This is a genomic window from Telluria sp. BA11 (assembly GCF_056680305.1).
Window position 1 is genome coordinate 2,528,383 of sequence record NZ_CM155275.1, and the last position, 55,862, is coordinate 2,584,244.

A 55,862-nucleotide genomic window follows, 5' to 3' on the forward strand; every position below is an offset into this window, starting at 1 on the left:
GGTCAAGGCCGAGATCAAGATGCGCGAAGTCACGAATGGCGACGGCAACATCAACGTCACGAGCTTCAACCGCAAGGTGCTGCTCACCGGCGAAGTGCGCGACGAAGCCATGAAAGCCGCGGCCGAGCGCGAAGTGCGCAAGATCGAAAACGTCGTGTCGGTCATCAACGAACTGAAGATTTCAGGTTCGTCGAGCTACACGTCGCGCTCGAACGATGCGCTCATCACCACCAAGGTCAAGGCCAGCCTGGTCGACATGAAAACCGTGTCGGCGATCTCGTTCAAGGTCACGACCGAACGTGGCGTGGTCTACCTGATGGGTCTTGTCACCCCGCGTGAAGGCAATATCGCTGCCGACGTCGCCAAGGGCGTCTCGGGTGTGACGCGCGTGGTAAAGATTTTCGAATACATCAGCGAAGAAGACGCACGCGCCAAGCAGACCAACGCGCAGAACGCACCGCAGGGTTCCTGAACCCCGGGTGCATCCGCACCATGCAAAAAAAGCGGCAGGGCTATAATGGCCCTGCCGCTTTTTTTATTCGATCGCCGACCATGACCGCATCCCCCGCGTCCAACCATTCCCGCTCCTGGATCAAGCCTGCCGCCATCGGCGCCGTCGTGCTGGCGCTGGCCGGTATCGGCTACGCGTCGCTGGCCAGCAGCACGCCGGCCCCGGACGTCACGTTCATCAGCATCGCCGGCGACAAGGTGTCGACCCAGTCGCTGCGCGGCAAAGTCGTGATGGTCAACTTCTGGGCCACGTCGTGCGTCACCTGCGTCAAGGAGATGCCTGACATGGTCGCGACCTACAACAAGTACAAGGCCCAAGGCCTCGAATTCGTCGCCGTTGCGATGCAGTACGACCGGCCCGACTACGTGCTCAATTTTGCCGAGCAGCGCAAGCTGCCATTTACCGTGGCGCTTGATTCGGCGGGCGATATCGCGCGCCAGTTCGGCGACGTCACGCTCACGCCCACCACCTTCCTGATCGACAAGCAGGGCCGCATCATCAAGACCTATGTCGGCGCGCCGGACTTCGGCGCGGTGCACAAGCTGATCGAGAAAGAGCTGGCCGGCTGATTCTGGTTACGCTTTTGGATACAGGATCATCTGCGTGCAACGGAACAGCGCGATGGTTTTGCCGCTGGCCTTGTCCGTGACAATGGCGTCCCAGATCTGCGTCGTGCGGCCCAGGTGCACGGCGGTGGCGACGCAGGCGATGGTGCCTTCGCGCGCGGTGCCCAGGTGGTTCGATTTCAATTCGATCGTCGTGAAGTTCTGCGCGCCTTCCGGCAGATTGCTGATGCAACCATAGCCGGCGCAGGTATCAGCCAGAGTGACCACGCTACCGGCGTGCAGGTAGCCGTTCGGCGCCAGCAGGTGCGGCGCGACCGGCATTTCGGCGGCCAGCTTGCCGGGGCTGACCTCCGTAATCTGGATGCCCAGGTGGCCAGGCAGGTAGGTAGCGCCGAAGGTGTTGAAGGCGTCAGGGGTGTGCGGGATGCTCATGGGGTTGTCTCGGTGTTTTTATGAAAGCGGCATCGTACACCGAGACCACCGCCGATGTCAGCGGCGCCGCCCCTCATGGTGCTTGCCACCCTTGCCGCTACTCTTCCCGCCATGCCGCTGCCGGGCCGCCGCGTTCTGCTGCTGCAGCAGCGCGTCGACCCGCTCGGACGCTTCGCGCGCCAGCTCCTGCGCCAGCGCGATGCTCGGGAAGTACTCCGGCGCCCGGTACCCCAGCCACGCATAGGCCGAATACACGCGGCACTGGTCCTCGACCTCTTGCAGGTTCATGTAGAACAGCTGCTGCGGATTGCTGTGACCATGCAGCTTGACGACGATCTTCTTGGCCAGCGACAGGCACCAGTGTTCCCACGCCTTCTGCAGCGCCGGCACGCGGCTCGAGATCGGCACCAGCGACAGCATGAACTTGTCGGCCACCGAGAGCGGCAGCGTGTCGAGCCACTCGGCGCGCTCGTTCTGGTCTTCGGTGATGCGCGGGTAGAAGAAGCCGTCCGGCACGTCGATATTGTGGACAAACCGCTTGAGCAGCTTGACCAGCGACGTCTCGCCCGTCACCGACGAAATGCGGTGCAGCTGCTCGAGCGACGGCGCCACGGCAAAGCCGCTGGTTGCCACCGCCGGGATTTTTTCCTTCATCAATGAGCGCATGACCTGGTGCGTCTCGTCGTCGTAACCGACAACGAAGCCTTCATCGTGCACGCCGTAGCGCCCTGCCCGGCCCGCGATCTGCTTGGCCAGCGCAGCGGAGATTTCTTCTTCCTCGACGCCGTTGTACTTGACCGTGGTCGTCATCACGATGCGCGCGATCGGCATGTTCAGCCCCATCGCCAGCGCATCGGTGCCCACCACGATGTCGGCCTGGCCGTCGCGGAAGCGCTCGGCCTGCGCGCGGCGCACCTCGGGCGACAGGTTGCCGTAGACGGTGGCGACCGACAGCCCCTTGTCGGTGATCATGTCGCGCCACTTGAGCACCTCGCGGCGCGAGAACGCGATCACGGCGTCGCCGCGGCGCAGGTTCGACAGCTTGCGCACGGCCATCGGCTCCATCTCCAGAGGGCCCATCCGCTTGAGCACATGCACCTCGAGCGGCACATCGAGCCGCTCGGCCAGCGCCTCGATCGCGCGCCGCGCTTCCGGTGCGCCAACCAGGTACACGACCGCTGCCGGCGCGCCGCACACGGCGGCAGTCCAGGCGGCGCCGCGGTCGCGGTCGGCCAGCATCTGGATCTCGTCGATCACGGCCACGTCGATCGGCGTTTTGGAGTCGAGCATTTCGACGGTGCTGGCGACGTGCGTCGCGCCCTCCACCAGGCGCCGTTCCTCGCCCGTGATCAGACTGACCTTGATCGCCTCGCCGTGGGGCCGCGCAGCCTGCAGGCGCTCGTAGTTTTCCAGCGCCAAGAGGCGCAGCGGCGCCAGATACACGCCGCTCGGCGCCTTGGCCAGCGCTTCCATCGCGCGGTGCGTCTTGCCCGAGTTGGTGGGCCCCAGCAGCGCGATGAACTTGCGGCCCATGCGGCTGGCGACGTCGAACGAGCGCGGGTACTCGGCCAGGTTGATGCTTTCCTTGGTGCGCGCCGCGTGGCGCTCTTCGGCGTCGCGCTCGATCGCGTGCGTCAGGCGCTGCGAAATCCGCTGGAACACGTACTCGGCCGGCTCGGACGTCTGCAGTTCGTCCAGCACATCGAGAAACAGCATCGGGTCGTAGCCGGCATCGTCAGCATCGCCCGCCAGGTCGCGCACGAATTCCTCGGCGTCCTGGTGCAGGCGCGCGAGATCGGCGTCACCGGTGCGCTCTTCGATCAGCGCGCGCCGCCCGGCCAGATCCAGCTTGCGCCACTTGCTCGGCTTGGCCAGCACGCCGCGCGACGGCACCAGGCGATATGGCACGTGCAAGCCTTCGTAGCGCACCGCGCCCGAGAAGCGCAGGAACACGCGGCCTTCCATCTTGACCAGTTCGATGCCGCGCGCGGCCAGGTCAAGTGCGCGCTCGAGCGCGGCGTCGTCTTCGGGAATATCGGCGGGGGTGTCGTTCGGGAGAATGCTCATGGCTGGCTGCGCAAAAATCGGTTGCCGCTACTATATCGCGGATGCGAATTGCGCACGAATTGCGCACGGCCACTGGCCAATTTCCTGTCGCGCTACCAGCCTCCTTCGCGTTACAGCACCGCCGTGTAGATGGTTTTGCCCGCCAGGCCCATCATGAACAACCCAAATCCCCGGCGCAGCACCAATGTCGGCAGTGCCGCCGCCGCCCACACGCCGAACCTGGACGCCACCACCGCACACACGCTCATCACCAGCAGCGCATGCAGGTCGATATAGCCCCAGCGCCAGTCGTGCGGTGCGCCGGCAGTCACGCCGAAGCCGATCATCGCGCCCAGCGAGATGGGCAGGATGACGCCGGTGGCGGTGCCGATCGCACGGCGAATCGGTAATCCGACGTGGGTCAGGAAGAACGTGATGACTGAAGCGCCCCCCATGCCCGCCAACGAATACGCCACGCCTGACAATACGCCAGCGGCCACCCGGAAGCGCACGAAGGCCACCGACACTGTCCCGTCATGCTCGCGCTGGATCAGCAGCTTGAACCCGAAATAGGCCAGCATCAGCGCCAGGCCAAGCGCAAGCCAGATGCCCGGTATGCGCGTTGCCACCAGGGCGCCTGCCGTCGCCCCCAGGCCTGCCGGAATGAACAGTTTTTTCAGCCAGACGAAATCGACATTGCCACGTTCGCAGTGACTCAGAAATGACGCCATGCCGGTGAATGCCATGGTGGCGAGCGAGGTACCGAATGCGAGGCGAATTGCCTCGTTATTGTCCATGCCGCCACTTTGATACAGATACATCAGCATTGGAATGACAATCGCGCCACCGCCAATGCCGAATATCCCTGCCATAAAACCTGCGGCAACGCCCGCTGCGATCAGATTGAATAACATGGGCACTTTTCATTTGAACGTACGGGAATGCGTCTGCGTGAGCGCACGCATCAAAGCGTGCCGCCAATTTGAATCTTATCGAATGCCAATCACGCTTTTGAAACCAAACTATGTTAGCAGCGCGACGAACGTTATTCCATTTCCTCCGCATATCAGCCAAATATATAAAATTAAATGCTTCGAGCATTATTTAATATTACGAGAGATTATATTCAGCAAGAATCAAGCGTCCGGAATCGAATGCCGCGCCCATGCTGCAACGGCAATCTTTAACAACGAGAGCGAAGGAAGGAAGGAACGTGAACATACGACCCGGCACAGGGCGGGTAGTCGCGCAGGGAGCGCTGCGGCAGCGGGGTCAAGGGAGGGGTTCCGCCGACATTGCTGCGGCGGTGTATGAGACGGTGCGACCTGCCTTCGCCGGCACGTGATGGCCGGCCGAAGGCAGTTTGGGGCAGCTTATGCGGCCACGCCTGCGTTGTGTGCCTGCTGGTCGGCGTGATACGACGAACGCACCATCGCACCGACAGCCGCGTGCACGAAGCCCATTTCGTAGGCTTTTTGCTCGAACATCTTGAAGACGTCCGGGTGCACGTAGCGGCGCACCGGCAGGTGCGAATTGGTCGGCGCCAGGTACTGGCCGATGGTGAGCATGTCGATGTCGTGATCGCGCATGTCCTGCATCACCTGCAGGATTTCTTCATCGGTCTCGCCCAGGCCGACCATGATGCCCGACTTGGTGACCGCGCTCGGGTACATCTTCTTGAAGTCGCGCAGCAGCACCAGCGAGTGCGTGTAGTCGGCGCCCGGACGGGCTTCCTTGTACAGGCGCGGCACGGTTTCCAGGTTGTGGTTCATGACGTCCGGCAGGCCGTCGGCGAAGATGTTCAATGCTTTTTCGAGGCGGCCGCGGAAGTCGGGCACCAGCACTTCGATCTTGGTGCCCGGGCTCGAGGCGCGCGTTTTCTGGATGCACTCGACAAAGTGGCCGGCGCCGCCGTCACGCAGGTCGTCGCGGTCGACCGACGTGATCACGACGTACGACAGGCGCAGCGCAGCGATGGTCTTGGCCAGGTTGGCCGGCTCGTTGATGTCGAGCGGGTCAGGGCGACCGTGGCCGACGTCGCAGAACGGGCAGCGGCGGGTGCACTTGTCGCCCATGATCATGAACGTTGCGGTGCCCTTGCCGAAGCATTCGCCGATGTTCGGGCAGCTCGCTTCTTCGCACACGGTCACCAGGTTGTTGGCGCGCAGGATGTCCTTGATTTCGTAGAAGCGCGACGAGGCGGTGGCCGCCTTGACGCGGATCCAGTCGGGCTTTTTCAGGCGCTCCATCTCGGCGATCGGCACGATCTTGATCGGGATGCGCGAGGTCTTGCTGGCGCCTTTTTGCTTTTCGCTGGCGTTGTAGGCGGCTGCGGCGGCGACGCCGGTATCGATTTCGGAAGTCATAGGCTCGTTGCCCTCGCGGGGCTGTCAGTTGGTTTGTTCGGGTCTGGCTGGACGCCCTCGGGTGCCAGCTGATCGACCAGGGCCTGGGCCAGCGCCCGCTGTACATCGTGCAGCGGCGCCTCGACGCCCATCGTGCGCATATCGACTGTGACCAGTCCGGAGTAACCGCACGGATTGATCCAGGTGAACGGGGCCAGGTCCATCGCCACGTTCAGCGATACGCCATGGTAGGTGCAACCATTGCCGCGTACTTTCAGGCCCAGCGCAGCGATCTTGGCGCCTTTGCGCGGACCGTCTGCGATATAGATGCCGGGTGCACCGGCAACGCGCTCACCGCCAAGATTATACGCCCCTAACACATCGATCACCGCCTGTTCGATTTTTTCCACAAACTGGCGCGCGTACAGCTTGCCGCCCGGCTTGTTGCGGCGCAGGTCCATTAACAGATAGATCACGACCTGACCGGGGCCATGGAAGGTCACTTCGCCGCCACGGTCGGTCTGGATGACCGGAATGTCGTGCGGGGCCAGCACGTGTTCGCGGTCGGCGCCCAGGCCCAGCGTGAACACGGGCGGATGCTCGACGATCCACAGCTCGTCGCGCGATTCGGGCGTGCGCGCATCGGTGAAGGCGCGCATCGCGGCGAAGGTGGGCTCGTAGTCGGCCTGGCCGAGGTCACGAATCAGGGGGGAGGTCGCTGACATCTGGGGCGAACGCCGTTACAGGACCATCTTGACCATCGGATGCGTCGACAGCGTGCGGTACACCTCGTCGAGCATTTCGCGGCTGGTGGCGCGGATGGTCACGGTCAGGCCCGTGTAGTTGCCCTTGGCCGATGGCCGGGTTTCCAGCTTGCTCTCGTCGAAGGTGGGATCGAGCTGGGTCACCAGCGCCACGATGGTCGGGGCGAAGTCGATGTGGCTCGCGCCCATCACCTTGATCGGGAAGTCGCTCGGGTATTCGATAAGGGAATCTTTGGGGTCCATGGCTGTAATCCTGTGCAAAAGCGCATTGTAGCCAATACCGGCGGTTTCGCCCTGAGGGTGGGCTGAAAACCGCCGGTTTTGGTCAGCGCTCCACTCGCGACACGCCGCGCGCATCGGTGTTGGCGCGCTGGTCGTTATTGCGCTGCGCCGGGGTGAAGGCGGGCGCCGACGGCTGCGGACGCGGCGCCGGCGGGGCCACCATCTGCGGCGGCGCGGCAGGCCGCGGCGGCGCGTTCAGCATCGCAGCAGGCTCGGGACGCGGCTGTGGGCGAGGTTCGGGACGCGGTTCAGGACGTGATTCCGGCCGCGGGTCTGGCCGTGGCTCCGGCCGCGCAAACGCCGGCGCGCTGGTCGACATGACCGGCTGCCGCTGATTGCGTTCGGCCTGCTCGCGCATGCGCTCGCGCCCTAATCGCTCACGGTCGTTGCGCTCGACCTGGAACCGCATCCGGTCCATCTGGTTGCGGTTCTCGAATTCACGGCCCATGCGTTCGCGCTCACCCTGCTCGCGCAGCGCCCGCTCCTGGCCCTCCATGCGCTCGCGCGCCAGCCGCTCGCCGTTATTGCGTTCGCGCGTGAGCCGCTCCTGCTCGCCGCGTTCGCGCGCCTGCTGCTCGAACTGCATGCGCTCAAGGGCTGGACGCTCGAGGCCGGGGCGTTCGACGCCAGTACGCCCGAGGCCGGTCTGCCCGACATTCGCGCGCTCGAGCAGGTCGCGCCGATCGCGGTTCCAGCCGGCGCGCGCCACCAGTGGTGGCGGCGGCGCGCTGCCCGGCGTGCCCGGCGCCAGCTGCTCCGGACGGTTCGGGCGCGGCGCGCGCGGGACGATCACCGGACCGCGCCCGCCGAACTGCTCGCGCGGCACGACGGTCAGGCCATTGTAGCGACCTGGCTGCTGTTGCTCGCGGCGGGTGGCGTGGCGCCAGTCGTTCAGGCGGCGCAGGCGCTCGCTCGACAGGCGATAGCCCGGCACATAGCGGTCATACGGGCTGAGTGGATACCAGCCATGCGCCGCCAGGTTGTGCGACTGGAAGCCCACATTCCAGTTGCTGCCGCCGACCCAGCCGACCAGCGCCGGCGACCACACGGGCCGCCGCTCAAGACGGCCCGGCGCCCAGGCCCAGCGATTGCGCACCTGCACCCAGCGCCCGTAGTGGAAGGGCGCGTAACCCCACGGCGCATTGTCGACCCAGGTCCAGCCCCATGGGGCGATGAAGGTCCAGCTGCCGTCGCGGTAGGGTGTCCAGTCGGCGGCCACCTGCGGGGTCCACAGGCTGCCGTAGTCCGAACTCGTGCTCCAGCTGCCGTAGCGGTCGAGTTCTTCGTAGCCGGTCATCTCGGTGCCAATATGGCGCGAGGATTGCGCTGCCACGAGGGCCTGGTCGCGCGTGAGCGACCAGTCGTCGAAGTTGTCGCGCTGCGCCTGCAGCGTGCGCACGTCTTCATCGCGCACCTGGGCCGCGCGCCCGCCACGCACGGTCAGGCTGGCGCCGGCGCCGTCGACCTGCGCTTCGCCATCGAGCACGCTCACGAGGCTCGTATCGCGTTCACGCTCGGCGTCCACGCGCAGGCGTCCCGGCTGCGTCAGGCGCACGGTGGCTTGCGCCGTGCGCAGTTCGAATTCGGGCACGACGTCGACGTTCAGCACGCGCACGCTGACGCTGCCGTAATGCAGGCGCAGGCGCAGGCTGTCGTCGTCCAGTTCCGTGACCTCGAGCGAGCTGTCGCCATCGAGCCGGATGGCGGTGGAGCCGATCCGCAGCTCGATACGCGCGCCGGGCGCGGTAGAGATCAGGTTGCGCGACGTGATCGGCCAGTTCAGTTGCGCCGGGGACGATTCGGCGCCGATGTCGCCACCGATGTCGACCTTGCCCTGGACCAGCGAGATGCGCCCGGCCCGCCCCGGGGCCTCGGCCAGTTGTGTGTCGTCCAGCACCTGGCCCTGTTCGAGCGCGTCGGTCTGCAGCACCGTTTGCGCGGGCACGGACGTGGAAAACGCCGCCAGTACGAGCAATGCGGCGGTCGGGGCGAAACGATGGGTCATGGTGGTGCTCCGGAGGGGGAACGCAGACGGAAGGGTACAAACGCATTACAACGCGCGCCCGCTGACGGGGCAACGCGGCTTACAAACAGTTGCATCTGCCGACAGACGAAGAAACAAGCCGGCAGAAAAGCGCGTCAGCCCGGCTGGCGCTTGACGAAAAACAGCATCGAGCCGATCACCACCAGCACCGCACCGAATACGCGGTTCTGCAATTTCATGTGGCGCGGATCGCGCATGTAGCGCTGCATCGAGGCGGCCAGCGCCGCGTAGCAATGCATGACGACCGAATCGATGACGACCATCGTCACACCCAGAATCGCCAGTTGCGTGAGCAGCGGAGCGTCTTTCGAAATGAACTGCGGCAGCACGGCAACCATGAAGATGATGCCCTTCGGGTTGGTGGTGTTGGTCAGGAAGCCCGTCAGCACGCGACGGCCGAACGGCGGGTGCGCTTCGAGGCCGACAGTCGATGCGGCGGGGCCGGGTGCAGGCGCGGCGCGCCACTGGCTCACGCCCAGGTAGATCAGGTACAGCGCGCCGACCACCTTGACGATCGTGAAGGCGACCGAGGACGCCAGCAGCAGCGAGCCGACACCGGCGCCGGCGATGATCAACACCAGCACCAGGCCCAGTTGCAGGCCCAGCACCGTGGCACTGGCTTTCTTGAGGCCATAGGCCAGGCCGTGCGACATCGACAGCACCGCGCCGGAACCGGGCGAAATGGCGATCAGGGAACCGGCGATGACGAAGGCGATCCAGGTGGCGAAGCTCATGGTGGCAGGTAATGAATGGGGAACTGCGGGGAGGGTGGACGACGGGGCGTCACTGCATCAACCTCGCGCGCGCGACCCGCACAGGGGCCGCGGCACAAGGCCGTGGGATGCTGCTTACTTCTTTTTGGTCGGGTTGACCGATGCCTTCAGGGTCGCGCCAGCCGAGAAACGCGGGCTCTTCGACGCCGCGATCTTGATCACTTCGCCGGTGGCAGGATTGCGGCCCTTGCGTGCAGCGCGCTTCGTCACCGAGAAGGTGCCAAAGCCGGTGATGCCGACCGTGTCGCCTTTTTTGAGGCGCTCGGTGATGATCTCGATGATCGTGTTCACGGCCACGCCAGCGGCAGCACCGGACATCTCGGTACGCTTCGCGAATTCTGCGATCAGTTCGCCTTTTTTCATAAATCCCTCCGGGGTTAAAAGAGCGGGAAGATTAGCATAAATATTGCCAAGTGCAATGCCGCGCCAGGAGGGAAATCTGAAAGGAAGCCTTATGCGACGCCGGTTTCGCCGATCGGGCCGTTCAAACGGTTGCGCAGCGCGGCGTTGATCAGGGTCTGGTATCCGGTGCCGCAACGCTCGGACAGGGTGCGAAATTCGTTGAGGACTTCGTCGTCGAGATAGATGGTGATGCGGGTCTTGCGCTTGGGAGGACGGACACGGCGAACGGGAGCGGCGGCCTGGATCGAATCGGTGTTCATGGGATCTCCTTGATGGGGGGCGAGGCTGCAGCACCGCAACCTTCAGCATGGACGATACGTACAACGCATCCGCTCCGCGCGGCAAAAGCGACGAGATGCAGATTGGCGGGGTTGAAACGCAAAAACTGGCGCTGAACCGTGTAGGTACTTTACGGCGCCTCGGTTACTATCATTGCAACTTAATTTTGAAGGAGCACGACCCATGGCTGGAGCAAGTTTACTGACCTTACTGGACGATATCGCGACCGTCCTCGACGACGTTGCCGTGATGAGCAAGGTCGCCGCCAAGAAAACCGCCGGCGTCCTGGGCGACGACCTGGCGCTCAATGCGCAGCAGGTCACAGGCGTGCGCGCCGATCGCGAACTGCCCGTGGTCTGGGCGGTGGCCAAAGGCTCGTTCGTCAACAAGGCGATCCTGGTGCCGGCGGCGCTGGCCATCTCGGTGTTCCTGCCGTGGCTCATCACGCCGCTCCTGATGATCGGCGGTGCGTTCCTGTGCTTCGAGGGCGCCGAAAAGCTCGCGCACAAATTCCTGCACAGCCCTGAGGAAGATGCACAGCACAAGGCCGCGCACGTGGCGGCGGTGGCCAATCCCGAGGTCGACCTGGTCGCGCTGGAAAAGGAAAAGATCAAGGGCGCCGTGCGCACCGACTTCATCCTGTCGGCCGAGATCATCGTGATCTCGCTGGGCACCCTGGTGGGCGTCGCCTTCGGCCAGCAGGTCGCTGTGCTGGTGGCGATCGCCATCGTGATGACGATCGGCGTGTACGGCCTGGTGGGCGCCATCGTCAAGATGGACGATGCGGGCCTCTACCTGAGCAAAAGCCAGAATGGCGCCGCGCGCGGTCTGGGCAAGGGCTTGCTGGCGTTTGCGCCGCGCCTGATGAAGGTGCTGTCGGTGGTCGGTACCGCCGCGATGTTCATGGTCGGCGGCGGCATCATCGCCCACGCCATCCCCGCCGTGCACCACTTCGCGCAAAGCATGGCTGCCGGCGTGGCTGACGTGCCAGCGATCGGCGGCGTGCTGGCGTTCCTGGTCCCGACCCTGGTCGACGCGCTCGTCGGCGTGCTCGTGGGCGCGATCATCGTCGCTGTCGTGACGTTGGTCCAGCGCATGCGGGGCAAGAAAGGCTGACGTGCTGGCGCAGCTGCGCGCGTTGATGCAACCGCCGGCCGGCATGGCGTTCGACTTCAGCCAGCCGGCCGGCGAACCGGCGCTGGCGCCAGCCGGCGGCATCACCTGGCAGGTGTTCGCCAACCCGGTCGCGCTGTTTGTCGGCGGCGTGGCGGCAGTGCTGCTCGAACTGGCCGAACCCTCGGTGCGCACCGGCGTCTGGGACCACAGCAGCTTCCGGCGCGACCCGGGCCTGCGTCTGCGCCGCACCGGTTTTGCCGCGATGATGACGGTGTACGGCCCCCGCTCGGCGGCCGAACAACTGATTGCAAACGTGGTGCGCATTCACCGCCACGTGCAGGGCACCACGCCGGCCGGCGTGCCGTACCACGCGAACGATCCGCGCCTGCTCGACTGGGTCCAGGCCACGGCCACCTTCGGCTTTACCGAGGCGTATCACCGCTACGCGCGCCGTTTGTCAGCACTTGAGAAGGATGCGGCGTTCGCCGAAGCGCAGGATGCGGCGCGCTTGTATGGCGCGACGGGTGCGCCGCGCTCGTGGAGCGAGTGGGAAGGTACGCTGGCCAGCACTGCGCCTGGCCTGGAGGGGTCGGCCATCCTGGCCGATTTCATTCGGATCATGGGCGAGGCGCCGATCCTGCCGGCGCCCCTGCGGCCGCTCCAGCGTTTGCTGGTACGCGCCGCCATCGAGATCGCACCGGAGCCGGTGCGCTCATTGCCGCAACTTCGCGGCCACGGCCTGCGCTTGGGCGAGGCCACGCTGGTGCGGGCACTGGCGCGCGGCGCCGGCTTGCTGCCACTGGGCGACACGCCACCGGCGCAGGCGACCCGGCGGCTGGCGACAGCCAGGCAGCACCACTAACACACCATCACTTCGGCGGCTGATTACGCCGCAAGAACATCGAGCCCAGGGCCATGCCGACGGCAATCGACGTGTAGACCACACCCAGCGACTTGTTCGACAGGCGTTTCTGGTACCCCGGCTGCAATGGCCGTGGCGTGAGCTTGTGATCGGTGAAGGCGGCGAAGGCCGACGTTGCCGCTGCCGAGGCAAGGATGGCCGACGGGTTCTTCTGATCGAGCACGCCGCCCATCACACGCTCGAACACCAGGGCCCAGACCGTGGCGCTGGCATGGTGAATCAACAGACCAGGCACCGTGTAGCGCAGCGAGAAGCGGTCACGGAAGCTGGCCTTGCGACCGTGCACATAGTGACTGACAGCATTGGTTGCGGCATAGGGGCTGCCGGTTTCTTTCTTTGCGACCAGCGCCATGGCGACCGTCGAGACAATACTCGAGGCCGCACCGGAGACGAGTGCGCGCTGTATTACCGTATATTTCATACAATCCTCTTTTCGATCGCGTAAAGGGAACATCGGATGCGGATTTTGCTGACGGGTGCAAGCGGGTTTGTTGGGCAACACTTGTTGCAAGCGTTGCTGACCGAAGGCCACCACGTCGTCTGCGCGGTGCGTCATCCCGAAACGAGCGACGACCCGCGCCTCAGCTATATCCATGCTGATTTCACCAACGATAACAATAAATCAACCTGGCTGTCGCGCCTCTCGGGAATCGACGCCGTGATCAACACGGTCGGCATTTTTCGCGAGAGCGGGCGCCAGACGTTTGTCCGCCTGCACAAGGAAACGCCGCGCGCCCTGTTTGCCGCCTGCGCTGAATCGCACGATGTGCAGATGGTGGTCCAGCTGTCCGCGCTGGGCGCCGATGGCGAAGGCACCACGCCGTATCACGTGTCCAAGCGCGAGGCCGACGACTACCTCGCGTCACTGCCGCTGCGTTCCTACATCGTCCAGCCGTCGCTCGTGTATGGCCGCGACGGCGGCAGCGCGCGCGCCATGCGCACGCTGGCCAGCATGCCATTCACACTGCGCTTCGGCAGCAAGCCGCAGCTGGTGCAGCCGATCCACATCGACGATCTGGTAGCGGCCATCATCGGCCTGTTCAAGCACCGGCTGCCGATGGCACCGGACGGCGGCGCGACGATGCGCGTGCCGCTGGTGGGGCCGCAGGCGATGCCCTTCACCGAATACCTGGCCACCCTGCGCCGCGCGATGGCGATGGGCCGCCAGCCGGTACTGCACTTGCCCGGGCCGGTGGCCCGCTTCGCGGCCGGCTTCGCGGGCCTGCTGCCAGGTTCGCTGCTGGATCGCGACGCGCTGAAAATGCTCGATCACGACAACAGCGCCGACGCGACACTCACGGCCAACCTGATCGGCCATCCGCCACGGCCCGTCAGTGCCTTCATCCAGGACGCCGAGTGCGAGCGCGCGCGCGCCAAGCTTGGCTGGCTGCTGCCGGTCCTGCGCTATGCCATTGCTGCGGTCTGGATTATCACGGCGATCGTCTCGCTCGGCCTGTTCCCGATCGAGAACAGCCTCGCGCTGCTGGCGCAGGCGGGCGTGCCGCCAGAGCTGCAGCTGCCAGCGCTGTACGGCGCGGGGGGCCTGGATCTGCTGCTGGGACTGGGCACGCTGTTCCTGCCGCGACGACGCTGGTTGTGGGTAACGCAGCTGGGCGTGGTGGCACTGTGCAGCGCCGTGATCGCCTTCACGCTGCCCCAGCTTCTGGTGCAGCCGTTCGGCCCCCTGGTCAAGAACCTGCCGCTGCTGGCGGCGCTCTGGCTGCTGTACCACCTCGACGAAAAATAACGATTTCAACTGACACAGGAGCACCCATGCAGGCTTACCAAATTCTTCACGGCGCCACCATCGACGGCTTGCAAGCCATCGAGTATCCGGTGCGCGACCTTGGCCTGGGCGAAGTGCGCATTCGCGTGCACGCCGTTGCGCTCAACTATCGCGACCTGATGGTCGCGGCCGGGAACTACCTGGTCTCGGTCGACGATCCGATCATCCCGTGCTCGGACGGCGCCGGCGAAGTGCTGGCCGTCGGCCCGGGCGTCACGCGCGTGCAGGTGGGCGACCGCGTGGCTGGTTCGTTCTTTCCGTTCTGGCACGAGGGCGGCCCCACGCCCGCCAAGATCCGCAATGGTCTGGGCGGCGACATCGACGGCATGCTGGCCGAAGAAGTCGTGCTGCACGAGGATGCGCTGGCGGTTGTCCCGGCGAGCCTGAGCTTCATCGAGGCGGCCACGATGCCCTGCGCAGCGGTCACCGCGTGGAATGCCATCTTCGTCTCGAGCAATCACGTCAAACCCGGCGACACCGTGCTGCTGCTGGGGACGGGCGGCGTGTCGATCCTGGGCCTGCAACTGGCGCGCGCGGCCGGCCTGCGCACGATCGTGACGTCGTCGAGCGACGAAAAACTGGCGCGCGCACGCGAACTGGGCGCGCATCACACGATCAACTACACCACGATCCCCGAATGGCAGGACGAAGTGCTGCACCTGACCCATGGCGTGGGCGCGCAGGTGGTGCTGGAAGTGGGCGGCCAGGGCACGGTGAACCGGTCAGTGGCGGCGGTGGCAATGGGCGGCACGGTGGCCATCATTGGCGGCGTGAGCGGCTTTGGCGGCGAAGTCAATCCGGCGACGCTGCTGGCCAGCGCCAAGCGCCTGGTGGGCGTGCACGTGGGCAGCCGCGCGATGCTGGAAGACGTGATGCGCTTCGTCGACGCCAGCGGCGTCAAGCCGGTGATCGACCGCGTGTTCCCGTTCGGCCAGGCGCAGGACGCGTACCGCTATCTGGAATCCGGTGCGCACTTCGGCAAGGTCGTGATTGACGTGACCAAAGCCGCGTGATCAGCGGCGCAGGCGTGGCACCAGCTCGATTTCAAACAGCTTGGGCCACAGCTTGCCGGTGACGAACAGGCGCTTGCCTTTTTCGTCCCAGGCGATGCCGTTCAGGACGGCGTCGACGGATGTCGTGCCGCGCGCTTCCGGCGGCAACAGGCCGGTCAGGTCGATCAGGCCGAGAACCTTGCCGCTGTCGGGATCGATGCGCAGGATGAGGTCCGTGCCCCAGACATTTGAATACAGCTCGCCGTTGACGAATTCGAGCTCGTTCAGGCGCGGCACCGGCTGGCCCTCGGCCGTGACCTGGATGCGGCGCAGCTCTTTCATCGTCTTCGGATCGAGGATGCGGATAGCGGCGCTGCCATCGCTCATGTACAGCTGCTTCGCATCGCCCGCCAGGCCCCAGCCTTCGCCCTCGTACTTGAATTGCTGTTTGAGCTTGAAGGTCTTGAGGTCGAACACGTAGCCGACCTGCGACTGCCAGGTCAGACCGACCAGGGTATTGCCGACTGCGGTGGAGCCTTCGCCAAACACGTTGGCCGGCAGATCGGCCTTCTGCACCACCTTGCCCGTCTTGAGGTCGACCTTGCGGATCGTCGAGTGGCCGATCTGGCCCGTGCTTTCGTACAGGTAGCCGTCGCGGTAGGACAGACCCTGCGTGAACGCTTGCGGATCGTGGGGGTAGGTGTTCTTGACAACGAAGCCATAGACCGGCGGCGCAGCCTGGGCGCTGCTGGCGACGACGAGGGCGGCGATGGCAAAGGTGGTGAGCTGTTTCAGCATGGCGGGTCGGGAAGAAAGCGGCAGGAGACTGTAGCACGAAGGCCGGGCGGCTGTTCGAGAGGCTTGCTACACATACGCCAGCAGCCGTCCGCAGGCGATGACGGCGACCCAGAGCAGCAGCGACAGCACCGCATGCAATCGGGCGCGCAGCGGCGCTTTGGCGGGCCAGCATGCGGCCGCGCGCCAGGGCCCGACGTGGAACGCCAGCGCATTCCCACCGGCCGCACCGATCAGCGCCAGCTTGAGCAGAAAGGCCCGGTTATCCAGCAGCTCGGGCTGGGTCGCGAACAGCAGCACGCCACTGGGCACGATCAGCAACAGCGCGGCCCACGTCCAGGGCAGCAGGTGGCGCGCCAGCGCCTGTACGGGCAGCGCCTCAGCCGGCCGCGTACGCCCAACGCCGAGCAGGCGCAGGTCGAACATGGCCACCGCGCCGACCAGCACCGTGAAGCCCACGATGTGGACGATCTCGACGAGCGGGTACAACCACGCGCCGTCGCGCAGGGCTTGCGCCGGTGGGGTCGATGCGAGCCACGCCGCCGCCGCGTGCGCGGCGCTCAGCGCAGCTCCGTGACCTTGTCGCCCACCGTGATGCGTTCGGCGCGCAGTTCGGCGGGCTTGGTGCGGTTGGGATAACCGACGACGGTGACGGTGCCGCCGACGGCCAGCATGTCCCTGGCCAGGCCGCGGTTTTCCATCCGGCTGGGTGGCGCCAGCACGACGAGCCAGGTTTTGTCCGGCGTCTTGAGGCGGACGTAGCCGTGAGGCTGGCGGTAACCCGATTCTTCGATGGTTCCGGTCAGCTGCTGCGGGCGGGTGGCGTCATACTCGCTCCAGCCATGGTGGGCGGCGGCGCTGGCGGACATGGCGAGCAGCAGGGCGGCCAAAGCAGGTGTGCGTTTCATGGGCGACTCCGGTGAAGGTGACTCGACGAATGCAGCGCCAGCATATGCCTGTGACGGGGATTCGGGCGCACGGTTTCTACACACGTTTTCTGCGCCCGTATCCTGGATACGGGCGCGTGTACGATGTGCTGTCACCAACACATCAGGAGTGGGTCATGCTGATATGCCGCGCGGCCACCGCAGCCGATCTTGCGGCCTTGTGGCCGCTGCGCACACGGGCCGTGCGGGCCAGTCGCGCGGCGCACTATCCAGCGGCCGTGATCGAGACCTGGTCCGCCAGCACCCCGCCGGCATCGTTGGCGGAGCTGGTGAATCTGGGGAGCGCCGTGGTGGCGGAAGAAGACGGCGCGCTGGCAGGCTTCGCGGTGCTCGACCTGGCCAGCGGCGAAGTCGATGCTGTGTTTGTCGAACCAGCGTATCAAGGGCGCGGGATCGCGCTGGACTTGCTGCGCTGGCTCGAGGAACTGGCGCAGGGGCGCGGCGTGCAACGCCTGTTTCTGTCCGCGTCGCTCAATGCGGTGGCGTTCTATGAGCGCGCCGGATTCATGCGGGTGCGCGACGAGGTGTACGCGCATCGCAGCGGGATCGGCATCGCGTCCATGTTCATGGAAAAGATGCTGTCACCCGCTTGCGATGGCGCAGCACCGCTCAAGTGAACGTGAACGTCGCCTCTAGAGCTATTTCAGCATGACTGGTCGGGAAGGAGGCACCATCAGATCATGCAGGATGCGTGGACCTCGCCAGGTAAGGGTCTTACACTGGCCTGGTGATTACTGCCATCAAGGATATGGATGCAGAATTTTTTGAAGGCTCTGGGCATCGCCGTTGCTGCGACTTTGCCGTGCGTCGCGGCGCAGGCGGCCTGCGAGGACTACACAAAAGAACTGCGCACGATGGTCAGCGCCGACCAGGCCCTGCGCTCCCGGCTCGACTTCAGCAAGATCAATACCCCGGCCCAACAGAAAATCGGAGCGCACATGGCCGTGATCGACCGTGCCAACACGGCGCGTCTGAAGGTCCTGTTTGCACAGTGCGGTTTTCCTGACACCGAAAGACACGGCGAGCGCGCCGAGCGCGATGCCTGGCTGCTGGTGCAGCACGCCGACCACGACAGGGCATTCCAGAAGCAGACGTTGGCCTTGCTCGAGAAGATCGCTGCAGAGCGTGGCGAACCGGTAGGGCGCAACTTTGCCTATCTGTCCGACCGTGTCGCGGTGGCCGAGCGCAGGCCGCAGCTGTATGGCACCCAGCTGATGTCGCTGCCGGAGAAACCGTGCGATTTTGACTTTGATCCGCTGGACGATCGCCAGAAAGTCGAAGCGCGCCGCGCCGCCCTGAATATGCCCCCACTCGATATCTACAAAGAGATGGTCATCAAAAACGCAAACTGCCAGGGGGATGTGCCGGAGACCAGGCCCGCGTCGCCATCACCACTGTGATTGGTGCACAGGCCGCAGCGCACGCAGGGGCGACGCAAGACAAAAAAAAGCCCACCGAAGTGGGCCAGTCTTACGCTAGCATCAATCGATGAAGGTGAACGTCGCTTCCTGCGTCAGGCGCGACTTCGGCAAGCCCGCATTGAAGTCGGCTGGCGAGGAGTAACCGAAGCTCACCAGCACCAGACTGGTCAAGCCCTTCTCGTTCAGGCCGAATTCGGCGTCGAGGATCTTCTGGTCGAAGCCTTCCATCGGCGTCGCATCGATCTCCAGCGTGGCTGCGCCGACCAGCGCGGTGCCCAGCGCCAGGTAGACCTGCTTTTCGAGCCACTGGGCCACGTCCTTGGTGCCGTAGCGGTGCTGGTTGACATAGCCGCGGCGGGTGGCGTCCTGGCCGGCGCGCGCCTGCGCGTCGCGGAAGCGCCCGTCGCGCTCTTCCTGCTCCAGCAGCGCGTCCAGGTGCGCTTCGTCCATGTCGACGCGGGCGCACAGCACGATCACGTGCGACGCATCGTTGACCTTGGCGGCGTTGTAGACGTAGCCGCCCTGGGTCGCCTTGGCGATCCGTGCACGGCCTTCGGGCGTGTTGGCGACGATGAAGTGCCATGGCTGCGAATTGACCGACGACGCGCTGTTACGCAGCAGGTCATACACTTGCTGCATCACTTCTTCGGGGATGCGACGCTCGCTATCGTAGGCTTTGGCGGTATGGCGCTTCTTGGCGGCCGACAGAATGTCCATGGTGTTCCTTTCGCTTTCGCTGGGTGATCGTGGGATTTTTCAATCCCACGATGGTAAGCGATTCCGGCGTCAGAAGTTTTCGAGGACGATTTTTCCGATAGCCTTGCCGCTTTCAATCAGCGCATGCGCACGGCGCAGGTTGTCGGCCGTGATCGGGCCGAAGTGCTCGCCCAGAGTCGTCGTCAGGCGGCCATCATCGACCATGTCGGCCACGCGGTTCAGCAGCTCGTGCTGGCGCACCATGTCGGGTGTGCCGAACAGCGAGCGCGTGAACATCAGCTCCCAGTGCAGCGAGATCGACTTGCGCTTGAGCGGCACCGCGTCGAGCGTGGCGGGATCGTCGATCAGCGCCAGCTGGCCCTGCGGCGCGAGGGCCTCGATGATGTCGGCGTAGTGATGATCGGTGTGCGTCAGGCTGATGACGATGTCGACCTGATCGAAGCCCAGTTCGGCCAGCTGCGGCTGCATCGGGCGCGTATGGTCCACGGTATGGTGCGCCCCCAGTTTGGTGACCCACTCGCGCGTGGCATCACGCGAGGCGCTGCCGATGACGGTGAGGCCCGTGAGCTGGCGCGCAAGCTGAATCAGGATCGAGCCAACACCGCCGGCCGCGCCGATGACCAGCAGCGACTTGCCAGCGCCGCCGCCTTCGGGCACGCGCAGGCGGTCGAACAGCAGCTCCCAGGCCGTGATCGATGTCAGGGGCAGGGCAGCCGCTTCGGCAAAGCCGAGCGTACGGGGCTTCTTGCCGACAATGCGCTCATCGACCGCCTGGAACTGGCTGTTGGAGCCCGGGCGAATAAGCGATCCGGCATAAAACACCTCATCGCCCGGCGCGAACAGCGTGACGCCTTCACCAACCGACTGCACGACACCACTGGCATCCCACCCAAGCACACGCGGCTCAGTCACCGCCACGCCAAGGCGGATCTTCGTATCGACCGGATTGACCGACACCGCGCGCACCTCGACCACCACATCATGCGGTCCCGGCTCCGGCATCGCCAATTCCATCTCGACAAGCGCCTTCGGATCACCGATCGGCAACCCATTCTGCGTATAAACAATTGCTTTCATTTCTTCTCCTAAAAACAAACAATGAGGGTCAGAGTCGAATTGTTTGACAACTTCATTTAATCAATTTCTTATTAATTCAACTCTGACCCTAATTGATTTGCAAGACATGCAGCCGAGCTCAACGTTGAAGCCAGATAGAACGGAAATTGGATCAATTGCTCATTAATTCTACTCTGACCCTAATTGTTTAATGGGGTGATGCGGCATAAAAGTATGCCCGTAAGATACTAATTTAAATCAGGAAATTAAATCATCCCTCAACGCATAAAATTCAAAGAAAACAATTAGGGTCAGAGTCGAATTGTTTGTCAATTTTTGAAAATAAATTGAAAATTAATTCGACTCTGACCCTAATTAAAGCTGGCACACATTCAAGTGATTCAATACTGTTGACGCTGCGACATTTACTGGCTTGATATTGGGCTATTGCTCGTTAATTCTACACTGACCCTCATTTTTATGGCGTGAGGCGTTTGACGATGGTGCCGTTTTGGATGACGACGGTGGGGGTTTCCAGCAGGCGGACGTTGACGGTTGGGTCGCCTTCGACGGCGACGAGGTCGGCGTAGCGGCCGGGTTCGATGATGCCGACGTCTTTGCGTGCCAGTGCTTCGGCGGCATTGATGGTGGCGCTCTGGATTGCTTGCAGTGGCGTCATGCCGTACTGGACCATGACGGCGAACTGCTTGCCGTTGCCGCCGTGCGGGTGGACGCCGGCGTCGGTGCCGAACACCATTTTCACGCCGGCTGCGTGCGCGCGCTTGAAGTTCTGGCGCTGCAGTTCCGTTACTTCGCGGTCCTTGCGCAGATTGTCTTCCAGCACGCCGTTCTTCTTGCCCTCAAGCGCCGTGTAGCTGCCGTTGTAGATGTCCATCGACAGCCATGCGCCGTGCTTCTTGGCCAGGGCGATGCCTTCGTCGTCGATCAGGCTGGCGTGCTCGATCGTGTTCACGCCGGCGCGGATGGCGTCCTTGATGCCGGCGGCGCCGTGCGCGTGCGCGGCGACCTGCAGGCCCCACTGGTGCGCTTCTTCGACGGCCGCGCGCAGTTCGGCGAGGTTCATTTGCTGCTGGCCCGGCTCGGTGTTGCGCGAGAAGACGCCGCCCGTGGCGCACACCTTGATGACCTGGGCGCCGTACTTGCGCAGCGAGCGTACCGACTTGCGCACTTCGTCCGGACCGTCGGCGTTATATGGGCCTTTCTGGTCCATCGATGGCGGGAAGTAGGTGCTGTCGCAGTGGCTGCCGGTCGGGCCGAACGACCAGGCGGCGGGGATGATGCGCGGGCCGCGCACCTTGCCGGCGGCGATCGCCTGGCCCAGGCCGACGTCGTTCCAGTCCGCCGCGCCCAGATTGCGCACCGTGGTAAAGCCCGCGTCGAGCGTCTTGCCCGCATGCGCCACGGCCAGCGCCGACCAGAAGCGGTCGTTGTATTCGAGGTTGCTGTAGCCGCCGTAGGTAGGGTCGGAATCGAGGTGGACGTGCATGTCGATCAGGCCGGGCAGCAGGGTCATGCCGGGCAGGTCGATGCGCGTGGGGGCTTCGCCAGCGGCTGCCGCGCCGCCAGCAGCCGCAGCGCCACCCGCACGCCCGATACTGACGACTTTGCCGTCACGCACCAGGATCTCGGGCTTGTCGATCATGCGCCCGGTTTTCACGTCCAGCAGCCGCTCGGCGCTGATGATGACATCGGCGGCGTGTACGCCGGACCAGCCCAGGGTGGCCATGCACAGGGCCATCAGTTTCAGTGCCAAACGGTTCTTGCGGTTCAAGCCAGCTCCTCGAAAGTTGAATAGACAAAATGCAACTTTACACCGCCATGCACCCTGTCCATCCACTTTTTTTGCAGCCTCACGCGTCAACCACGAGCAGCACCGCCAGCACCAGCATCACGGCCCCAGTGAGCGCCTCGATCACGCGCCACACGCCAGGGCGCGCCAGCGTCGACGCGAAGCGCCGCGCCCCCAGCCCAATCGCCGAGAACCACAACGCGGACGCCGTGATCGCCCCCAGCGCAAACGAACTACGCTCGCTTGCCGCCAGGCTGCTGCCGACCGCCCCCAGCAGCACCACAGTGTCCAGATACACATGCGGATTGAGCAGCGACAACGCCAGCACGGTCACCAGCGCCGCGCCCAGCGTCTGCGCCTGCGCAGCTGCGTCGCCGGACAGGGTCGCGCCGCCACGCCAGCTGCTCGACCAGCAGCGCAGCCCGTACCAGACCAGGAATGCCGCGCCGCCGTAGCGCGCCAGCGGCATCAGAACTGGAGACGCTTCGATCAGCGCGCCCAGGCCACTGGTGCCGGCCGCGATCAGGATCGCATCGACGATGATGCAAGTGGCGACCGTCGGCAGTACGTGCCGGCCCCGCACTGCAGTGCGCAGCACGTGCGCGTTCTGGGCGCCGATGCCCACGATGAGACCTGCGCCCAGTCCCAGCCCCTGAAGATAAATCTGTTGCGAGAACATGGCAGCCTTTCGTGCGAAAGCCGCCACTATTCCAGCCCATGAACTCGACTTCAATTATATTCATGATTATTCAGGCTACGTAAGAAGCGCTAATCATGAAGCTCGACCCTCGCCGCAGCGCCGCCTTCCTCGCCGCCATCGACGCCGGCAGCCTGGAAGCCGCCGCCGCCCAGCTCAGAATCACACCGTCGGCCGTCTCGCAGCGCATCTCGGCGCTGGAGCAGGACATGGGCACGCCGCTGCTGGTGCGCAGCCGGCCCTGCCGCCCGACCGCGCCCGGTGCGCGGCTGCTGCAATACCTGCGCCGCTCCACGCTGCTCGAATCGGAGTTCCTGGCCGAGATGACGGGCGACCCGGGCCCGGCGCGCGTGACGCTGGCCGTCAACAACGACACGCTGGCGACCTGGCTGCTGCCAGTGCTGGCGCCCATCCTGATCGACGAGCAGCTGCTCGTCGAATTCATCCTCGACAACCAGGGCCACACGTTCTCGCTGCTCGAAGGCGGCCACGCGGTGGCCTGCATCTCGGGCGAGCCGGAACCGATGCGCGGCTGCAGCGCGAGCCTGCTTGGCGTGATGCGCTACCGGCTGGTGGCCTCGCCCGCATTCGCGCAGCGCTGGTTCCCCAATGGGATCACGCGCGCGACCGCGCAGGTCGCGCCGCTGATGGTCTTCGATCGCAAGGATGCGATGCAGTCGTCGTTTTTGCTCACGCAATTCGGGCTGCCGGACGGCGCGTATCCGTTTCACTACGTGCCATCCAGCGATGCGTTCGCGGAAGCGGTGCGCCTGGGTCTGGGCTACGGCATGCTGCCACACGAGCAGTGCGCGGCGCTGTTGCAGAGCGGCGCACTGGTCGACCTGTCGCCGGCCATCGCGCACGACGTGCCGCTGTACTGGCACGCGTGGCGCATCCAGCCCCCGCGCCTCGAACGCATGGGCGCGGCGCTGCTCAAGGCCGCGCGCGCTGCGCTGCTGCCGCTCGATCAGCCTTGAACCATGCGGGCAGGCGCCACAACGAAAAAAGGCCGGCTGCACAAGCAGCCGGCCCCTCAGGTCAGTCAACGATCAGATCAAGCGATCACGAACCGATGCGGCCACCGTCGTTCTTGGTGATGACCAGCGTCGCCGAACGCGGACGCTTGCCGCCGCCGTAGCCGGCGTTGGCTGGCCACTGGCTCGTGTACTTGGTGACGTCGCCGATGTTGGCGGCAGCCGTGTTTTCACCCGGGTGCTGGATGTTGACGAACAGCGCCTTGCCGTCCGGCGTTTCAGCGATGCCGGTCAGCTCGCAGCCTTTCGGGCCCACCAGGAAGCGCTTGAGCGTGTCCGGCGTGGCGGCCTTGCCAACGTAGGTGTCGACGTTCAGGACCGAACCGTCGGCCTTCGCATTCGGCACGGTGACCTTCTTGCCGTCGCCGACCGAGCCTGGCAAGCCGGCGAGCATCATGCAGTTGGTGACGTCGGTGTAGGCGCCATCGTCGGTCTGGAACCAGCAGATGCCGGTCGAGACGGTGAAGGACATGCCGTCCGGGCTCGAGAAGTCCTGGTCCGCGGAGAGGCCGGACAGGTTGATCGTGCTGGCAGCGGCAGCCGCTTCGGCGCCGAACAGGTACACGTCCCAGCTGAAGGTGGTGGCGGTCGAACCGGCGGCATCTTCCTTCATGCGGATGATGTGACCGTTCGGATTGCCCAGCTGGGCGGTGGTGCCCTTCATGTCGGTGTAGGCGCGCGGGTTGGCCGCGTCCACGCCCACCTGGCTCGAGCCGCTTGGCTCGGCGCGGCGATTGCTGTTATTGGTCAGCGTGTAGTAGATCTCGCCGTTGGCCGGGTTGACCGAGCACCATTCAGGACGGTCCATCTTGGTCGCGCCGACGGCATCGGCCGCCAGGCGGGCGTTGACGAACACGTCGGCCTGGTCGGCAAACTTGTAGGTGGCGTAGCCGGCAATCGCGGCGTTGGCGATGTTCAGTTCGATCCAGCTACCCTTGCCGTCGGCGTTGAACTTGGCCACATACAGCTTGCCGCTGTCGAGGTATTTGTCGCCGGTGGCGATACGGTCGGTGGCAATGGCATCGGCCGGATTCCACGGTGCGGTCGAGACGAATTTGTAGATGTACTCACCGCGCGAATCGTCACCCATGTAGATGGCCAGCGGCGCGCCGGCCAGCAGGCGGCCGAAGGCGGCGCTCTCGTGGGCGAAGCGGCCCAGCGCGGTGCGCTTTTTCAGTGGACGGGTCTTGTCGTAGGCATCCATCTCGATGATGTAGCCTTCGCCGTTGAGTTCATTGCGGTAGTCATCGCTGCCGTCGATCGACGTGCCTTTTTTGCTGATGTTCCAGCGTGCGTACTTGTCGTCCGTGCCGCCCGTTTCCCAGCCGTGACGCGAGGCCGCGCCCTGCGCCACGCCGTAGCGGTTCAGCGATGCGACGCTCTTGTCGCCGCGCGCTGCGTTATCGGTGGCCGAGCGGGTGAAGTAGCCGGCCCAGTTTTCTTCGCCCGACAGATAGGTGTTCCACGGGGTGCGGCCGGTGCCGCAGTTGTTGAGCGTGCCGCGGAACTTGGTGCCGTCCGGCGAGTACTTGGTCTTGACCAGCGCATTGCCGCGCACCGGACCCGAAATCTGGACCTCGGTCTGCTGGTGCACGCGGCGGTTGAAATTCGAATTCTGCAGGTATTCCCACTTGCCGTTATTGGTGCGGACTTCGACGACGGACAGGCCGTGCAGCGCCATCTCCTTGTCGACTTCCAGCGCCGGGCGCGGCAGCGTATTGGTGCCGCCATTGGCGTGCACGAAGAACGAGGCCAGGCCTTCGTTGGTGGTCGCTTCGTGGTTCATGGCCAGCAGGCCGCGCGTGACGCCGGTGGTCGAGACGGCGCCGTCGGCGGACAGCGAGAAGAATTCCATGCCGTCGTGGTGGTCGCCCGCGCGGTTCTCGAAATCGGTGTCGGTGCCGTCGTTCTTGTAGGCGGGGGTGCCGGCCGCGAGCGGATCGCCCAGCGCATAGATCACGCTGGCGGTGTAACCAGCCGGGACGACGACGGTGTCGGCCAGGCTCTTGCCGACGGCGGTGAAACCGAGCAGCTTTTCGACCGGCGGCGGCGGTGTGGTGGCCACTGGCGGTGGGGCCGCGGTGACAGGATCATCATCCGAACCGCCGCACGCGGTCAGGCCGAAGGTGCTCAGCAGCGCGGTGGCGGCCGTGGCAGCGCCGCCGCGCAGCATGTTGCGGCGGCTCAGGCGGGCGTTCATGACAGTGCTGAATTGCTCGTTCGACGAAGTATTCAGGTCGATATCGTCATGGTCGATGCCATGGCGGGCGAGATCGGTCGGCTTGTTCACGGGATGGATCCTGTATTTGTTGTGTGGATAAGGGAAAGCCCGTGAATAGTAGTAAGACAAGATGACGCCGGCGTGACAGTTTGGTCACAGTTTGATGACACGAGGGGGAATACGCCCGTCCCGGATGCACGACGTATGCATCATTACTGCAAGTTTGCGGCGATCTGGGTAAAATTTCCTGTTGAAATTGTTTTAACGCTCTCCGTGTCTGGAGACATAGCCGGAAGGTCACACATGCAGGAACCCCGCGACACCATGCCGGCACAGGACGCCGTCTCCTTCGGCTGGGCATTGTTCGAAGCCATCCCCGACTGCGTGAAACTGCTCGACACGGATGGCACGATCCTCGCAATGAACTGCAATGGCCGCAGCGCAATGGAGATCGACGATATCGCCCTGCTGCGTGGCCAGTCATGGATGGCGTTCTGGCCGGCCGCATCCCACGACGCCGTGCAAGCGGCGCTCGAGACGGCGCGTGCCGGCGGCACCGGCCATCTCGTTGCCGCCTGTCCCACTGCCAAAGGCACGCCCAAGTGGTGGGACGTGATGGTCACCCGCACCGCCAGCGGCGACGGCCTGCGCGCTCACCTGCTCGTGATCTCGCGCGACATCACGCAGCAACGCAACGCCAGCGAGGAGCGCGAACAGCTGCTGCACCAGCTGCAGGCCGCGAACATCGAAAGCAGACGGGTGGTCGAACAGCTGCGCGCCAGCGAAGAGCGCTACCGCACCCTGTTCGACTCGGTTGATGAAGGCTTCTGCATTTTCGAGATGCTGTTCGACGAGGCAAACCGGCCCGTCGACTACCGCTTCCTCGAGATGAACCCGACCTTCCAGGCGCACACCGGCCTGAAAAACGCCGTGGGCCGCACCGCGCGCGAGATGCTGCCAGGGCTCGACGACTTCTGGTTCGACACCTATGGCCGCGTGGCGCTCACGGGTGAACCGGTGCGCTTCGAGAACGAGGCGCCGGCCATGAACCGCTGGTTCGATGTCTACGCAACCCGCATCGGCGGTGCGGACAGCCGCAAGGTGGGACTGCTGTTCAACGACATCTCGGCGCGCAAGCAGTCCGAATCGACGCTGCGGCGCCTGGCCGACGACCTGGCCGAGGCCGACCGCCGCAAGACCGAATTTCTGGCCACGCTGGCGCACGAGCTGCGCAACCCGCTGGCGCCGATCAGGAACGGCCTGTCGGTCATGCGCATGAGCGGCGACAATCCGGCAGCCATGGCGAAAGTGCGCGACATGATGGAGCGCCAGGTCGGGCACATGGTGCGCCTGATCGACGACCTGCTCGACATCGCCCGCATCAGCGGCGGCAAGCTGGAACTCAAGCGCCAGCGCACCGACCTGGCCGCCATCCTGGCCAGCGCGGTCGAAACGAGCATGCCGCTGATCGAGGCAGGCGGGCATGCATTCACGCTCGACGTGCCCGATGCGGCCCTGCCGGTCGACGCCGATGCGACCCGCATCGCGCAGGTCGTGGCCAACCTGCTCAATAACGCGGCCAAGTACACGCCGCCGGGCGGGCAGATCGCCCTGTCGGCGCGGCGCGATGGCCTTGACGCGGTGATCACGGTGCGTGACAGCGGCGTGGGCATCGCGGCGGATGCGCTGGCCGGTGTGTTCGAGATGTTCAGCCAGATCGGCCGCACGGTCGACCGCTCGCAGGGCGGGCTGGGCATCGGCCTGTCGCTGGTGCGCCGGCTGGTGGAGATGCATGGCGGCTCGGTCTCCGCCACCAGCGCCGGCGCCAATGCCGGCAGCATCTTCACGGTGCGCCTGCCATTGGCCGCCGAGGCAGTACAGGCCGGGCCGGCGCCAGGCGAACCTGCGCCGGCGCTTGATAACGCGGCCGGTGGCCTGAAGGTGCTGGTGGTGGACGACAACGTCGATGCGGCCGTGACGCTGTCGATGATTCTGGAGATGTCGGGCTACACGGTGAAAGTCGCGCACGACGGCTACGAGGCGCTGGCCGTCGCGCAGGCGTTCGGTCCGCGCGTGGCGTTTCTGGACATCGGCATGCCGGGCATGAGCGGCTACGAGACGGCGCGCGCAATCCGCGCCACGCCGGGCCTGGAAGACATCGTGCTGGTGGCGCTGACCGGCTGGGGCGCCGAGAGCGATCGCCAGCGCTCGAACGAGGCGGGGTTTGATCACCATCTGACCAAACCGGTGCAGCTCGACGTGGTCGAGGCGCTGCTGGCGGGCCTGTGACGCCGGCGCTTGACCAGCGCGATCAGTTGCGGCGCAGTTCGTCCTCGAGATCGCCAATCAGCTGCGCCACGGTGGGCGTGATGCCCTTGTCGCCCGGTGTATAGAACACGCCCGGCAGGACGCTGTCTTCTTCGAGCTGCGGCAGCAGTTCTTCGATCAGTTCTTCCAGCGAGAACGCCTGCGCGTCGTAGCCGTCCCATTCGAATTCGGCGCACAGCGTGGCGTATTCGTTGGCCGGCCACATCGGAAACACGAGGGTGCCGTCGTCCGTTTTGGCCAGCGCCCAGCCGTCCTGGTACAGGCCCCATACTTCGCGCGCCTCGGCCGCGCGCCGGATGAAATACTCGTAGCGTTCCGGTCCCGCCAGCGTCACGACGGCCGCCAGCTGCTGGCCGCCCAGCTTGATCGCCGAGATGATCTGTTCGCTCATCACCACTCCAGTCCATCGAGGCGTGATGCCCCACAACCGTCAGGATACGCCATCGGGATGCACGGGGTGCGTTTGTCACCTAACGAACGGCTGTGACGTGGCGGCCGGTGTCTTGACGACCGGGGGCGGTGTGGCGAGCAGGTCGTAGCGCACATCGTGCCGGTCGTCCGGTGGCGCATCGAGCACCAGAAAGGCGTCCCAGCCCAGCCGGCCCGGGCTGACGGCGTCCAGCGTGGTGTTGTGGACATCGGCCGCGCGCAGCACCAGCTCGACTTCGTATTCGAGGGCGACGCCGGTAAACAGCGCCAGCATGCTCTTGAGCGCGCGCGCGGCAAGCCCGCCTGGCAGAAAAGCCTGGAAGCCCGCATGCGCGAGCGGTCCGACGATCAGGCGCAGGCGCAGCGTGCGCTGCCAGACGCGCGCGCCGGCCAGCGCGTGCGTACCGAGAACCGCGCTGTCGTGGCCCAGCATCGACTGCTGCGCGGCCGGGATGTCGTACCAGGCGCCGATGAATTGTTCGGCCACGATCGGCTGGCCAAAATACTCCGACAGCACGCGCGCGAGCTGCACCGCCGACACCGGCCGGTGCCGGACCGACGCCGCAAAATAGCCGATCGATTCATCCAGCACGGCGCCGTCGCCCACGTCGCTCAAGCGCCGCCGCAGCGCCGCGTCACCCAGCCCGGCAAGACTCATCAACAGAGGCAGGAAGGAATCCTGGCCATCGAGCTGGTACTTCAGCGGCAGGCGGTACTTGCGCCAGGCGTCGTAGAACAGCGCCAGCGAGCGGTTCGAGAATGCGTCCAGGAAGGCGCGCGGACCGTCGTCTTCTTCCTCGTTCTTGTGGTGCGTCTGGTGCGCGGCGATGCGCTCGGTGTAATGCGCCGGCAGCACGCCGTTGCAGCCCAGCAGACCCATGAAGGCCGGCGTCAGGTGCACATGGCGCAGCGTACCTTCCTGCACCGCGTCGGCCAGCGCTGCGGCGTCGATCGGCAGCGCGAACGGCATGCCGATCGACAGGTCGCGCACATCGGCCTGGATGCTTTCGAGCTGGCTGGCCGGAAAACCCAGCGAGACCGAATTCTGGAAGCGCAGCATGTCCGCCACCAACCCGTGCGCCGGCTTGCCGCGGCGCCGCAGCCACAGCTCGAGCACCTGCACCGCCTGGAAAAAGTCGAAGCGCCACGGCTCGCGAAACAGCTGCTCGATTACAGCAGACTCAGATCGCCGCTTCGGGGTGCGCATCGCAGCAGTTCCTCGGACGATTGGTGGGACACGATCACCAGCTGGGTAAAGCTGTTGGCGTGCACGTACAGCGCCAGGAAGCGTTCGATGACGTGGGCGAAGAGGTGGATGCCGCTGCCGACGAACGCTTCTTCGTCGATACTGAGCCGCACCTCGATCCCGCGCACCAGGCAATTGAAGGGATTGCCGGACAACCAGGCGCTGGTGGGCGTATAGGCGATCGCGAGGATGCCGCCGATCTGGCGCGTCGAGGCAGCCGAACGGGGCACGTCGTGCAACGCCAGCATTTCGCGAAAGGCATCGACGCCGCCATCGGCCAGCGACAGGTGGTTCAGCGACAGCAGCGAAATCAGGCGCCACTGCGCGCTGCGGCCGCGTGTGAAGCGCCAGGTACGCGTTGGCTTGCGCAGGAACGTGATGGCGCGCGTGCCCGAGCCGCCTTCCGTGAACAGGTCACCCCCCGGCTGGCCGTACGGCAGCAGCGATGGCAGGTCGCGGTTGGTGCAGGTCAGTTCGAGATTGAGCGTGGTCTTTTCGACCTTGGCCGGATCGAAATCGATGTCGACGATCGTGATCTGGGTTTCGAAGCCGGGGCTGCGTTCGGCCAGCGCTTCATCGCGCGCCATGGCCCAGTAGTGGCCATTGTGCTGCGGCGTCTGCGCATGCTTGAGCGAGTAGAAGGGCTGGAACTTGATGATCGTTTCGCCCTGGGCCGTCTGGCGCACCATATTGACGTCGTTGATCGCATTGACCTCGTAGCCATAGGCGCGGCGCCCGTCGGCCAGCACCGGGTAATTGGCCTTGGCGTGGGTCAGCTGGATCGGTTCGCCGCGCTGGGGGAACAGGTTGATCACCGGCGTGCAGCCGGTGAGCAGGTTGTTGGTCGAGAGGGTACCGAGCATGCGCGCCAGGTTCGAGTCGCTGCGAATGCCGGCCAATGCCAGGTGCACCGTCAGCGCGCGCGTGCCGCGGGGCAGGGCGGCCGTCAGCATGGCCAGGTCGAGATCGACGAAGTTGAATTTTTCGGGAAAGCAGAAGTATTCGGTGAGCAGGCGATACGCCGCGTGCGAGCGCGCCGGGAAATCGATCAGCGCCTCGTCGTCGCCAAAGCCCGCGCTGCGTACCGGCAGCGCCGGCAGCGCGATCCAGTGCCCGCCATCGGCCTGCACGTACGCCGCAACCGTGCGCACCAGCAGCGCGTCGCGCAGCGCCGCGCACAGCGACGGCTCGCCATCGAGGAACAGGCGCAGCGCCGGCAGCGCCAGCGCATCGAGTCCGCGCCCGTCGCAGGTGATGGCCACGCGCACGCTGATGCTGGCCGTGGCGCCGGCCGGCAAGCGCACGGTGTCGGGCGCGCCGATGATCGGGGAGAACGCCGCGCGCGTGATGGCCAGCGGCGCGACCGTCACCGGATACACGGTGCGAAATGTGCATTCCACGCCGCGCACGGGCCGCGTGTTGAATGCGGCGCCGCGTCCGATCGTCGTCACGCTCGTCTGCTGGGCGGCAGCAGTGGCAGCGGTAACAGCGGTGCCGGTGGTGCTGGGGGTAATGGCGGGGCCGAGCTGCGCGATCGAGCACGATGGAAAAGGGCGCAGGTAGTGCGGGTAGAGCACGCCGAACAGCGCTTCGGTGAATTCGGGATAATCGTCATCGAGACGCCGGGCGATGCGCGCGTTGAGAAACGCGAACGACTGGATCATGCGTTCGGTGTGCGGGTCTTCGCAGACTTCACCACTGATCAACAGGCGCCCGGCGACGCGCGGATAGCGTTCGGCGAATTCGCGCAGGTTGTGGCGCAGGTAGGCCAGTTCGCTTTCGTAATAGGGCAGGAGCTGGTCCATCTCAGGCTTCCTTCGCGACTGCCGTCGCTGCTGCCATTGTTCCCGCCGCGCGGCCGGCCTTGCGGATGCTGTACTGGAGCGTGGACGGCTGCAGCACGGCGTCGAAGTTGACCGGCTCTTGCGACACGCTCCCTACCAGCACCGCCGTGATCGAAAAGCTCAGGCGATTGATCGACGGGCCGGCCGCCTCGTCGCGCAGCGCCAGCTGCGCCTTCACACCGGTCAGGCGCGGCTCATGGCGCGTGATGGCCGCTTCGATGCAGGCGCAGATGTGGGCCCGGTCCGAAGGGCTCGAGAGCGAGCGGTCGGCGAAATCGCACAGGCCGTAGTCGACCATGGATGTCTTGCATTCGGTGTAGCCGGCAAGCTCGCCTTCCTGGATGATCGAACGCGTATTCAAAAGCGCCTCGATGTCGCGCGCCACCGCATCCTTCAACTCGTCGACATTCAGGCGCACGACGACGACGCCCTGGCGTACCGGCTGGCCGAGCAGACGGTCGAACAGATCCGGCGTGTATCCCTTCATGGAACGTTCCTTCGCAGTGGAGCAGAGGGAGGGCATGCGGAATGTTGCATGGTGAAAACCAATCGCATGTTGCCATGCGGTTCGTCGCCAAACGTTGATGAACTTCACGTGGGCAACTCTATGTCGTCGTTATTGTTTCTTTCCGGCCATAACAACTGGGAAGACAGCACCATGACAAGCAAAGTTCTCTGGGGCGAAGGTCTGCTGCTGCGCCCCCAGCACTTCCAGCGCCAAGATGCGTACCACGAGCATTGCCTGTTCAAGAGCGTCAAGGCAGCCCACCCCTATGCCTGGGGCGTGGAGCTGTGCGAGATCGACCGCGAGGCGCTGGCCAGCAGCATGCTGCGTGTGACCGGGCTGGCGCTGCGCTTCCAGGATGGCGAGCTGTACGAGGCGCCCGGCAGCGACGAGCTGCCCGCCACGATCGACCTCAGCACGCTGGCGCAAACCGTGCAGGCGGTGACGTATTACGCGGCGCTGCCGGGCCTCAAACCCTTCAATGCCAACTTCGTGCAGCCGGGCCAGGCCGCGACGTCGGCCGACAACGCGGCGCGCTTCATGCAGGCGAACCTGGAAGCGCCCGACCTGTTCACGCAGGCCGCGCCGGTGCAGCTGGCCTATCTGCGGCGCGCGCTGCGGCTGGTGGCCGAGTTCGAGCCGCGCGACGCCTACATCCACTTCCCGCTGCTGCGCGTGCATCGCACGCCCACCGGCGGCTTCGAACCCGATCCGGCCCTGGTGCCGCCGGCCCTGTCGGTGGGCGCGTCACCGGTGCTGTTCCAGGGTTTGCGGCGCCTGCTCGACGCGCTGCAGGCCAAGGTCGGCGCGCTGTACGGCCACCACCGCGAACCGACCCGCAACGTGATCGAATTCCGCTCGGGCGACATGTCGTCGTTCTGGCTGCTGCACACGGCCAGCGCGGCCTACGCGGCGCTGACGCACCACTTTCATCATCCGGCGCTGCATCCGGAGCGCCTGTTCCAGTCGCTGCTGGACGTGGCCGGCGGTTTGATGACGTTCTCGAAGAGCTGGACCCTGGCCGACCTGCCGGCCTACCAGCACGGCGATCCCGGCCCGGCCTTCGCGAAGCTGCACATGATCATCCGCGAACTGCTCGACACGGTCATCTCGGCCAAGTACTTCGGGATCGCGCTCAACGAGGTGCGCCCGTCGTACCACATCGGGATGCTCGACTCGGGCAAGATCGACGACGACACCACGTTCTATATCGCGGTATCGGCCGACATCGCGGCGCTCAAACTGGTCGAGATCGTGCCGCTGCGCTTCAAGGTCGGCGCACCGGACGACGTCGAGAAGTTCGTGCTCTCGGCGCTGCCCGGCGTGCGCCTGCAGTATTCGCCGCAGCCGCCAGCCGCCATCCCCGTGCGGCCCGAAACCTGCTACTTCAGCCTGGAATCGAAAGGGCCGATGTTCGAGCGCATGCTCAAGGCGCAGTCGATCTCGATCTACGCGCCGGAAGGATTGAGGGAACTCAAGCTGGAATTGCTGGCCGTGGTGGCGTGAAGGGGCGCTGCCGACCCGGTGGGGATAAACCTGTGGATAAGTCTGAATACTCAGCCGTGCCGCTGTATGCACGGGTTTTGCACCAGCAAAGGCGCAACACATCGGCGCAATTTAGCGGTGCATTTAATTCCCGATGGAAACTATGACGTATGATAAACCCCTCTTTACGACACGATTTGACGCGCAATGACCACTGCCATGGCCACCCCACCAAAGGCCGAGATGCCGCCAGCCCTGCTCGCTGAACTGAGCGCCTGGGCCCAACAGTATGCGCACGACGCCGGCGCCGGTCTGCGCGACGCACTGGCAACGGCCGACAGCGAGAAGCTGGCGCTGCAGGCCGATCTGGACGAAGCCCGGGCGGCACACGATCACGCCCAGTCGATGGCTGAAGAGCGCGACGAAGAAATCCAGCGCCTGACGGCCGAACTGCGCAACGCACGCCAGATCGCCACTGACGCCCTGGTCGGCAAGGCCAAGGACCAGCTGGCGATCGACGGCAAGGATGCGCAACTGGCCGATCTGCGCCAGCAGCTCGAACGCAATGTGACGGCCACGGCGGCCGAGTCGGATGCGCGTCTGCAGGCTCAGATGGACCTGATCGGCGCCACGACCGAGCGCGACAACCTGATGGGCGAGCTGAAGGATTTGCAGGCGAAACTCGATACGTCGCGCACCGAGCGCAGCGCACTGCGGGCCGAGCTCGAAGCCCTGCGTTCACGCAAATAACACCCTCTGCACCGCACAACGACAAAGGCCCCGGCGCTGTGAAGCACCGGGGCCTTTGTCACTCTTGCTACGGTCTTGCTTACTCTTGCGATGCGGCCGTCACGTCGAGCGTGATGGCTTTCAGGCCCAGAACAGCGCTGCTCTGCTGACGAATCTGGTTGGCATACGCTGCATCACCGTTGAGCTTGCGGCCGTACGAAGGAATCATTTCCTTCATCTTGGCTTGCCACTCTGGCGTGGCCAGCTTGTCCTTGAACGCCGATGCCGCGATCACTTTCAGCATGATCGGCGCAGCGGTCGAGGCGCCTGGCGACGCGCCCAGCAGGGCAGTGACCGAACCGTCGTTCGATGCCACGACTTCGGTACCGAACTGCAGCAGGCCGCCCTTGGCCGGATCGTCCTTGACAATCTGCACGCGCTGACCTGCGTTGACCAGTTTCCAGTCTTCGTTCTTGGCTTCCGGCAGGTACTCACGCAGGGTTGCCACGCGGTCTTCCTGCGACTGCATCACTTGCTCGACCAGGTACTTGGTCAGCGGGATGTTGTCGATACCGGCTTGCACCATTGGACGCACGTTGCCAGTGTTGACCGAGGCCGGCAGGTCGATCCACGAACCATTTTTCAGGAACTTGGTCGAGAACGTGGCAAACGGGCCAAACAGCAGGGCTTTCTTGCCATCGATAACGCGGGTGTCCAAGTGCGGCACCGACATTGGCGGCGAACCGACCGATGCCTTGCCATACACCTTGGCGTGGTGCGCCTCGATCAGCGCCGGGTTGGTCGTGACGAGCCACTGGCCACCGACCGGCACGCCGCCGAAGCCCTTGGCTTCAGGAATACCGGTCTTTTCCAGCAGTGGCAGTGCGCCGCCGCCAGCGCCGATGAACACGAATTTCGTGCTCACGGTCGACAGCTTGTTGTCCGCCAGGTTCTTGACGGTGACGTTCCACAGGCCATTTTCGCCGCGCTTGATGTCTTCGACCTGGGTACGCAGGTTCAGCGTCATCCCGTGCGAGTCGGTCAGGTGCTTGACCATGCTGCGGGTCAGGGCGCCGAAGTTGACGTCGGTACCGATTTCCATGCGGGTGGCAGCCACTTTTTGCGCTGCGTCGCGGCCATTCATGACCAGCGGCGCCCACTTGCGGATTTCTGCCTGGTCTTCGCTATACAGCATGCCCTTGAACAGGTTTTCCTTCTGCAGTGCGGCGTAGCGCTTGCGCAGGAAGTTGATGTTGTCGTCGCCCCAGACAAAGGCCATGTGCGGCACATTGTTGATGAAGGTCTGCGGCGCGCCCAGGTACTGCTTTTGCACCTGGTAAGCCCAGAACTGTTTCGACACTTCGAACTGCTCGTTGATGTCGACCGCCTTCTTGGTGTCGATGGTACCGTCCGGCATTTCCGGCGTGTAGTTCAGCTCGGCGAAACCGGAGTGACCGGTGCCGGCGTTGTTCATGGCATCCGAACTTTCGGCCGAGACCGAGTCCATGCGTTCGTACATCTGGATCGTCAGTTCCGGATCAAGTTCCTTGAGCATCGTCCCGAGCGTAGCGCTCATGACGCCGGCACCGATCAGGACAACGTCGACCGGCTTGTCATTGGCTGGAGCGGGCGCTTTCGAGCACGAAGCAACGATGAAGCAAGAAAGGACGACTAATAGCCCCCGGTGTCAGAATAGTTGTCGCGTCACCTGATTAAGTGAAGTCATACCGGGGACGGGCAAGAGAGAATGTGTGAAGCAGTATCCAGCAGAACGAAAAGAGGCGATGTTGCGGCAGATGATGCCGCCCCAGAACCGGTTGGTGTCGGAATTGGCGCGGGAGAGCGGGATCACCGAGCAGACGCTTTATACTTGGCGCCGTCAACTTCGTGATCAAGGAACACCGGTGCCAGGTAGTGGGAAAAATGCTGAGGAATGGACCTCGGAGGACAAGTTCGCGGTGGTGCTGGAAACGGCAGCGTTAAACGAGAGCGAACTGTCGGAGTATTGTCGCCGGAAGGGACTATTTGCAGAGCAGATCGCCACGTGGCGAGCCGCATGCATGGCCGCCAACGTGAGCATGGTGCAGCAGACGCGGGCGCAACAGGTCCAGTCGAAGGAAGACAAGAAGCGGATTCGGCAGTTGGAGAAAGACTTGCAGCGCAAGGAGAAGGCGCTGGCTGAAGCCGCAGCGTTGCTGATCCTGCGAAAAAAAGCCCAGGCGATCTGGGGGGACAAAGAGGAAGACTGATCAGCGTCCCAGATCGCCTGTCATGTGTAGGGTTGATCCGTGAAGCCGAAGCTGCAGGCAGCCGGTTGTCACCGGCCTGCCGCGAGCTCGGCATCACCCTACGGACGTTTCAACGCTGGGTGCGGGCTGGGGATGATGCTGTAGCCGTCGACAGCCGCCCGACCTGCATCAGGCCTGAGCCGGCCAACAAGCTCACTGACAACGAGCGTACCGAGATTCTGGCTGTCGCCAACAGCGAGGAATTCGCCAGTCTGCCACCGAGTCAGATCGTGCCGACGCTGGCTGATCGAGGCATCTATGTAGCCTCGGAATCGAGCTTCTACCGCGTCTTGAAGTCGGCCTCGCAACAGCACCATCGCGGCAAGGCAAAGAAGCCGAGTGAACGCGTCGTCACGAGCCATTGCGCCATGGCGCCGAACCAGGTTTGGAGTTGGGACATTACGTGGCTGCCGGCCGCGATCAAGGGCAAGTACCACTACTGGTACATGGTGCTCGACATCTACAGCCGCAAGATCATCGGTCACGAAGTTCATGAGGCCGAGTCGGCGGAATCGGCGTCACGGCTGATGCGGCGGGCCAGTCTGGCCGAGGGATTGGCAGGCAGGCCGCTCGTACTGCACTCGGATAACGGCAGTGCAATGAAAGGCTCGACCATGCTGGCCACATTGGAGCAACTCGGCGTTGCCCCGTCGTTCAGCAGGCCGCGTGTGAGCAACGACAATGCCTACGCTGAGTCCTTGTTCAGGACCTGCAAATATCGGCCGGATTACCCAAGTAAGCCGTTCGCGACGCTCGAACAAGCGCGGGCATGGACGCAGAAATTTGTGCGCTGGTACAACCAGGATCACAAACACAGCGGCCTGAAATTCGTGACGCCGGCACAGCGCCATGGCGGCCAGGCTGAAGCGATTCTCGAGCATCGCGAACAGGTATATCGAGAAGCGAAAAGCCGCAATCCTCGGCGCTGGTCGCGCAATGTCAGGAACTGGACTTTGGATGGTCAAGTCTGGTTGAATCCGGAACGGATTCGACCAGAGAAACTACAGCAGGTCGTGTGAGGTGACGCGACAACTACGTTGACAAACACCGATAGCGAGTTGCGCATACGAGTATCACCTGAAAAAATGTGTGCGATGGCCTGGCATGCAACATCTGATTTAAAAATTCGACGGCTCGGTAATGGCGCATCCCGGAAGTAACCGGAGGCGCCATCAGAGAACGGGTTGTCGGGATCTGTCGCGGCAATCCACCGCAACAAGCCTCGACAACCGACGCAATAGCAACGGCGATGCATTGCTGCGACCGGGTCTCGATCATGGCGACATCGCGGGTTGGCAAACAAGGATATAACGCGTTGACAGGAGAGTCAGGCGGGCCAGTCAATATCCCTGGCGTCCATCGAAACTGGGGGTAACTCTTGTATAGGAGTTGGGTAAGTATAGCCCAAACAAATCAGCCTTGCTTGGGGCTGGCCCCCTTAAAAGGCCGTCTCAGTATTCAAGCGGTAGCGTTCTGCGTACTACTACTGAGGCGGTCGCGCGACGTTTGTGCGGTGGGTTTCTTGGGGTGTGCGATGCGGGTGTTGAGCCGCTTTTGAACGAGCGATTGAATCCGGCCGATATGGACACATGTAGGATGTTTGGTCCGGGATTCGATGAACATGACCCATGCCACTAGCGTTGCTACCCCGTCAGCGCCGCAAATCCTGATGATCGACGGCGCGAGCATCCGCGACATCGCCTCGTTTTATGACGAGATCAACCGCGTCTTCATGGTGGGCGAGGATTGGCAGCTCGGCGCCAGCCTCGATGGCCTGGATGACATGCTATACGGTGGCTATGGCGTCCTGCGCGGCAAGGCCCCGGCAATCGTCGTCTGGGACGATATGGACAACAGCCGTATTGCTCTGGGCGTCGAGGCGACCCGGGCTTACTATCTCGCAAAGCTCGAGCATCCGCAAGTGTTCAAACCTGGCCCAATTCACGCGGCATTGGCGCGCCTTGGGCAGGGCGGGCCGACTTACTTTGATCTGGTGATGCAGGTATTTTCTGATCATCCGAACATCACATTGCGCGCGGCTGACAAGTGATATCCGCCTTCGCATTGACACGACAAGTAATTGCTCGGTGAACGATGACTCGTGCAACTAACGCTATGCACCAGGTTTATTGCTTGTGGCGCGTTTATGAACGCGCCACAGCTGTGGGCGAACAATAAAGTTCGACACAAGCCCGGTTATGAGGCGAACGATTCGACATGTTGGACATGCCAATAAAGTCTGACACAAACGCAAGTCGAAGCTCCGAAAATCTCAAGATTGCAACAATAAAGTTCGATACAACCAGCTGGTTCCTTCGCCCTATACGACTGGCCGCTTTCGATCATGAACAACTTTGATTTTGCCTCGTCAAAACACAACTTTTGAAATTTATATAAGCGCTTATGTAAATAAGTGTATTATCCAAACATGAAACAAGGACTCGGCACCAAGTTGCGCCATCTTATCGAGCTGCTCGACGGCGCAGTGGCCGCTTCCTATATGGAGGCCGGCCTAAGCTACCGCCCGCGCTATACCCCCGTCATGCGAGCACTGGCGATACGTGAGCCGCGCACTATTGGCGACATTGCCGCAACGGCTGGCATCACGCAGCCGGCGGCAACGCAGACCCTTGCATTGATGCTGAAGGAAGAGCTTGTCATCCGCATGTCATCCGGAGATGGACGACAAAAGCTCATCGGGTTGTCGGAGCGAGGGCGGGCGCTGCTCCCGCAACTGCAGTGCTGCTGGGCTGCGACGAATGCGGCCGCTGCGAGTCTGGATGCAGATCTGGAATACCCGCTTTCGGAAGTACTGGCGCAAGCAATCGCTGCGCTGGAAGCACGGCCGTTCGAAGCACGTATCCATGCCGCGCGCGAGCGAACCGACCACGAGGAGCCGTCATGAGTACCCAGCAATATGCCGTACCTTCCGCAATTCCGCTGCGCACCCGCATCCTGCGATATCCTTTGATCCTGGCGATCGTGGGCATCCTGGCGACAATCGTGCCGATGTTTGTAACGCTGGGTCTTAGCGAACTCGTGCCGAAACCGCTGCGCCTCGGCTGGCCCATGCTGCTGTCGGCTGCTGTCGCGGTAGCTGGCTATCGTTGGTTTGTAATGCGTCTGGAACGGCGCCCGATCACTGAGCTGGCTTTGGCTGGCGCGGGACGTGAACTATGGGGCGGACTCGGCATCGGCGCACTGCTCGTCGTGGCGACGTATTCAGTACTGCTGGCCAGTGGCGCCTTCACCATCACCGGCGCAGCGGCTACGGGCGTGCTGCTGAAGCCTTTTCCTGAACAAGTAATGGTGGCCGTTTTCGAGGAGATCGTGTTCCGCGCCATTGTCTTCGGCATGCTACAGAAATTCTGGGGCACGAAAATTGCACTGGGCGTGTCGACCGTGATTTTTGTTGTCGCCCACATGCCGAACGAAGGTTTCAGCGTGCTCGGCGCGGCAATGACGGCGGCGGCATCGCTTGCCCTCTCCGGCGCCTATCTGCTCTCTGGCCGCCTTTGGCTGCCGATCAGCATGCATTTCGCATGGAATTACTTCAGTGATGCCGTGTTCGCGGTCCCGGTCTCCGGCCACCTCGCTCGCGGCTGGCTGCAAGTGGCCACAAGCGGCCCAGCATGGCTGTCCGGCGGGACTTACGGCATCGAAGGTTCCATCGTCACCGGCATCACTTGGTCTATGGCCGCCATCGCACTGCTCACGATCGCACACCGACGCGGTCATTGGCACTGAGACTATAGAGCCAACTCCAGAGCTGCCCGCCCGTTGATGTCCAGCTGCCGTCCGGTTGCTGGCACCGCACGACAAACTGCCGCACACATTGGATCGCTTTGCCATTATCTTTGCGGAAGTTCGCGCTCGTCTTGAAGTCGGGTGCCGAGCCCCTGTAGACCTCCATCATAGGCTCAGGAGCGTCTAATGAGATCGTGGCAGTTCAAAGTACAAGTCTCGAAAATATCTACGATGTGCGGCATTGTTCAAACGAAGTATCGAACCACCCACCAGGAACGCATTTGCCGGAAACGAGGGCGCGAATATTGTCGACGCGTGCTCGGTACACAATTGGACTCCTGATCGGATGGAATTGATTTGGTGCCTTGATCATCGCGACTAAACCAATGAACTCATCTTCAGTCGTTTGGCTCAGCTTCTTGCCAACATAGCTTTTTGCAGCTTGCGGTAAACCACGGATTTGCTGGTTTCCGTAACGTCCCATGTAGACGTATGAAACATATATGGCAAGCTGGCTCTCCTTGTTTAGCCTGGCATTCAATACGACTGCCATGACATCGCGGCCCAGGTCGACCTTTTTGCAGCAACTAAAGACACCGCGGTAGAGCGTTTGAAGTACGCCCGTTGGCCCTTCTAAATCCGCTCCGGACAAATAAACATCGCGCGCGACAGCAGAAGAGATCGTGGCGAAACCTTGTCCATTTCCTATGCTGATGCCGCTGTGGTGGAAGAATGTTGGATCTTCAACCAAGGTCAGGATTTTTGTTTGCCTTGCTGTTAGCAGCGCTTCGGGCTGTGTGTGCACATCGGCTAGGACATTGTCGAATGTCACGTAGGCCCAGCAGGCAACGATTACGAGATAGCCGGCCAGGCAAGCCGGGAGCGCGAGTAGCATTTTGCTTCTGCGTGATATTGGCACGGTGCTTGTCCTGTTAAACGGAAGGCGTGTCGGCGCGGCGTGCACCATGCCCTAGACTGGATGTCAGTTGCTTGGTCAACCGTTCCAGTTGAAGCGCCAAAAAATAGCAGCAGACCAGCACGGGAAGGTAGACGGTAAATGTCCATGCCTGGGTCTCGCCAAGGAACGTGCGGTACATGCCAACGGCCGCTAGTACGATGAACATATGTGAGAGATACAACTCGTAGCTCAGACTTCCCATCCGCGCGAGCCACTGCAGCGGACGGTGCTGCGCCGGCGGATGGGCTGTGAAGGCGAGCAGCATCAGGCAGGTCCCGACGCACATGAGAGTCAACCCGGACCTGAAAAGGTGGCGGTGCACCAGGACAGGCCATACGAGTACCGCCACGATGCAGCACACGCCGACAAGCCCAATAGCACACGTGATATGCACACCAGGTCGCCAGCGACGTGCAAGCATTGCAGCCAATACTCCCCACGCAATAGCTGCCATTCCAGGCAGGTATGCCTTCTCACGCCAAACCTCGTCGTTGGGGGGGATGAGTGCACGCAGCGGCGTCAGGCTCAGTGCCCAAACAAGCAACAAGCCGACCAGGAGCCGACGAGGTAGCCACAGGCAAAGCAAGGGAAAGCCAAAGTAGAAAACCTCTTCGATCGACAGCGACCAAAGCACATCCCAGCCTCCAGGCGCATACGTCGTACGACCTTCGTACCAGTTGAACGTGAATGTCAGTGCTGAGCTCAGTAGCCCCCCAACGGTTTGCTGTGGGGATTCCGGCGCGAATCCTGGTACTCCTAGCAAAGCCAGCAGCGTCAAAATCGCCAGGATCAGGAACAGCAAGGGGAATATGCGCACGGCGCGTGCCACATAGAAGCGACGCACGTTGACCCGCCGGAGATCGCCATCAAGGTCGACAATGCGCGTCGTGATAAGGAAACCGGAGATGACGAAAAATATGAAGACTGCCTCATACCCATTGAAACTAATGGCTTCGATTAATCGTTTGGGTAGCCATTCGCCGACCAGACTTGGCCCCAACGGCAAGCGGAATGGCAATGCTAGATGATGGACAATCACCAAGAGGATTGCCAGGCCACGCAAGCAGTCGATTCCGAAGTTGCGAGATGCATAGGTCGAGTGGGCCTTTGCCGGCGCAAGCACGGGCAAGCGGGAATCAATTTCACGCGGGGTCAATGTCATATTGTCTGTCGTATTGTTGAATGTGTACGCGGCTGGAACAACTCGGCTTTCACCGCAAAGCGCTCTTAATTCGTGACGGAGCCGATCAGTTGACGAAAGTCGGCGATAAAGCCGTCCCGCGTTAGCAGCCCGATCGGCACATGCTTGGGTTGGGCATCATCCTTTTGGATTAGTCTTGCGAAGACGATGGTCCGACCGGCCTTCGACGCCCACCCGATGTACCAGCCCCAACCGCTCGAGGCGCCAGTCTTGCCGTGGGCCTGCCATCCTCCGGATACCGGGCCGAATTTGGTCAGCTTTTCAGTCATCGCGTAGGCATGATGACTGACACCGAGGCGACGGTTGACGAGCTTGGTAAGGAAGGCCACTTGCTCCAGAGGGGAAATGCGCAGCGATGAACCGATACAGGAAAGCGTAAGGCCGTCATGTTCCTGGTCCCCAAGCACGTCCGCATTTCCATATCCGAACTTGCGGGTGTATTCGGCAAAACGCTCTTTCCCCAACGATAACGTAACCTGCTGAGAGAACCAGACAACTGAATCGTTCATCCATTTGGTCGGATCGGTTGGATGCAGCCATGACTCACGCCAGTCGACATATCCCGCTCGGTATGGCAACACAGGCCGATGCTCATCCTTTAAAAAGCCGGAGTCATACCCCATCAGGCTGATCGCAATCTTGAAGGTTGAAGCTGGCGTGACACGGCGGCTGCAATCGCCGTGCTGGACAAGTTGATTTCCGCTCACCGCGTCGGCGATTACCGTGCAAATTTCCGCAGCGGCAGCGCTGGCACCGATGGCACTGAAGAAAACTCCAGCTGCGAGGTAGCGATATTTCATTGTTAATCCTCTAGATCATTTGGGCCGGATTCACCGGATTCTTGAATAAGCTCCGCCCTGCCCTGTTTCAGCGGCTTCTTTGAAATCAGTAGGTGACTGCGACAACTGGCGCAGGGAAAGTGCAGTTAGTGGCGCTTATCCACGTGGGCCCAACGGGACGTCATCCAGCACGGCTTGTGGATCTATGTGTGTCCCATTGCGAGAAACCTCAAAATGCAGATGCGGACCGGTTACTTTCCCAGTCGCGCCTGACAAAGCAATCTGGTGGCCTGCCCGAACTATTTGGCCAGCTCTGACAGTGCGGCCATCCAGGTGCGCATACAAGGTGCGTGTACCGTCATCGTGCTCGATGACGACAACCTTCCCGTAGCGTGAGCCGCCCTCATAATGATCGGTTGAGATGACTACCCTCCCATTTGCAGGAGTGAACACAACGGTTCCGCGCGGCGCACCAAAGTCCATGCCATTGTGGGGCCTCCCGCCAGGACGATTGATGGAACCAAACGAACTTGTCACGTATAGGCGTGCAAGAGGAGCTCGCCATGCTGTGCCAGTGGGCTGCATACCGGCCGAGCTGGCGAGGTGAGCAGTCTCGGGCGAGACTTGCGCAGGTTCGTTCCACGCGAACTGGGGCTGCAACAACACGCTGGCACTGCATAGGGCGGGAAGCAGCAGCAGAGTTGTCATGCCCACCACCCCGGGACGTGGCGCAGGCTGTGCGTCGCGAATCAAGCGAATACGCTCGGCCACGCTCTGCGCTCCATGGAAGCCGAAGGCGAGGACTGCAGGGGCGCTTGGCGATACCTCACCTGCTTTCAGCTGCACCGTCAGTTGCGCTAGTAGCGCGGCTGCATAGCTGCGGCGTTCGCTAACTGAACGGTCTTCCAGCACGGCGCGGTCGCAGCCAAGCTCCACAGCCCATCGCAGCGAGCGGTTGAAACTGTACACAGATGGAACAAACCACAAGGGCACCAGCAATAGCATGCTCGCATGCTGCCAAAGGTGATCGCGGCGGCGTAGGTGCATCAGTTCATGCGCGACAATCAATTGCTGCTGTACCGGTGGCAACTTCCGCATGTGGGATGGCAGTACCAGGACAGGATGGATTAGGCCGGCCAAGAGCGGCGAAATCGGCGCCTCGACCTCTAGAACAGGCAGTTCTACGCTGCGATGCGGACTGAATGCACGGTGGGCATGAAGCGCTTGGCGATCAAGACGCTCCGCGATCGACATGAGTGCCCGTAAAGTACGGTAGGGTTGATACAGGCGGAATGCGTACCAGGTGGCACCTATGATATACAACGCCAACCAAACCCGGGCGAGTGTCGAAAGCGTGTCGTCGGAAGACAGATTGTTCACGCCGTTCTCAACGAACGCCGTAATGTGGGCGGCGGGCAGGTGCTTTGCCAGTTCCGCCACAGCAGGTTTTTGTTCAATGGCAAACAGACTCAGCTGGGAGGCTACAGGCGACGACACCACAATCAGCGTCGTTGCACCAACTAGCTGTGCCAGCAACCATGGAGTGCGTCTTGCAATCATGCTGGGCAAATAACGCTGCGTCACCCGTAAAATGAACCAAGCAACGGTGCAGGTGAGCAAAGTAGTAATACTCGCCTGCAGGAACATCAGCGTGAAGCTCGAGAAGAGCATGTCTACTCCTCAGACTCGGGCCAGTCGTGCAGAATCTGTTCAAGCTCGGCTAATTCCGCTGGATTGACGAGCTTCGAACCCGTGAACATATTCACGGGGAACGGCTCATCCATTTCCATGACGCGTTTGCCGAAGTCACGCGTAAAAGCCGCCAACGTTTCAATCTTATCAAGAGAAGGCGTGTATACGTTGATACCGTGCATCACCTGAAGATTGACCATCTGCTTTTCTACCATTCTTTCGAGCGTTTTGCGTGTAGAGGAATACGACCACTGCAGCTCTTCCGCCACGAGGTCATGCAGTTCGCGCGCAGACAACGGCTGCTGTTTCCATAGGCATTTAAGCAGACTTAATTCGGTAACTGATGGGATGGTCATGATTCGTCTGCCCTGTGACTGATGACGCGATCTTACGACAACTGTCGCATAAAGGCAAATCTACCTAAATGGAACCGGTTATACACGACAAGCTGACTTAACAAACACATTGTGGATTTCTTAACCTCCGACCTGACCTGATCGGCAAATTTGTAGCCACAGCAGATGTTAGCCTTCGACTTCAGGCAGCCTGTTCTTGGCGCCGTTCACGGCCGACCGCGGCTGGTGTACGGTTGCCCGGTGCAGAATGTGGCCGCTCATTGCTATAGAAGTTCCGCCATTTCTCAATGATCAGCTTGGCTTCCTGGCGGCTGACAAACCACACTCGGTTCAAACACTTGTTCCGCAGCTTGCCGTTGAAGCTCTCGGCGAAGCCGTTCTGCCACGGAACTGCCTGGCTTGATGTAAGCCGGCCCGATGTTCTGGTCGCGCAGCCATTTCATGACAGCCGTGGGTTACCATTTTTTTCCAGCGATTTCCTTCAATCCTTCAATCGCCAGCAAGTGCTCGGCAAACAGCTTCTTCGGCTTGGCGATCTCGGCTGGATGACCACGCCATCAGCCTCGGCCGGGCAAGATTCCAATGATCTGTTATTCGGTGAAAGGACTGGAGCGCGTGAAGACCGAAATGAGCCTGCACGTGCTCGCTTATAACGTCAAATGGTTGATGTCGCTGCTTGGGGTCGCTGGCTTGATGGAGGCGATCAGGGCGTATGCCCTTTTACTGGCTCTGCAGCGCGTCTTTGGAGCGATTACCGCTGATCCGGTCGATATCTCAGAAAATGCGACGCCACTTCCTGAGTACCTTGTAGAGCCGCACGGCACGCATCGGCGGGTACAGTTCTGCAGCCAGGGCGTGACTATAAGTTTTTACACAGCCTGGGCCGATAGCGGACGTTGGATTTACCAGTAAACGTTTATTCCACCGTCACCGACTTCGCCAGATTACGCGGCTTGTCCACATCCGTCCCACGCGCCAGCGCCGTGTGATACGCCAGCAATTGCAGCGCCGCCACGTGCAGGATCGGTGACAGCAAACCGTAGTGCTCGGGCAAACGAATCACGTGCAGGCCATCGCCTGACGTGATGCGCGAATCGACGTCGGCGAACACGTACAGCTGACCGCCGCGCGCGCGCACTTCCTGCATGTTGGACTTCAGCTTTTCCAGCAGCGCGTCGTTCGGGGCGATCGTGACCACGGGCATCTCTTCGGTCACCAGCGCCAGCGGGCCGTGCTTCAGTTCACCTGCTGGATACGCTTCGGCGTGGATGTACGAAATCTCCTTGAGCTTCAACGCGCCTTCCAGCGCGATCGGGTAGTGGATGCCACGGCCCAGGAAGAGGGCGTTTTCCTTGCGGGCGAAGTCGTCGGCCCAGGCGATGATCTGCGGCTCGAGCGCCAGCACGGCAGCCAGTGCGACCGGCAGGTGACGCATCTGCTTGAGGTGTTCGGCTTCTTCGGCATCCGTCAGGCGGCCATTGACCTGGGCCAGTGTCAGCGTCAGCAGGAACAGGGCGGCCAGCTGGGTCGTGAAGGCCTTGGTCGAGGCCACGCCGACTTCGACACCGGCGCGGGTGATGTAGGCCAGCTTGCACTCGCGCACCATGGCGCTCGTCGAGACGTTGCAGATGGTCAGCGTGTGTTCCATGCCCAGGCTGCGCGCATGCTTGAGCGCGGCAAGCGTGTCGGCCGTTTCGCCGCTCTGGGTGATGGTGACGACCAGCGTGTCCGGATGCGGGACGCTGTCGCGGTAGCGGTATTCGCTGGCGATCTCGACGCTCACAGGCACCTTGGCCACCGATTCGATCCAGTACTTGGCGGTCAGGCCTGCGTAGTAGCTGGTGCCGCAGGCCAGGATCAGCACGCGGTCGATTTTCTTGAACACCGTAAAGGCGCCGTCGCCGAACAGTTCCGGCATGATGCCGGTGACGCCTTCGAGCGTGTCGCCGATGACACGTGGCTGCTCGAAGATTTCTTTCTGCATGTAGTGGCGGTATGGGCCGAGTTCGGCCGCGCCAGTGTGAGCGTGCACGGTCTTGACTTCGCGCTCGACCGGGCGGCCGTCGACGTCGACGATCCAGTAGCGTGCCAGTTGCAGGTCGACCACGTCACCTTCTTCCAGGTAGATGATCTGGTCGGTCGTGCCGGCCAGCGCCATCGCGTCGGAGGCGACGAAGTTCTCGTCCTTGCCCACGCCGACGATCAGCGGCGAACCCTGGCGCGCGGCGATCACGCGGTGCGGTTCTTCGCGGCAGAATACGGCGATGGCGTAGGCGCCGTGCAGGCGCTTGACGGCTAGCTGCACGGTCTCGAACAGGTCACCGTTGTACATGTGGTCAACCAGGTGAGCGATGACCTCGGTGTCGGTCTGGCTCATGAAGACGTAGCCCAGGGCGGTCAGCTCAGCGCGCAGTTCGTCGTGGTTTTCGATGATGCCGTTGTGAACCAGCGCGATGCGCGCATTGTCTTCGCTTGGCGAGAAGTGCGGGTGAGCATTGTGCGATGCCGGCGCGCCGTGGGTGGCCCAGCGGGTGTGGGCGATCCCGGTGAAGCCGTCCAGATGCGCTTCCTTGACCTGTGCTTCCAGTTCAGCGACACGCGAGGTCGAGCGCGAGCGGGTCAGGCGGCCGTCGAGGTGGACAGCCACTCCGCAGGAGTCATAGCCCCGGTACTCGAGGCGCTTGAGGCCCTCGATCAGGACAGGGGTAATGTTGCGTTTTGCGACTGCTCCGACGATACCGCACATGGCTAACCTCACTTCAAAGTATTCAATGAGTATTATCGTAGAGCAAGTACAGTGAAATAAGCGTACAGTGTGCAGCTATATTTGTCATATTATTTCACGACAACCCAGACGTGAAATCTTGTTTCATATAGCAAACCAAAATACACTTAAATTTCATGCCAACTAATGCTCTTCCTGTCCTTGACGACATCGATCGTCGCATTCTGACCATTCTGCAGACTGACGCATCGCAGACGAACGCGCAGCTGGCGGCGCAAGTGCATGTATCGCCACCGACCTGCCTGCGCCGCGTGAAGACCATGACGGACAGTGGCGTCATCCAGCGCCAGGTGGCAATCGTCGCGCCCGACAAGGTGGGGGCGGGCCTGAGCGCCATCGTCGAGATCACGCTGGACGTGCAGGCCGCCGAGCGCATGGCCGAATTCGAGAAATTGGCGGACACGGAAGCTGCGGTGTTGCAGTGCTACCGCGTGTCGCCCGGGCCGGATTTCGTGCTGATCGTGCAAGTGGCCGACATGCCGGCCTACCACGAGCTGGCACACCGGCTGTTCACCGCGCACGCCAATGTACGTAACGTGAAGACCTATTTTGCGACCCACCGCAGCAAGTTCGAGACGCGCATCGCCGTGTAAGCGGGACAGACAGGTACGCCAGTGCCTGTGGATAACGATGTGGATGACCACAGGGAAGAACATGGGATAAGCAGGGTATTACCCTGTGTTTATCTTGTTCATTTCCTGTGGTTAGCTTGTGTACGGCCAGTGGATTACTTCTTGATTTTCACTGGACGCTTCCAGCTGTCGATCGTGACTTGCTTCGATCGCGAGATGGTCAGCTTGCCGGCGGGCGCATCCTTGGTCAGCGTCGTGCCGGCCGCCAGCGTCGCGCCCTTGCCAACCGTGACCGGCGCGATCAGCTGGGTGTCGCTGCCAACAAACACGTCGTCTTCGATCACGGTGCGGAACTTGTTGGCGCCATCGTAGTTGCAGGTAATGACGCCCGCGCCGATGTTGACGCGCGAACCGATCGTGGCGTCGCCCACGTACGCGAGGTGATTGGCCTTGCTGTGCGCGGCGACCGTGCTGTTCTTGACCTCGACGAAATTACCGATGTGCACGTCTTCACCGAGCGTGGTGCCCGGCCGCAGGCGCGCATACGGGCCGATCTGCGAGGCGGCGCCGATCGTGGCGTCGTCAATATGAGAGAACGGCTTGATATTGGCGCCTGCGCCCACGGTGGCATTGACCAGCACACAGTGCGCGCCGATGCGCACGCCGTCGGCCAGTTCGACGCGCCCTTCGAATACGCAACCGACATCGATCGTGACATCGCGGCCGCAAATGAGTTCGCCGCGCACATCGATGCGGGCCGGATCCATCAAGGTCACGCCCCGTTCCAGCAGTGCGTGCGCAATGTTCAGCTGGTGACGACGCTCGAGCTCGGCCAACTGCACCTTGCTGTTGACGCCCGCCACTTCCCATTCGCCGGACGGCTGACTCGAGACGACCGGCACGCCGTCGGCCACGGCCTGGGCGACGATGTCGGTGAGGTAGTACTCGCCCTGGGCATTGTTGTTGGACAACGCCGCCAGCCACTTTTTAAGGTGGCGGGTCGGAATCGCCATGATGCCGCTGTTGATTTCCTTGATGGCGCGTTCAGCCTCGGTTGCATCTTTCTCTTCGACGATGCGCACGATATTGCCGTCTTCACGCACGATGCGGCCCAGCCCGAATGGATTGGCCTGCTCGACGGTGAGAATGCCCAGCTTGTCGCTTCCTGCGGCCTCGACCAGGCGGCGCAGCGTATCGACGGTGGTCAGCGGCACGTCGCCATACAGCACGATCGTCGGCTGGTCATCGTCCAGTTGCGGCACGGCTTGCATGACGGCGTGACCGGTGCCCTGCTGTGGTTCCTGCAGCGCGGTATCGATCGTGCTGCCGGTGGATTCTGCCACTGTTGCGACCATCTCTGGCACCGCTGCGCCTCCATGTCCATAAATCACGCATAATTTCTGCGGATTCAAGCCACGCGCGGTATCGATGACGTGGCGCAAAAGGGGCTTACCAGCCAGTGGATGCAGTACTTTCGGCAAGGCAGACTGCATGCGTTTGCCCATACCGGCGGCGAGGATCACAACGTTCATAAGCCGTTCTCAAAAAGTTGAATATATGAAAAATTTTAGCATGCGCGATGGCGCGTTCCGACGCGTGTTTGCGCTCCTGCTGCTTGCCATGACGGTCATGGCCGCCGGTTGCAGCTCGATTCGCTTCTCGTACAACCAGGGTGACACTTTACTGTACTGGTGGATGAATTCGTATGTCGACTTCGAAGGTCAACAAGCGGATGTGGCCAAGCGCGATATCAAAGCCGTGTTCCAGTGGCATCGCAAGACGGAGTTGCGTGACTATGCTGCATTGCTGGGAACGTTCAAGCGTCAGCTGGCTGGCAACCCGACTCAGGCCGACCTGCTCGGCGACTACCGCGAAATCCGCGTACGCGCCGATCGCCTGGGCCAGCGCGCCGTGCCGGAACTGACGACGCTGGCCATGTCGATCACACCCGAGCAGATCACCCACATGGAGCGCAAGTTCAAGGACAAGAACGACGATTACCGCCGCAAGTTCATGGATGGCAGCGTCGACAAGCGCCAGCGCGCCCGTTTCAAGAAGTCGATGGAACAGGTGGAACTTTGGTTCGGCAACTTTAGCAGCGAACAAGAGGCGGCCCTGCGCCGCGCGTCCGATCTGCGTCCGCTGGACAACAACCTGTGGCTGGAAGAGCGCCAGTACCGCCAGCGCCGCGTGCTGGCCGTGCTGACGGAGATCCAGCAAAAGAAACTCAACCGCGAACAGACGACGACGCGTGTCGCAGGCTTGATGCGGGAATTGTCTGCCCGCATGGACTCGCCGGAACGCAAGGGTTTCTATGATGCCAGCATCGATCACACCACCAAGTTCATCCTGACGGCGATCCGGGTCGCCACGCCCCAGCAGAAAGCCCATGCGCAGGAGCGCATCCAGGGCTGGATTGGCGACCTTGAGGCGCTGGCTGCAGGGAAATAAGCAAGTAAATAAGTAACTGAAAAAGCACGCAAAGGGCGGCGCGCAATCGCATGTAAACCCCATGCTATAGTGCCGCCCATGCACAGAAAGTCCATCAACTCCAAGCCTGCCGGCCCCAAGCCGCACGGCGCGCCGCGCATGGCGCAGCACCAGGTCCGCATCATCGGCGGCGCCTTCAAACGAACCCTGCTACCCGTCGTCGACGCCCTTGGCCTGCGGCCCACGCCGGACCGCGTGCGCGAAACCGTCTTCAACTGGATCAATCACCAGCTCGCCAATGACTGGGATGCTGCTACCGTGCTCGACCTGTACGCAGGTTCCGGGGCGCTGGGCTTCGAGGCGGCCAGCCGCGGCGCGGCGTCGGTGCTGATGGTCGACAACCATAGCCCGGCGGTACGCCAGCTCGAAGCAAACCGCGACAAGCTCAAGGCGACCAACGTCACCATCCTGCGCGCCGACGCGTTGACGCTCGTGCGCGACCTGGCCACCCGCGGCCAGCGCTTCGACGTGATTTTTCTCGATCCGCCCTACCAGCAAGACTTGCTGGCCAAGACGTTGCCGTTGTGCACAGCGCTGCTGAAAGAGGGCGGCATGGTGTACGCGGAAGCCGAGGCGCCCCTGCTGGCCGAAGGTGATGCGGTGCCCGAATGGCTGGCAGGCTGGGAAGCAGTGCGTGCGGACAAGGCCGGCATGGTCTACTATCATCTGCTCAAGCTGCAAGAAAAGCAGGCATGAGTTGTTGAACGGCTGTGAAAACTGCACAGCCATTGGGCAGACCCCGCCCCAGCGTGGGGCGAATGCCGGGTATTTAAGGCATAATGCGCGTTCTATCACGGTGTATTTTTCACAGGAGCCGCAATGGTTGTAGCTGTTTATCCAGGTACTTTCGATCCGCTCACCCGCGGCCACGAGGATTTGGTACGCCGCGCATCCGGCCTGTTCGACCGTCTGGTGGTCGGCGTTGCCGATAGCCGGAACAAGCGTCCCTTCTTCACGCTTGAAGAGCGCCTCGAAATCGCCAATGAAGTGCTGGGCCATTATCCGAACGTGCAGGTCGAAAGTTTCTCGGGCCTGCTCAAGGATTTCGTGCGCAGGCACGACGCCCGTGTGATCGTGCGCGGCCTGCGCGCGGTATCCGATTTCGAGTACGAGTTTCAGATGGCGGGCATGAACCGCTACCTGCTGCCGGATGTCGAAACCCTGTTCCTGACCCCGTCCGACCAGTACCAGTTCATTTCGGGCACCATCGTGCGCGAGATCGCCATGCTGGGCGGCGACGTGTCCAAATTCGTTTTCCCATCGGTCGACCGCTGGCTGCAAAACAAGATCGCCAGCCTGCCCCCAGCACCGGTCGCCTGATCTACCTGGAAGTACCATGGCCCTCCTGATTACCGACGACTGCATCAACTGCGACGTCTGCGAACCCGAATGTCCCAACGATGCCATTTCGATGGGCGACGAGTATTACCAGATCAATCCGAACAAGTGCACCGAGTGTGTCGGTCACTTTGAAGAACCGCAGTGCCAACTCCTGTGCCCGGTCGCTTGCATCCCGCTTGACCCGGCCTGGCGCGAATCGCGCGAAGAACTCCTCATCAAGTACGAACGTCTGACGGCCGACAAAGCCGCTGCCTGATCGCCTCTCTGGCCGACGCCCTCCTGTCGGCTCGCTTCTCCCTTGTGACACCGCTACGCCGCCAGCTGGCTTGATCCGCTGGCGGCGTTCGCTCGCGTATTGAATTCGCGTCGCATCCTAGTTGCCCCTCCAACGTTCTACATGGTTACCTTTATCTTGTACTTTCAGTAGTAAATTTTGCGCCGTTCACTTTGTTACTTATAGTTATTGTATAAATTACATAGAATGTGAACTTCGTGGAATAGCTGATATATTGATCCTTAATTTACCTATCATTATCTAAGTTGAACTATATTTTTCTATATTACGTATCGAACCTGAGCATGCCAGATATCTACTAAAATCTTTTAAAATGATTAGTTTATGTAGTTATTTGCAGTAATTAACGCTAAAAATACATTTATGTTCCACTCAAAATTTTAAACAATGTAATTCTATGTGAACTTTGTCACTTTTTGCGCCCGAGTAAAACCGGGTAACACCAAGTCACCATCAAAAACACGAGAGTTGAGAGTTTTTGCCAGCATACGAAGTTGCAGGCGAAAAAAAACGCGGCTACCGTGTCCGGTGCCGCGTTTCAGCGAAGGGGAGTGAGTCAGCGATGCATAAACGTCAGGCTGATTTCGACGGCAAGGTCGATTTGATCGGACGTGGACGTACCGTCAGGTACAGCGCGCGGCCAATGCCAACCAGCAGGGGACGGAAAAACAGGGCGATCCCGCCGAACAGGGCGAAATAGATGGTCATGCTGAACAACAGGCTGTATGGCACCGCGCTGGCGGCTTGAACTAGGGTGGCGGTGGAAGACATGATGTACTCGTTCTATGATTGTGGATAACTTTAGTGCATCGCAACATATAAATCTAATTCCCATCGCTGATGGCACTTATACTGTTTGTGAATGAGTTGAGGTACACTTGTATTCACGACAGTTTTATCCTGAATTCCATGAGCTTTCTGACGCTTGACCTGAATTTGCTGCGCGTGTTCGATGCCGTCATGACCGAGCAAAATCTGACGCGCGCTGCCGGCCACCTGGCCATGACCCAGCCTGCTGTCTCGAATGCCATCAAGCGACTGCGCGAAAGCCTGGGCGACGAACTCCTGATCCGCACTGCCTACGGCGTCAAACCGACGCCGCGCGCCGAAGCGCTGTGGCCAGCCGTGCGTCAGGCATTGGCGGCCCTCGAAGCGGCCGTGATGCCGGAAACGTTCGACGTCTCCAAGGCACAGGCAACGTTCCGGATGGCGATGGCCGACGCGACCGCTGCCCTGTGGCTGCCGTCACTGATGCGCTCGATCGAAGGCGAAGCACCGGGCGTGAATATCCGCATGGTGCCGCTGACCACGCGCGAACCGCGGCCAATGCTGCTGCGCGGCGACATCGATCTGGCGGTGGGCTTCTTCCCGGGGGTGGCAGCCCAGTTGTCGTATGAAACCGGCTCGCCGATTCGCCACGAGCGACTGTATTCGGGCGTGTACGTGTGCGTGATGCGCAAGGATCACCCGCTGGCCAAGGAAAAGCTCGATCTCGACACCTATTGCAAGGCAAACCACCTGCTGGTGAGCTTTTCGGGCCGCGCCCATGGCCTGGTGGACGAGGCACTGGGCCAGATGGGCCGCGAACGACGCATCCTGCTGACGGTGAACCAGTTCTTCACGGCTGGCCGGGTGGTGGCTAACTCGGACCTGATCACCGTGTTGCCGAAGCACTTGCTGGTCTCGACCGGCATGGCCGATGTCCTGATCTGGAAAGAATTGCCGCTCCAGCTGCCGGCCGTCCACCTGGACATGCTGTGGCACGAGCGCGATGGCCGCAGCCCGGCGCACCGCTGGCTGCGCAAGAACCTCGAAGGCATGGCCGAAAGCGCTTCTAAAGGCGGCGTGCGCAAGGTCGTCTGATACGTTGTCACCGGGGATGGCGCAGCCGCGTCATCCCTTCTCACCTGTACGCCAACCCCCTTGCTTGGTGGCTCTGCCTACCATGCAATTCCCAAATCCATTTTGCGCGAGATCCGGCGCCGGGTTTGCGCTAGCTCATCCTGAATGATTCGTCACGTTCCAGAATGGTCATGCGCCGTGCATACCGCATACGCGCCTACATGGAGATATGGAGATGACAATGCGCCATTTATCGACGGGCCAGTCCAGTGTGTTTGGAATCACTCTGCTGCTCATGCTTGCGGCCTCAGGCCGCGCTACAGCGGCTGCCGAGGATGACGCCACTGATGCCGGGCGCAGTGGTGGTGACATCTACAGCATCGTCAATCTCGCCGCGCCAACGAGCTACAACGGCTTTGTCAATGCACGTGGTCAGGCGGCATTCGAGTACCCGGGGCCGGACGGTCGCACGCAGGTGGCGTTTTTCAGTGGGGATCGCATCGTCGATATCAGTCCTCCAGGTAATGAGCGTACGTTTGTCGGCGGTCTGAACGAACAAGGTGAGGTGATTTTCAACGCACGCTTCCTCGACGCGCAAAGTCCCGGCGGCCTGCGGTACCAGCCATTGCGCTGGTCGGCCGCAAGGGGCCGGGTGGTGCTACCGTCGCTCAATGCGCGCGAATACGCCTCCCTGGACGCGATCAACAAACATGGCCAGATCGCGGGCCTGTCTGCCACGTCCAGCGACAACAGCAGCGTGCGTGCAGTGCGCTGGACGTCGGCAAATCGCCTGTCATCACTGCCCGGCGTCAGCGGCTTCGTTCCAGGCGCTGCCTACGGCATCAACGATCTTGATGCCGTCGTCGGCTCGGGCAGCGCTGTCAATGGCGGCACGACCACGCTGGTCTGGAACGCTGACGGCCGTCCCACGAATCTGGGAACGTTCGGGGCACGCAGTGCGTATGGTATCCGCATCAATAATCAGGGCGACA

The 55,862-nt window shown here is 62.5% G+C and carries 56 protein-coding genes and 2 pseudogenes (2 of these 58 only partly in view); 25 read left to right on the forward strand and 33 right to left on the reverse strand.

Going from position 1 to position 55,862, the window contains the following annotated elements; all coding sequences use genetic code 11:
• Positions 1–472 carry the 3' portion of a BON domain-containing protein gene (locus AC1MGT_RS11030; protein ID WP_499504182.1) on the forward strand. The gene continues 176 nt to the left of window position 1, outside the view, so only the last 472 of its 648 coding nucleotides appear in the window; the start codon falls outside the window, past its left edge; its stop codon occupies positions 470–472.
• An 80-nt stretch (positions 473–552) separates the two neighbouring features.
• Positions 553–1,080, forward strand: coding sequence for a peroxiredoxin family protein (locus tag AC1MGT_RS11035; RefSeq protein WP_499504183.1), 528 nt, complete (start codon positions 553–555; stop codon positions 1,078–1,080).
• A 6-nt stretch (positions 1,081–1,086) separates the two neighbouring features.
• Here AC1MGT_RS11035 and AC1MGT_RS11040 read toward each other — a convergent pair whose 3' ends face one another.
• The 10 genes from AC1MGT_RS11040 to AC1MGT_RS11085 all read right to left on the reverse strand — a co-directional run bounded on the left by AC1MGT_RS11040 (position 1,087) and on the right by AC1MGT_RS11085 (position 10,425).
• The gene (locus AC1MGT_RS11040) at positions 1,087–1,509 is read right to left on the reverse strand and encodes a PaaI family thioesterase (RefSeq protein ID WP_499504184.1); all 423 of its coding nucleotides are present in this window, start codon (positions 1,507–1,509) and stop codon (positions 1,087–1,089) included.
• 57 nt (positions 1,510–1,566) lie between these two features.
• Positions 1,567–3,576, reverse strand: a complete 2,010-nt coding sequence (locus tag AC1MGT_RS11045) for a helicase-related protein (protein WP_499504185.1) — start codon at positions 3,574–3,576, stop codon at positions 1,567–1,569.
• A gap of 110 nt (positions 3,577–3,686) precedes the next feature.
• Complete coding sequence (locus AC1MGT_RS11050) at positions 3,687–4,469, reverse strand: sulfite exporter TauE/SafE family protein (protein WP_499504186.1); 783 nt, start codon at positions 4,467–4,469, stop codon at positions 3,687–3,689.
• A 459-nt stretch (positions 4,470–4,928) separates the two neighbouring features.
• Positions 4,929–5,921 carry a lipoyl synthase gene (gene lipA / locus AC1MGT_RS11055; RefSeq protein WP_258836883.1) on the reverse strand — a complete coding sequence of 331 codons (993 nt, stop codon included), beginning with the start codon at positions 5,919–5,921 and terminating at the stop codon, positions 4,929–4,931.
• Positions 5,918–6,625, reverse strand: a complete 708-nt coding sequence (lipB, locus tag AC1MGT_RS11060; RefSeq protein ID WP_332531218.1) for a lipoyl(octanoyl) transferase LipB — start codon at positions 6,623–6,625, stop codon at positions 5,918–5,920. The genes lipA and lipB overlap by 4 nt, the downstream gene beginning before the upstream one ends.
• Before the next feature lie 15 nt (positions 6,626–6,640).
• The gene (locus AC1MGT_RS11065; RefSeq protein WP_183554968.1) at positions 6,641–6,907 is read right to left on the reverse strand and encodes a DUF493 family protein; all 267 of its coding nucleotides are present in this window, start codon (positions 6,905–6,907) and stop codon (positions 6,641–6,643) included.
• An 82-nt stretch (positions 6,908–6,989) separates the two neighbouring features.
• Positions 6,990–8,951: a DUF6600 domain-containing protein gene (locus tag AC1MGT_RS11070; protein WP_499504187.1), complete on the reverse strand. Its 1,962-nt coding sequence runs from the start codon at positions 8,949–8,951 to the stop codon at positions 6,990–6,992.
• A gap of 134 nt (positions 8,952–9,085) precedes the next feature.
• Positions 9,086–9,724 carry a LysE family transporter gene (locus AC1MGT_RS11075; protein ID WP_499504188.1) on the reverse strand — a complete coding sequence of 213 codons (639 nt, stop codon included), beginning with the start codon at positions 9,722–9,724 and terminating at the stop codon, positions 9,086–9,088.
• Positions 9,725–9,838: 114 nt separating this feature from the next.
• Entirely contained in the window at positions 9,839–10,126 is a 288-nt protein-coding gene (locus tag AC1MGT_RS11080; RefSeq protein ID WP_183554962.1) for an HU family DNA-binding protein, read from the reverse strand.
• 89 nt (positions 10,127–10,215) lie between these two features.
• Positions 10,216–10,425: a BrnA antitoxin family protein gene (locus tag AC1MGT_RS11085; RefSeq protein ID WP_183554960.1), complete on the reverse strand. Its 210-nt coding sequence runs from the start codon at positions 10,423–10,425 to the stop codon at positions 10,216–10,218.
• A 47-nt stretch (positions 10,426–10,472) separates the two neighbouring features.
• On the opposite strand from AC1MGT_RS11085, the gene AC1MGT_RS11090 reads away from it, so the two are divergent.
• Genes AC1MGT_RS11090 through AC1MGT_RS11100 form a run of 3 tightly spaced genes read left to right on the forward strand, consistent with a single transcriptional unit; the run spans position 10,473 to position 12,422 of the window.
• The gene (locus AC1MGT_RS11090; protein ID WP_499504189.1) at positions 10,473–10,649 is read left to right on the forward strand and encodes a hypothetical protein; all 177 of its coding nucleotides are present in this window, start codon (positions 10,473–10,475) and stop codon (positions 10,647–10,649) included.
• Positions 10,628–11,560, forward strand: a complete 933-nt coding sequence (locus AC1MGT_RS11095) for a DUF808 domain-containing protein (RefSeq protein WP_499504190.1) — start codon at positions 10,628–10,630, stop codon at positions 11,558–11,560. The genes AC1MGT_RS11090 and AC1MGT_RS11095 overlap by 22 nt, the downstream gene beginning before the upstream one ends.
• 1 nt (position 11,561) lies before the next feature.
• Entirely contained in the window at positions 11,562–12,422 is an 861-nt protein-coding gene (locus AC1MGT_RS11100) for an oxygenase MpaB family protein (protein ID WP_499504191.1), read from the forward strand.
• A gap of 7 nt (positions 12,423–12,429) precedes the next feature.
• Here the strand turns inward: AC1MGT_RS11100 and AC1MGT_RS11105 are convergent, their stop codons facing one another.
• Positions 12,430–12,903: a hypothetical protein gene (locus AC1MGT_RS11105; RefSeq protein WP_499504192.1), complete on the reverse strand. Its 474-nt coding sequence runs from the start codon at positions 12,901–12,903 to the stop codon at positions 12,430–12,432.
• A gap of 36 nt (positions 12,904–12,939) precedes the next feature.
• On the opposite strand from AC1MGT_RS11105, the gene AC1MGT_RS11110 reads away from it, so the two are divergent.
• Both AC1MGT_RS11110 and AC1MGT_RS11115 read left to right on the forward strand, forming a co-directional pair.
• Positions 12,940–14,229, forward strand: a complete 1,290-nt coding sequence (locus tag AC1MGT_RS11110) for an SDR family oxidoreductase (RefSeq protein ID WP_499504193.1) — start codon at positions 12,940–12,942, stop codon at positions 14,227–14,229.
• A 26-nt stretch (positions 14,230–14,255) separates the two neighbouring features.
• On the forward strand, positions 14,256–15,281 hold the full coding sequence (locus AC1MGT_RS11115) for a zinc-dependent alcohol dehydrogenase family protein (RefSeq protein WP_499504194.1): 1,026 nt from the start codon (positions 14,256–14,258) through the stop codon (positions 15,279–15,281).
• Here the strand turns inward: AC1MGT_RS11115 and AC1MGT_RS11120 are convergent, their stop codons facing one another.
• The 3 genes from AC1MGT_RS11120 to AC1MGT_RS11130 form a co-directional block, all read right to left on the reverse strand.
• Complete coding sequence (locus AC1MGT_RS11120) at positions 15,282–16,058, reverse strand: glutaminyl-peptide cyclotransferase (protein WP_499504195.1); 777 nt, start codon at positions 16,056–16,058, stop codon at positions 15,282–15,284.
• A 66-nt stretch (positions 16,059–16,124) separates the two neighbouring features.
• Positions 16,125–16,544: a DUF6644 family protein gene (locus AC1MGT_RS11125; RefSeq protein ID WP_499504196.1), complete on the reverse strand. Its 420-nt coding sequence runs from the start codon at positions 16,542–16,544 to the stop codon at positions 16,125–16,127.
• A gap of 71 nt (positions 16,545–16,615) precedes the next feature.
• Positions 16,616–16,963, reverse strand: a complete 348-nt coding sequence (locus AC1MGT_RS11130; RefSeq protein ID WP_499456092.1) for a DUF6152 family protein — start codon at positions 16,961–16,963, stop codon at positions 16,616–16,618.
• Between the two features lie 155 nt (positions 16,964–17,118).
• On the opposite strand from AC1MGT_RS11130, the gene AC1MGT_RS11135 reads away from it, so the two are divergent.
• Positions 17,119–17,619 (forward strand): GNAT family N-acetyltransferase, encoded by a 501-nt coding sequence (locus tag AC1MGT_RS11135; protein ID WP_499504197.1) that lies wholly within the window; start codon positions 17,119–17,121, stop codon positions 17,617–17,619.
• Positions 17,620–17,754: 135 nt separating this feature from the next.
• On the forward strand, positions 17,755–18,402 hold the full coding sequence (locus tag AC1MGT_RS11140; protein ID WP_499504198.1) for a DUF6624 domain-containing protein: 648 nt from the start codon (positions 17,755–17,757) through the stop codon (positions 18,400–18,402).
• Between the two features lie 81 nt (positions 18,403–18,483).
• On the opposite strand, the gene nfsB is transcribed toward AC1MGT_RS11140, so the two are convergent.
• The 4 genes from nfsB to AC1MGT_RS11160 form a co-directional block, all read right to left on the reverse strand.
• Positions 18,484–19,140, reverse strand: coding sequence for an oxygen-insensitive NAD(P)H nitroreductase (gene nfsB, locus AC1MGT_RS11145; RefSeq protein WP_499504199.1), 657 nt, complete (start codon positions 19,138–19,140; stop codon positions 18,484–18,486).
• Positions 19,141–19,209: 69 nt separating this feature from the next.
• Positions 19,210–20,217 carry a zinc-binding alcohol dehydrogenase family protein gene (locus tag AC1MGT_RS11150; RefSeq protein ID WP_499504200.1) on the reverse strand — a complete coding sequence of 336 codons (1,008 nt, stop codon included), beginning with the start codon at positions 20,215–20,217 and terminating at the stop codon, positions 19,210–19,212.
• A 457-nt stretch (positions 20,218–20,674) separates the two neighbouring features.
• Positions 20,675–21,988, reverse strand: coding sequence for a Xaa-Pro dipeptidase (locus tag AC1MGT_RS11155; RefSeq protein WP_499504202.1), 1,314 nt, complete (start codon positions 21,986–21,988; stop codon positions 20,675–20,677).
• A 79-nt stretch (positions 21,989–22,067) separates the two neighbouring features.
• Positions 22,068–22,685, reverse strand: a complete 618-nt coding sequence (locus AC1MGT_RS11160) for a LysE/ArgO family amino acid transporter (protein WP_499504203.1) — start codon at positions 22,683–22,685, stop codon at positions 22,068–22,070.
• Between the two features lie 95 nt (positions 22,686–22,780).
• On the opposite strand from AC1MGT_RS11160, the gene AC1MGT_RS11165 reads away from it, so the two are divergent.
• Positions 22,781–23,680, forward strand: a complete 900-nt coding sequence (locus AC1MGT_RS11165; RefSeq protein WP_499504204.1) for a LysR family transcriptional regulator ArgP — start codon at positions 22,781–22,783, stop codon at positions 23,678–23,680.
• Between the two features lie 85 nt (positions 23,681–23,765).
• On the opposite strand, the gene AC1MGT_RS11170 is transcribed toward AC1MGT_RS11165, so the two are convergent.
• Positions 23,766–26,027 carry a PhoX family protein gene (locus AC1MGT_RS11170; protein ID WP_499504205.1) on the reverse strand — a complete coding sequence of 754 codons (2,262 nt, stop codon included), beginning with the start codon at positions 26,025–26,027 and terminating at the stop codon, positions 23,766–23,768.
• Positions 26,028–26,261: 234 nt separating this feature from the next.
• Here AC1MGT_RS11170 and AC1MGT_RS11175 point away from each other — a divergent pair, with 234 nt between their 5' ends.
• Positions 26,262–28,247: an ATP-binding protein gene (locus AC1MGT_RS11175; protein WP_499504206.1), complete on the forward strand. Its 1,986-nt coding sequence runs from the start codon at positions 26,262–26,264 to the stop codon at positions 28,245–28,247.
• A gap of 22 nt (positions 28,248–28,269) precedes the next feature.
• On the opposite strand, the gene AC1MGT_RS11180 is transcribed toward AC1MGT_RS11175, so the two are convergent.
• The 4 genes from AC1MGT_RS11180 to tssE form a co-directional block, all read right to left on the reverse strand.
• A complete protein-coding gene (locus tag AC1MGT_RS11180) occupies positions 28,270–28,677 on the reverse strand; it encodes a DUF2750 domain-containing protein (protein WP_183554928.1) in 408 nt (135 codons plus the stop codon).
• Positions 28,678–28,752: 75 nt separating this feature from the next.
• Positions 28,753–29,922: a type VI secretion system baseplate subunit TssG gene (tssG, locus tag AC1MGT_RS11185; RefSeq protein ID WP_499504207.1), complete on the reverse strand. Its 1,170-nt coding sequence runs from the start codon at positions 29,920–29,922 to the stop codon at positions 28,753–28,755.
• A complete protein-coding gene (tssF, locus tag AC1MGT_RS11190; protein ID WP_499504208.1) occupies positions 29,886–31,766 on the reverse strand; it encodes a type VI secretion system baseplate subunit TssF in 1,881 nt (626 codons plus the stop codon). The genes tssG and tssF overlap by 37 nt, the downstream gene beginning before the upstream one ends.
• Position 31,767: 1 nt before the next feature.
• Positions 31,768–32,292, reverse strand: a complete 525-nt coding sequence (gene tssE / locus AC1MGT_RS11195; protein ID WP_499504209.1) for a type VI secretion system baseplate subunit TssE — start codon at positions 32,290–32,292, stop codon at positions 31,768–31,770.
• A 171-nt stretch (positions 32,293–32,463) separates the two neighbouring features.
• Here tssE and tssK point away from each other — a divergent pair, with 171 nt between their 5' ends.
• A complete protein-coding gene (gene tssK, locus AC1MGT_RS11200) occupies positions 32,464–33,816 on the forward strand; it encodes a type VI secretion system baseplate subunit TssK (RefSeq protein ID WP_499504210.1) in 1,353 nt (450 codons plus the stop codon).
• Positions 33,817–34,014: 198 nt separating this feature from the next.
• Entirely contained in the window at positions 34,015–34,545 is a 531-nt protein-coding gene (locus tag AC1MGT_RS11205; protein WP_499504211.1) for a DNA-binding protein, read from the forward strand.
• A 79-nt stretch (positions 34,546–34,624) separates the two neighbouring features.
• Here the strand turns inward: AC1MGT_RS11205 and mqo are convergent.
• A pseudogene (gene mqo, locus AC1MGT_RS11210) lies at positions 34,625–36,202 on the reverse strand (malate dehydrogenase (quinone)); the annotation flags it as partial.
• A gap of 73 nt (positions 36,203–36,275) precedes the next feature.
• Here mqo and AC1MGT_RS11215 point away from each other — a divergent pair.
• The 4 genes from AC1MGT_RS11215 to AC1MGT_RS11230 all read left to right on the forward strand — a co-directional run bounded on the left by AC1MGT_RS11215 (position 36,276) and on the right by AC1MGT_RS11230 (position 40,559).
• A protein-coding gene (locus AC1MGT_RS11215) for an IS3 family transposase (RefSeq protein WP_499501569.1) occupies positions 36,276–37,831 on the forward strand; the annotation gives its coding sequence in 2 pieces (ribosomal slippage) (positions 36,276–36,738 and positions 36,738–37,831; 1,557 coding nt in all).
• A 596-nt stretch (positions 37,832–38,427) separates the two neighbouring features.
• On the forward strand, positions 38,428–38,862 hold the full coding sequence (locus tag AC1MGT_RS11220; RefSeq protein ID WP_499504212.1) for a barstar family protein: 435 nt from the start codon (positions 38,428–38,430) through the stop codon (positions 38,860–38,862).
• 378 nt (positions 38,863–39,240) lie between these two features.
• The gene (locus AC1MGT_RS11225) at positions 39,241–39,717 is read left to right on the forward strand and encodes a MarR family winged helix-turn-helix transcriptional regulator (RefSeq protein WP_499504213.1); all 477 of its coding nucleotides are present in this window, start codon (positions 39,241–39,243) and stop codon (positions 39,715–39,717) included.
• A complete protein-coding gene (locus AC1MGT_RS11230; protein WP_499504214.1) occupies positions 39,714–40,559 on the forward strand; it encodes a CPBP family intramembrane glutamic endopeptidase in 846 nt (281 codons plus the stop codon). The genes AC1MGT_RS11225 and AC1MGT_RS11230 overlap by 4 nt, the downstream gene beginning before the upstream one ends.
• A 226-nt stretch (positions 40,560–40,785) precedes the next feature.
• On the opposite strand, the gene AC1MGT_RS11235 is transcribed toward AC1MGT_RS11230, so the two are convergent.
• The 6 genes and pseudogenes from AC1MGT_RS11235 to AC1MGT_RS11260 form a co-directional block, all read right to left on the reverse strand.
• Positions 40,786–41,454: a transglycosylase domain-containing protein gene (locus AC1MGT_RS11235; RefSeq protein ID WP_499504215.1), complete on the reverse strand. Its 669-nt coding sequence runs from the start codon at positions 41,452–41,454 to the stop codon at positions 40,786–40,788.
• A 37-nt stretch (positions 41,455–41,491) separates the two neighbouring features.
• Complete coding sequence (locus AC1MGT_RS11240) at positions 41,492–42,679, reverse strand: acyltransferase family protein (RefSeq protein WP_499504216.1); 1,188 nt, start codon at positions 42,677–42,679, stop codon at positions 41,492–41,494.
• A gap of 65 nt (positions 42,680–42,744) precedes the next feature.
• Positions 42,745–43,518, reverse strand: a complete 774-nt coding sequence (gene blaOXA, locus AC1MGT_RS11245; RefSeq protein WP_499504217.1) for a class D beta-lactamase — start codon at positions 43,516–43,518, stop codon at positions 42,745–42,747.
• Positions 43,519–43,653: 135 nt separating this feature from the next.
• Positions 43,654–45,168 (reverse strand): M56 family metallopeptidase, encoded by a 1,515-nt coding sequence (locus AC1MGT_RS11250; RefSeq protein ID WP_499504218.1) that lies wholly within the window; start codon positions 45,166–45,168, stop codon positions 43,654–43,656.
• Positions 45,169–45,170: 2 nt separating this feature from the next.
• Positions 45,171–45,545 (reverse strand): BlaI/MecI/CopY family transcriptional regulator, encoded by a 375-nt coding sequence (locus tag AC1MGT_RS11255; protein ID WP_499504219.1) that lies wholly within the window; start codon positions 45,543–45,545, stop codon positions 45,171–45,173.
• Between the two features lie 181 nt (positions 45,546–45,726).
• Positions 45,727–45,991 (reverse strand): annotated as a pseudogene (locus AC1MGT_RS11260) (integrase core domain-containing protein); the annotation flags it as partial.
• Positions 45,992–46,160: 169 nt separating this feature from the next.
• On the opposite strand from AC1MGT_RS11260, the gene AC1MGT_RS11265 reads away from it, so the two are divergent.
• Positions 46,161–46,457, forward strand: coding sequence for a hypothetical protein (locus AC1MGT_RS11265; RefSeq protein WP_499504367.1), 297 nt, complete (start codon positions 46,161–46,163; stop codon positions 46,455–46,457).
• A gap of 4 nt (positions 46,458–46,461) precedes the next feature.
• On the opposite strand, the gene glmS is transcribed toward AC1MGT_RS11265, so the two are convergent.
• Entirely contained in the window at positions 46,462–48,291 is a 1,830-nt protein-coding gene (glmS, locus tag AC1MGT_RS11270; RefSeq protein WP_499504220.1) for a glutamine--fructose-6-phosphate transaminase (isomerizing), read from the reverse strand.
• Between the two features lie 155 nt (positions 48,292–48,446).
• Here glmS and AC1MGT_RS11275 point away from each other — a divergent pair, with 155 nt between their 5' ends.
• On the forward strand, positions 48,447–48,923 hold the full coding sequence (locus AC1MGT_RS11275; protein WP_499504221.1) for an Lrp/AsnC family transcriptional regulator: 477 nt from the start codon (positions 48,447–48,449) through the stop codon (positions 48,921–48,923).
• 134 nt (positions 48,924–49,057) lie between these two features.
• On the opposite strand, the gene glmU is transcribed toward AC1MGT_RS11275, so the two are convergent.
• On the reverse strand, positions 49,058–50,434 hold the full coding sequence (gene glmU, locus AC1MGT_RS11280) for a bifunctional UDP-N-acetylglucosamine diphosphorylase/glucosamine-1-phosphate N-acetyltransferase GlmU (protein ID WP_499504222.1): 1,377 nt from the start codon (positions 50,432–50,434) through the stop codon (positions 49,058–49,060).
• A 25-nt stretch (positions 50,435–50,459) separates the two neighbouring features.
• Here glmU and AC1MGT_RS11285 point away from each other — a divergent pair, with 25 nt between their 5' ends.
• The 4 genes from AC1MGT_RS11285 to AC1MGT_RS11300 all read left to right on the forward strand — a co-directional run bounded on the left by AC1MGT_RS11285 (position 50,460) and on the right by AC1MGT_RS11300 (position 52,989).
• The gene (locus tag AC1MGT_RS11285) at positions 50,460–51,353 is read left to right on the forward strand and encodes a DUF6279 family lipoprotein (protein WP_499504223.1); all 894 of its coding nucleotides are present in this window, start codon (positions 50,460–50,462) and stop codon (positions 51,351–51,353) included.
• 78 nt (positions 51,354–51,431) lie between these two features.
• Complete coding sequence (gene rsmD, locus AC1MGT_RS11290; protein WP_499504224.1) at positions 51,432–52,088, forward strand: 16S rRNA (guanine(966)-N(2))-methyltransferase RsmD; 657 nt, start codon at positions 51,432–51,434, stop codon at positions 52,086–52,088.
• 123 nt (positions 52,089–52,211) lie between these two features.
• Entirely contained in the window at positions 52,212–52,712 is a 501-nt protein-coding gene (gene coaD / locus AC1MGT_RS11295) for a pantetheine-phosphate adenylyltransferase (protein ID WP_332531188.1), read from the forward strand.
• Positions 52,713–52,728: 16 nt separating this feature from the next.
• Entirely contained in the window at positions 52,729–52,989 is a 261-nt protein-coding gene (locus tag AC1MGT_RS11300; RefSeq protein WP_183554890.1) for a YfhL family 4Fe-4S dicluster ferredoxin, read from the forward strand.
• A 612-nt stretch (positions 52,990–53,601) separates the two neighbouring features.
• Here AC1MGT_RS11300 and AC1MGT_RS11305 read toward each other — a convergent pair.
• Entirely contained in the window at positions 53,602–53,799 is a 198-nt protein-coding gene (locus AC1MGT_RS11305) for a hypothetical protein (RefSeq protein WP_499504225.1), read from the reverse strand.
• A gap of 138 nt (positions 53,800–53,937) precedes the next feature.
• Between AC1MGT_RS11305 and AC1MGT_RS11310 the strand changes: the two genes are divergently transcribed.
• Together AC1MGT_RS11310 and AC1MGT_RS11315 are read left to right on the forward strand one after the other, a co-directional pair.
• A complete protein-coding gene (locus tag AC1MGT_RS11310) occupies positions 53,938–54,891 on the forward strand; it encodes a LysR family transcriptional regulator (RefSeq protein WP_183554886.1) in 954 nt (317 codons plus the stop codon).
• A 220-nt stretch (positions 54,892–55,111) separates the two neighbouring features.
• A protein-coding gene (locus AC1MGT_RS11315) for a hypothetical protein (protein ID WP_499504226.1) crosses the window boundary here: on the forward strand, positions 55,112–55,862 show its beginning. 1,292 nt of this gene lie beyond the right edge of the window; the window shows 751 of its 2,043 coding nt (coding positions 1–751); it begins with the start codon at positions 55,112–55,114; the stop codon falls past the right edge of the window.

Coding starts and splice junctions, on each gene's coding strand:
- AC1MGT_RS11240 (WP_499504216.1), bottom strand. CDS start 42,679: ATGACATTGACCCCGCGTGAAATTGATTCCCGCTTGCCCGTGCTTGCG.
- AC1MGT_RS11205 (WP_499504211.1), top strand. CDS start 34,015: ATGGCCACCCCACCAAAGGCCGAGATGCCGCCAGCCCTGCTCGCTGAA.
- AC1MGT_RS11160 (WP_499504203.1), bottom strand. CDS start 22,685: ATGTTCTCGCAACAGATTTATCTTCAGGGGCTGGGACTGGGCGCAGGT.
- AC1MGT_RS11225 (WP_499504213.1), top strand. CDS start 39,241: ATGAAACAAGGACTCGGCACCAAGTTGCGCCATCTTATCGAGCTGCTC.
- AC1MGT_RS11250 (WP_499504218.1), bottom strand. CDS start 45,168: ATGCTCTTCTCGAGCTTCACGCTGATGTTCCTGCAGGCGAGTATTACT.
- glmU (WP_499504222.1), bottom strand. CDS start 50,434: ATGAACGTTGTGATCCTCGCCGCCGGTATGGGCAAACGCATGCAGTCT.
- AC1MGT_RS11230 (WP_499504214.1), top strand. CDS start 39,714: ATGAGTACCCAGCAATATGCCGTACCTTCCGCAATTCCGCTGCGCACC.
- nfsB (WP_499504199.1), bottom strand. CDS start 19,140: ATGGACATTCTGTCGGCCGCCAAGAAGCGCCATACCGCCAAAGCCTAC.
- AC1MGT_RS11310 (WP_183554886.1), top strand. CDS start 53,938: ATGAGCTTTCTGACGCTTGACCTGAATTTGCTGCGCGTGTTCGATGCC.
- AC1MGT_RS11070 (WP_499504187.1), bottom strand. CDS start 8,951: ATGACCCATCGTTTCGCCCCGACCGCCGCATTGCTCGTACTGGCGGCG.
- AC1MGT_RS11105 (WP_499504192.1), bottom strand. CDS start 12,903: ATGAAATATACGGTAATACAGCGCGCACTCGTCTCCGGTGCGGCCTCG.
- AC1MGT_RS11220 (WP_499504212.1), top strand. CDS start 38,428: ATGAACATGACCCATGCCACTAGCGTTGCTACCCCGTCAGCGCCGCAA.
- AC1MGT_RS11120 (WP_499504195.1), bottom strand. CDS start 16,058: ATGCTGAAACAGCTCACCACCTTTGCCATCGCCGCCCTCGTCGTCGCC.
- AC1MGT_RS11180 (WP_183554928.1), bottom strand. CDS start 28,677: ATGAGCGAACAGATCATCTCGGCGATCAAGCTGGGCGGCCAGCAGCTG.
- AC1MGT_RS11285 (WP_499504223.1), top strand. CDS start 50,460: ATGAAAAATTTTAGCATGCGCGATGGCGCGTTCCGACGCGTGTTTGCG.
- blaOXA (WP_499504217.1), bottom strand. CDS start 43,518: ATGAAATATCGCTACCTCGCAGCTGGAGTTTTCTTCAGTGCCATCGGT.
- AC1MGT_RS11085 (WP_183554960.1), bottom strand. CDS start 10,425: ATGAACACCGATTCGATCCAGGCCGCCGCTCCCGTTCGCCGTGTCCGT.
- AC1MGT_RS11035 (WP_499504183.1), top strand. CDS start 553: ATGACCGCATCCCCCGCGTCCAACCATTCCCGCTCCTGGATCAAGCCT.
- AC1MGT_RS11115 (WP_499504194.1), top strand. CDS start 14,256: ATGCAGGCTTACCAAATTCTTCACGGCGCCACCATCGACGGCTTGCAA.
- AC1MGT_RS11040 (WP_499504184.1), bottom strand. CDS start 1,509: ATGAGCATCCCGCACACCCCTGACGCCTTCAACACCTTCGGCGCTACC.
- AC1MGT_RS11235 (WP_499504215.1), bottom strand. CDS start 41,454: ATGCTACTCGCGCTCCCGGCTTGCCTGGCCGGCTATCTCGTAATCGTT.
- tssE (WP_499504209.1), bottom strand. CDS start 32,292: ATGAAGGGATACACGCCGGATCTGTTCGACCGTCTGCTCGGCCAGCCG.
- AC1MGT_RS11305 (WP_499504225.1), bottom strand. CDS start 53,799: ATGTCTTCCACCGCCACCCTAGTTCAAGCCGCCAGCGCGGTGCCATAC.
- rsmD (WP_499504224.1), top strand. CDS start 51,432: ATGCACAGAAAGTCCATCAACTCCAAGCCTGCCGGCCCCAAGCCGCAC.
- AC1MGT_RS11075 (WP_499504188.1), bottom strand. CDS start 9,724: ATGAGCTTCGCCACCTGGATCGCCTTCGTCATCGCCGGTTCCCTGATC.
- glmS (WP_499504220.1), bottom strand. CDS start 48,291: ATGTGCGGTATCGTCGGAGCAGTCGCAAAACGCAACATTACCCCTGTC.
- coaD (WP_332531188.1), top strand. CDS start 52,212: ATGGTTGTAGCTGTTTATCCAGGTACTTTCGATCCGCTCACCCGCGGC.
- AC1MGT_RS11080 (WP_183554962.1), bottom strand. CDS start 10,126: ATGAAAAAAGGCGAACTGATCGCAGAATTCGCGAAGCGTACCGAGATG.
- AC1MGT_RS11095 (WP_499504190.1), top strand. CDS start 10,628: ATGGCTGGAGCAAGTTTACTGACCTTACTGGACGATATCGCGACCGTC.
- AC1MGT_RS11150 (WP_499504200.1), bottom strand. CDS start 20,217: ATGAAAGCAATTGTTTATACGCAGAATGGGTTGCCGATCGGTGATCCG.
- AC1MGT_RS11090 (WP_499504189.1), top strand. CDS start 10,473: ATGGACGATACGTACAACGCATCCGCTCCGCGCGGCAAAAGCGACGAG.
- AC1MGT_RS11300 (WP_183554890.1), top strand. CDS start 52,729: ATGGCCCTCCTGATTACCGACGACTGCATCAACTGCGACGTCTGCGAA.
- AC1MGT_RS11255 (WP_499504219.1), bottom strand. CDS start 45,545: ATGACCATCCCATCAGTTACCGAATTAAGTCTGCTTAAATGCCTATGG.
- AC1MGT_RS11050 (WP_499504186.1), bottom strand. CDS start 4,469: ATGTTATTCAATCTGATCGCAGCGGGCGTTGCCGCAGGTTTTATGGCA.
- lipB (WP_332531218.1), bottom strand. CDS start 6,625: ATGTCAGCGACCTCCCCCCTGATTCGTGACCTCGGCCAGGCCGACTAC.
- AC1MGT_RS11130 (WP_499456092.1), bottom strand. CDS start 16,963: ATGAAACGCACACCTGCTTTGGCCGCCCTGCTGCTCGCCATGTCCGCC.
- AC1MGT_RS11140 (WP_499504198.1), top strand. CDS start 17,755: ATGCAGAATTTTTTGAAGGCTCTGGGCATCGCCGTTGCTGCGACTTTG.
- tssG (WP_499504207.1), bottom strand. CDS start 29,922: ATGCGCACCCCGAAGCGGCGATCTGAGTCTGCTGTAATCGAGCAGCTG.
- tssF (WP_499504208.1), bottom strand. CDS start 31,766: ATGGACCAGCTCCTGCCCTATTACGAAAGCGAACTGGCCTACCTGCGC.
- AC1MGT_RS11165 (WP_499504204.1), top strand. CDS start 22,781: ATGAAGCTCGACCCTCGCCGCAGCGCCGCCTTCCTCGCCGCCATCGAC.
- tssK (WP_499504210.1), top strand. CDS start 32,464: ATGACAAGCAAAGTTCTCTGGGGCGAAGGTCTGCTGCTGCGCCCCCAG.
- AC1MGT_RS11065 (WP_183554968.1), bottom strand. CDS start 6,907: ATGGACCCCAAAGATTCCCTTATCGAATACCCGAGCGACTTCCCGATC.
- AC1MGT_RS11175 (WP_499504206.1), top strand. CDS start 26,262: ATGCAGGAACCCCGCGACACCATGCCGGCACAGGACGCCGTCTCCTTC.
- AC1MGT_RS11135 (WP_499504197.1), top strand. CDS start 17,119: ATGCTGATATGCCGCGCGGCCACCGCAGCCGATCTTGCGGCCTTGTGG.
- AC1MGT_RS11275 (WP_499504221.1), top strand. CDS start 48,447: ATGCCAACTAATGCTCTTCCTGTCCTTGACGACATCGATCGTCGCATT.
- AC1MGT_RS11110 (WP_499504193.1), top strand. CDS start 12,940: ATGCGGATTTTGCTGACGGGTGCAAGCGGGTTTGTTGGGCAACACTTG.
- AC1MGT_RS11045 (WP_499504185.1), bottom strand. CDS start 3,576: ATGAGCATTCTCCCGAACGACACCCCCGCCGATATTCCCGAAGACGAC.
- lipA (WP_258836883.1), bottom strand. CDS start 5,921: ATGACTTCCGAAATCGATACCGGCGTCGCCGCCGCAGCCGCCTACAAC.